Annotated in this window: 44 protein-coding genes (1 of these 44 cut by a window edge); 20 read left to right on the plus strand and 24 right to left on the minus strand. The window is 70.3% G+C overall.

All coding sequences use genetic code 11. The features are described from left to right. Together L632_RS0101670 and L632_RS0101675 are read right to left on the minus strand one after the other, a co-directional pair. Window positions 1-1,178, minus strand: partial view of an NAD-dependent succinate-semialdehyde dehydrogenase gene (locus L632_RS0101670; protein ID WP_028713384.1) — the 5' portion only. It extends 295 nt beyond the left edge of the window; only the first 1,178 of its 1,473 coding nucleotides appear in the window; the start codon lies at window positions 1,176-1,178; its stop codon lies beyond the left edge, outside the window. 279 nt (window positions 1,179-1,457) lie between these two features. Continuing rightward, entirely contained in the window at window positions 1,458-2,441 is a 984-nt protein-coding gene (locus tag L632_RS0101675) for a P1 family peptidase (RefSeq protein WP_028713385.1), read from the minus strand. Between the two features lie 139 nt (window positions 2,442-2,580). On the opposite strand from L632_RS0101675, the gene msrA reads away from it, so the two are divergent. Both msrA and L632_RS0101685 read left to right on the plus strand, forming a co-directional pair. Next, a complete protein-coding gene (msrA, locus tag L632_RS21865) occupies window positions 2,581-3,165 on the plus strand; it encodes a peptide-methionine (S)-S-oxide reductase MsrA (protein WP_084637843.1) in 585 nt (194 codons plus the stop codon). Next, window positions 3,166-4,035 (plus strand): 50S ribosomal protein L11 methyltransferase, encoded by an 870-nt coding sequence (locus L632_RS0101685; protein WP_028713386.1) that lies wholly within the window; start codon window positions 3,166-3,168, stop codon window positions 4,033-4,035. A 130-nt stretch (window positions 4,036-4,165) separates the two neighbouring features. Here the strand turns inward: L632_RS0101685 and L632_RS0101690 are convergent, their stop codons facing one another. Together L632_RS0101690 and L632_RS0101695 are read right to left on the minus strand one after the other, a co-directional pair. After that, the gene (locus L632_RS0101690; RefSeq protein ID WP_028713387.1) at window positions 4,166-4,360 is read right to left on the minus strand and encodes a DUF1127 domain-containing protein; all 195 of its coding nucleotides are present in this window, start codon (window positions 4,358-4,360) and stop codon (window positions 4,166-4,168) included. A gap of 238 nt (window positions 4,361-4,598) precedes the next feature. Beyond that, window positions 4,599-5,318, minus strand: coding sequence for a 16S rRNA (uracil(1498)-N(3))-methyltransferase (locus tag L632_RS0101695; RefSeq protein WP_028716233.1), 720 nt, complete (start codon window positions 5,316-5,318; stop codon window positions 4,599-4,601). Window positions 5,319-5,334: 16 nt separating this feature from the next. Here L632_RS0101695 and ubiA point away from each other — a divergent pair, with 16 nt between their 5' ends. From ubiA to L632_RS0101710, 3 genes are all read left to right on the plus strand, one after another. After that, window positions 5,335-6,306: a 4-hydroxybenzoate octaprenyltransferase gene (gene ubiA / locus L632_RS0101700; protein WP_028716234.1), complete on the plus strand. Its 972-nt coding sequence runs from the start codon at window positions 5,335-5,337 to the stop codon at window positions 6,304-6,306. 62 nt (window positions 6,307-6,368) lie between these two features. Beyond that, entirely contained in the window at window positions 6,369-8,651 is a 2,283-nt protein-coding gene (locus tag L632_RS21870) for an OmpA family protein (RefSeq protein ID WP_232215701.1), read from the plus strand. A gap of 28 nt (window positions 8,652-8,679) precedes the next feature. After that, the gene (locus L632_RS0101710; RefSeq protein ID WP_028713391.1) at window positions 8,680-9,012 is read left to right on the plus strand and encodes a hypothetical protein; all 333 of its coding nucleotides are present in this window, start codon (window positions 8,680-8,682) and stop codon (window positions 9,010-9,012) included. Window positions 9,013-9,170: 158 nt separating this feature from the next. Here the strand turns inward: L632_RS0101710 and L632_RS0101715 are convergent, their stop codons facing one another. From L632_RS0101715 to L632_RS0101730, 4 genes are all read right to left on the minus strand, one after another. After that, window positions 9,171-10,355 (minus strand): amino acid aminotransferase, encoded by a 1,185-nt coding sequence (locus tag L632_RS0101715; RefSeq protein WP_028713392.1) that lies wholly within the window; start codon window positions 10,353-10,355, stop codon window positions 9,171-9,173. Then, window positions 10,355-11,215, minus strand: a complete 861-nt coding sequence (gene sseA / locus L632_RS0101720; protein WP_028716235.1) for a 3-mercaptopyruvate sulfurtransferase — start codon at window positions 11,213-11,215, stop codon at window positions 10,355-10,357. Before sseA ends, L632_RS0101715 begins: the two co-directional genes overlap by 1 nt. Before the next feature lie 65 nt (window positions 11,216-11,280). Then, window positions 11,281-11,751, minus strand: coding sequence for an SsrA-binding protein SmpB (gene smpB / locus L632_RS0101725; protein WP_028713394.1), 471 nt, complete (start codon window positions 11,749-11,751; stop codon window positions 11,281-11,283). A 47-nt stretch (window positions 11,752-11,798) separates the two neighbouring features. Beyond that, window positions 11,799-12,269 (minus strand): low molecular weight protein-tyrosine-phosphatase, encoded by a 471-nt coding sequence (locus L632_RS0101730; protein ID WP_028716236.1) that lies wholly within the window; start codon window positions 12,267-12,269, stop codon window positions 11,799-11,801. Window positions 12,270-12,357: 88 nt separating this feature from the next. Here L632_RS0101730 and L632_RS0101735 point away from each other — a divergent pair, with 88 nt between their 5' ends. Beyond that, complete coding sequence (locus L632_RS0101735) at window positions 12,358-14,019, plus strand: thiamine pyrophosphate-binding protein (RefSeq protein WP_028716237.1); 1,662 nt, start codon at window positions 12,358-12,360, stop codon at window positions 14,017-14,019. Window positions 14,020-14,174: 155 nt separating this feature from the next. Here the strand turns inward: L632_RS0101735 and L632_RS0101740 are convergent, their stop codons facing one another. The 6 genes from L632_RS0101740 to L632_RS0101765 all read right to left on the minus strand — a co-directional run bounded on the left by L632_RS0101740 (window position 14,175) and on the right by L632_RS0101765 (window position 21,306). Next, window positions 14,175-15,599: an inorganic phosphate transporter gene (locus L632_RS0101740; protein ID WP_028713397.1), complete on the minus strand. Its 1,425-nt coding sequence runs from the start codon at window positions 15,597-15,599 to the stop codon at window positions 14,175-14,177. Beyond that, window positions 15,596-16,066: an NUDIX hydrolase gene (locus tag L632_RS0101745; protein WP_028713398.1), complete on the minus strand. Its 471-nt coding sequence runs from the start codon at window positions 16,064-16,066 to the stop codon at window positions 15,596-15,598. The genes L632_RS0101740 and L632_RS0101745 overlap by 4 nt, the downstream gene beginning before the upstream one ends. Beyond that, a complete protein-coding gene (gene arfB / locus L632_RS0101750; protein WP_028713399.1) occupies window positions 16,063-16,494 on the minus strand; it encodes an alternative ribosome rescue aminoacyl-tRNA hydrolase ArfB in 432 nt (143 codons plus the stop codon). Before arfB ends, L632_RS0101745 begins: the two co-directional genes overlap by 4 nt. A 66-nt stretch (window positions 16,495-16,560) precedes the next feature. After that, window positions 16,561-18,612: a penicillin-binding protein 1C gene (gene pbpC, locus L632_RS0101755; RefSeq protein WP_028713400.1), complete on the minus strand. Its 2,052-nt coding sequence runs from the start codon at window positions 18,610-18,612 to the stop codon at window positions 16,561-16,563. Between the two features lie 138 nt (window positions 18,613-18,750). Beyond that, entirely contained in the window at window positions 18,751-19,929 is a 1,179-nt protein-coding gene (locus L632_RS0101760; protein ID WP_028716238.1) for a YcjF family protein, read from the minus strand. Between the two features lie 9 nt (window positions 19,930-19,938). Continuing rightward, the gene (locus L632_RS0101765) at window positions 19,939-21,306 is read right to left on the minus strand and encodes a YcjX family protein (RefSeq protein WP_028716239.1); all 1,368 of its coding nucleotides are present in this window, start codon (window positions 21,304-21,306) and stop codon (window positions 19,939-19,941) included. Window positions 21,307-21,403: 97 nt separating this feature from the next. On the opposite strand from L632_RS0101765, the gene hrpB reads away from it, so the two are divergent. After that, window positions 21,404-23,812 (plus strand): ATP-dependent helicase HrpB, encoded by a 2,409-nt coding sequence (gene hrpB / locus L632_RS0101770; RefSeq protein WP_028713403.1) that lies wholly within the window; start codon window positions 21,404-21,406, stop codon window positions 23,810-23,812. Window positions 23,813-23,852: 40 nt separating this feature from the next. On the opposite strand, the gene L632_RS0101775 is transcribed toward hrpB, so the two are convergent. The 8 genes from L632_RS0101775 to L632_RS0101810 all read right to left on the minus strand — a co-directional run bounded on the left by L632_RS0101775 (window position 23,853) and on the right by L632_RS0101810 (window position 31,826). Next, window positions 23,853-24,401 (minus strand): HdeD family acid-resistance protein, encoded by a 549-nt coding sequence (locus tag L632_RS0101775; protein WP_028713404.1) that lies wholly within the window; start codon window positions 24,399-24,401, stop codon window positions 23,853-23,855. A gap of 151 nt (window positions 24,402-24,552) precedes the next feature. Continuing rightward, entirely contained in the window at window positions 24,553-25,446 is an 894-nt protein-coding gene (gene fmt / locus L632_RS0101780; RefSeq protein ID WP_028716240.1) for a methionyl-tRNA formyltransferase, read from the minus strand. A gap of 24 nt (window positions 25,447-25,470) precedes the next feature. Beyond that, entirely contained in the window at window positions 25,471-26,349 is an 879-nt protein-coding gene (locus L632_RS0101785) for a dienelactone hydrolase family protein (protein WP_028713406.1), read from the minus strand. Then, window positions 26,334-27,971: an alpha/beta-hydrolase family protein gene (locus L632_RS0101790; RefSeq protein WP_028713407.1), complete on the minus strand. Its 1,638-nt coding sequence runs from the start codon at window positions 27,969-27,971 to the stop codon at window positions 26,334-26,336. The genes L632_RS0101785 and L632_RS0101790 overlap by 16 nt, the downstream gene beginning before the upstream one ends. 321 nt (window positions 27,972-28,292) lie before the next feature. Further along, window positions 28,293-28,529 carry an Lrp/AsnC ligand binding domain-containing protein gene (locus tag L632_RS0101795; RefSeq protein WP_028713408.1) on the minus strand — a complete coding sequence of 79 codons (237 nt, stop codon included), beginning with the start codon at window positions 28,527-28,529 and terminating at the stop codon, window positions 28,293-28,295. A gap of 31 nt (window positions 28,530-28,560) precedes the next feature. Then, the gene (locus L632_RS0101800; protein WP_028713409.1) at window positions 28,561-29,937 is read right to left on the minus strand and encodes an MATE family efflux transporter; all 1,377 of its coding nucleotides are present in this window, start codon (window positions 29,935-29,937) and stop codon (window positions 28,561-28,563) included. 57 nt (window positions 29,938-29,994) lie between these two features. Continuing rightward, on the minus strand, window positions 29,995-30,645 hold the full coding sequence (locus L632_RS0101805; protein ID WP_028713410.1) for a murein L,D-transpeptidase family protein: 651 nt from the start codon (window positions 30,643-30,645) through the stop codon (window positions 29,995-29,997). Continuing rightward, complete coding sequence (locus tag L632_RS0101810) at window positions 30,642-31,826, minus strand: MalY/PatB family protein (protein WP_028716241.1); 1,185 nt, start codon at window positions 31,824-31,826, stop codon at window positions 30,642-30,644. The genes L632_RS0101805 and L632_RS0101810 overlap by 4 nt, the downstream gene beginning before the upstream one ends. A gap of 77 nt (window positions 31,827-31,903) precedes the next feature. Here L632_RS0101810 and def point away from each other — a divergent pair, with 77 nt between their 5' ends. From def to L632_RS0101830, 4 genes are all read left to right on the plus strand, one after another. Then, window positions 31,904-32,425, plus strand: coding sequence for a peptide deformylase (gene def, locus L632_RS0101815; protein WP_028713412.1), 522 nt, complete (start codon window positions 31,904-31,906; stop codon window positions 32,423-32,425). Beyond that, complete coding sequence (locus tag L632_RS0101820) at window positions 32,418-32,975, plus strand: peptide deformylase (protein WP_028713413.1); 558 nt, start codon at window positions 32,418-32,420, stop codon at window positions 32,973-32,975. The genes def and L632_RS0101820 overlap by 8 nt, the downstream gene beginning before the upstream one ends. A 54-nt stretch (window positions 32,976-33,029) precedes the next feature. Beyond that, a complete protein-coding gene (locus tag L632_RS0101825; RefSeq protein WP_028713414.1) occupies window positions 33,030-33,227 on the plus strand; it encodes a hypothetical protein in 198 nt (65 codons plus the stop codon). A gap of 194 nt (window positions 33,228-33,421) precedes the next feature. Next, a complete protein-coding gene (locus L632_RS0101830; RefSeq protein WP_028716242.1) occupies window positions 33,422-34,525 on the plus strand; it encodes a pyridoxal phosphate-dependent aminotransferase in 1,104 nt (367 codons plus the stop codon). Window positions 34,526-34,574: 49 nt separating this feature from the next. Here the strand turns inward: L632_RS0101830 and L632_RS0101835 are convergent, their stop codons facing one another. Next, window positions 34,575-35,057, minus strand: a complete 483-nt coding sequence (locus tag L632_RS0101835; RefSeq protein WP_028713416.1) for an Lrp/AsnC family transcriptional regulator — start codon at window positions 35,055-35,057, stop codon at window positions 34,575-34,577. Window positions 35,058-35,178: 121 nt separating this feature from the next. Between L632_RS0101835 and L632_RS0101840 the strand changes: the two genes are divergently transcribed. The 7 genes from L632_RS0101840 (at window position 35,179) to ggt (ending at window position 43,777) form a co-directional block, all read left to right on the plus strand. Further along, on the plus strand, window positions 35,179-35,523 hold the full coding sequence (locus L632_RS0101840; protein ID WP_028713417.1) for a DUF2849 domain-containing protein: 345 nt from the start codon (window positions 35,179-35,181) through the stop codon (window positions 35,521-35,523). After that, the gene (locus L632_RS0101845) at window positions 35,516-37,171 is read left to right on the plus strand and encodes a nitrite/sulfite reductase (RefSeq protein ID WP_028716243.1); all 1,656 of its coding nucleotides are present in this window, start codon (window positions 35,516-35,518) and stop codon (window positions 37,169-37,171) included. The genes L632_RS0101840 and L632_RS0101845 overlap by 8 nt, the downstream gene beginning before the upstream one ends. Continuing rightward, the gene (locus tag L632_RS0101850) at window positions 37,164-37,895 is read left to right on the plus strand and encodes a phosphoadenylyl-sulfate reductase (protein WP_028713419.1); all 732 of its coding nucleotides are present in this window, start codon (window positions 37,164-37,166) and stop codon (window positions 37,893-37,895) included. Before L632_RS0101845 ends, L632_RS0101850 begins: the two co-directional genes overlap by 8 nt. Further along, entirely contained in the window at window positions 37,892-38,263 is a 372-nt protein-coding gene (locus L632_RS0101855; protein WP_028713420.1) for a DUF934 domain-containing protein, read from the plus strand. Before L632_RS0101850 ends, L632_RS0101855 begins: the two co-directional genes overlap by 4 nt. A gap of 53 nt (window positions 38,264-38,316) precedes the next feature. Beyond that, window positions 38,317-39,153, plus strand: a complete 837-nt coding sequence (locus tag L632_RS0101860; protein ID WP_036696987.1) for a ferredoxin--NADP reductase — start codon at window positions 38,317-38,319, stop codon at window positions 39,151-39,153. A gap of 124 nt (window positions 39,154-39,277) precedes the next feature. Then, window positions 39,278-41,833: a type I DNA topoisomerase gene (gene topA, locus L632_RS0101865; protein WP_028716244.1), complete on the plus strand. Its 2,556-nt coding sequence runs from the start codon at window positions 39,278-39,280 to the stop codon at window positions 41,831-41,833. Window positions 41,834-42,052: 219 nt separating this feature from the next. Next, entirely contained in the window at window positions 42,053-43,777 is a 1,725-nt protein-coding gene (gene ggt, locus L632_RS0101870) for a gamma-glutamyltransferase (RefSeq protein WP_156933615.1), read from the plus strand. Here ggt and L632_RS0101875 read toward each other — a convergent pair. After that, a complete protein-coding gene (locus L632_RS0101875; protein ID WP_028713424.1) occupies window positions 43,771-44,118 on the minus strand; it encodes a DUF488 domain-containing protein in 348 nt (115 codons plus the stop codon). The genes ggt and L632_RS0101875 overlap by 7 nt on opposite strands. Before the next feature lie 109 nt (window positions 44,119-44,227). Here L632_RS0101875 and L632_RS0101880 point away from each other — a divergent pair, with 109 nt between their 5' ends. Further along, entirely contained in the window at window positions 44,228-44,956 is a 729-nt protein-coding gene (locus L632_RS0101880) for a CoA transferase subunit A (RefSeq protein WP_028713425.1), read from the plus strand. Then, window positions 44,956-45,600 (plus strand): 3-oxoacid CoA-transferase subunit B, encoded by a 645-nt coding sequence (locus L632_RS0101885; protein ID WP_028716246.1) that lies wholly within the window; start codon window positions 44,956-44,958, stop codon window positions 45,598-45,600. The genes L632_RS0101880 and L632_RS0101885 overlap by 1 nt, the downstream gene beginning before the upstream one ends. The last annotated feature ends 84 nt before the right edge of the window (window positions 45,601-45,684 follow it).

Consider the following 45,684-nt stretch of genomic DNA (forward strand, 5'->3'; position numbering starts at 1 on the left):
TCGGTCGCCACCTTCATCCTGTCGGTGATGCCGGTCACGACCGTCGGGTCGAAGAACAGCCCGTCGCGCGGCTTTCCGCCGGTGACGACGGTGGCGCCGCCCTCCACCGCGTCCTGGATATGTTCCTGGACCTTTTCGACCGCGTCCCGGTTGATCAGCGGGCCGGTGGTCACGCCCTCCTCCAGCCCGTCGCCGACGCGCAGCTTGTCCACCGCCGCCGCCAGCCGCCTGGCGAATTCGTCATAGACCCCGGCCTGCACATAGATGCGGTTGGCGCAGACGCAGGTCTGGCCGTTGTTGCGGAATTTCGAGGCCATGGCGCCCTCGACCGCCGCGTCCAGATCGGCATCGTCGAAGACGATGAAGGGCGCATTGCCACCCAGCTCCATCGAGCATTTCAGCACCTGATCGGCGGCCTGGCGCAGCAGGATGCGGCCGACCTCGGTCGAGCCGGTGAAGGTCAGCTTGCGGATCAGCGGGTTCTCGCAGAACTCCTTGCCGATATCCGAGGATCGCGACGAGGTCACGATGCTGAACAGCCCCTTGGGCACGCCCGCGCGTTCGGCCAGCACCGCCAGCGCCAGGGCCGAAAGCGGCGTCTCGGCGGCGGGGCGGCCGACGAAGCCGCAGCCGGCGGCGATGGCCGGGCCGCATTTGCGGGTGATCATCGCGTTCGGGAAGTTCCAGGGCGTGATCGAGCCGACCACGCCGATCGGCTGGCGGATCACCGTCAGGCGCTTGTCGGGCTGGTGGCCGGGAATGGTCTCGCCATAGATGCGCTTGGCCTCCTCGCCGAACCATTCGATGAAGCTGGCGCCATAGGCGATTTCGCCCTTAGCCTCGGGCAGGGGCTTGCCCTGTTCGGCAGTCAGGATGCGGCCCAGGTCGTCCTGGTTCTCCATCATCAGGTCGAACCATTTGCGCATGATCTGGGCGCGCTCCTTGGCGGTGCGGGCGGCCCAGCCCTTCATCGCCTCGGCCGCGGCCGAGATGGCGCGGGCGACCTCGGCGCGGGACAGGTCGGCGACCTCGGCGATCACGTCGCCGCGGGCCGGGTTCACCACCGGGAAGGTCTTGCCGTCGTCGGCGTCCACCCATTCGCCGGCGACATAGGCGCGGGTCTCCAGCAGCGAGGGGTCTTTCAGCAGCATCTTCAGGTCGGTCGCGGGCTTGTTCATGGCGGGGCTCCTTCCAATCTGGTCGCCTTGCAGGCTTGCGCTTTTGCCGGGGCAACGCAAGCCGCAGCTTCCGCGTCCCGCGGCTCGAGGAATTGTGATGAACCTGATGGGGTTTTCCGGCGTTGCACCCTCATCGTCAGGTTTTCCCTCTTGGCGTGTGTGACTGGGGACGGCGCTTCTCTCTCGCGCCGTCCCTTTTTCTTTCTTGTCCAAATATCCCGGGGGAGCGGCTCGCCCGCCCCGTCCAGGGGCGGACGAGCCGCGGGGGCAGAGCCCCCTTTATCCTCGGCTCCAGCAGGGCTGCAGATCGCCCGGGCGCGGCCGGGCCGCATGGATGCCGCGCGCGATGGCGCGGGCCAGCGTGCAGGCGGCGGCATGGCCCAGCCGGAAGGGCGTCAGCGCCGGATCGGGCAGGGGCTTGGCGCCGGTCGAGACGGCAAAGACCAGATCGCCGTCGAAAGGCGTATGGCTGGGCACGATGGCGCGGGCCATGCCGTCCTGCGCCGCGGTGGCCAGCCGCGTCAGCCCGGCCTTGTCCAGCGCCGCGTCGGTGGCGATGATGGCGATGGTCGTCGCCTCGCCCAGCCGTTTCGTGGGGTCTGGCTCATGCGTGGCGGGGTAGGGGCCGGACAGGCCGAGCCCGCCGAATTCCGCGCCGAGCTCCCAGGGCGCGGCCCAGAACTGCCGGGATGCGCCCGCCGTCACCGATCCCAGCGCGTTCACCACCACCAGCGCGCCCAGGGTGATGCCGTCCTCCAGCACCGCCGAGGCCGAGCCGAGCCCGCCCTTCCAGCGATGCGTCATCGCCCCGGTGCCGCCGCCCTCGCTGCCAAGCGCGAAATCGACCCCGGCCGCCTCCAGCGCCTTACGCCCAAGTGCGGGATAGGGGTTCGTGGGCCAATCCTTGTCGCCGCCGTTCAGCAAGTCGAAGACGATGGCGCCGGGCACGATGGGCACGCGCACCGGGCCCACCTGAAAGCCCCTGCCCATGGCGCGCAACCCCTCCGAGACGCCGTCGCAGGCGGCAAGCCCGAAGGCCGAGCCGCCCGACAGCACCAGCGCATCGACCCCGCCGACCAGCTTGTCGGGGGCCAGAAGCTCGGTCTCGCGCGTGCCGGGGGCGCCGCCCATGACATTGATGCCGCAGGCGAAGGCCGCCTCGCCCAGCAGCACCGTGCTGCCCGAGCGCAGCCTGTCGTCGCGGGCATTGCCGACCCGCAGGCCGGAAACATCGGTGATCAGGTTTCGCGGTCCGGGACGCATCGGGGCCTCATGCAAGCGGGATCGGCCCGCAGTCTGCACGACGCCCCCCGCCGCCCGCAACCCGCGGCCGCATTCCGGCGTTGCAGGACGGCGACGCCGCGCCTACCTAAGGCGGCAGGACATGCGAAAGGACGCAACCATGAATGCCCCCATTCACAGGATCTTCGGCCGCCCGCTGGATGCCGAAATACCGAAAGGCTACGATCAGGCGATCTTCGGCATGGGCTGTTACTGGGGCGTCGAGCGGCTGTTCTGGCAGCAGGAGGGCGTCTGGCTGACCGAGGTCGGCTTTGCCGGCGGCACCGCCGAAAATCCCAGCTACAAGCAGGTCTGCGCCGGCGGCACCGGCCATGCCGAGGTGGTGCGCGTGGTCTATGACAGCTCGCGCGTCAGCTATGAGCGGCTGTTGCAGATCTTCTGGGAAAACCACGACCCGACCCAGGGCAACCGCCAGGGCAATGACGTGGGTTCGCAATACCGCTCGCTCATCATGGTGTTCAACGACAGCCAGAAGGCGGCGGCGGAACTCAGCAAGGCCGATTACGGCAACCGGCTGGCGGTGCAGGGCTATCCCGACATCACCACGCAGATCATTCCCGCCGGGCCCTTCTGGCGGGCCGAGGACGATCACCAGCAATATCTCGACCGTTATCCCGATGGCTATTGCGGCTTGCGCGGCACGGGTGTCAAAGCCCCCCTGACCGATACAGCCGAGGGATATTGAATGCCGACCTGGACCGCGCTGACCCACACCATCGGCCGCGAGGCGGCCGAGGCGCTTGCCGAGGCGGGCGAGGAGCTGACCCCCGAACCCGTAGGCACCGGCGTTTTCGAGATCGAGGACGGCTCGAACCGCTGGGAGGTGGGACTTTACTTCACCGAGGCCCCCGACGAGGTGGGACTGGCGCTGCTGGCCGCGGCCTGGGACGCCGAGCCCTTCGCGGTCTCGGAACTGCCCGAGGTGGATTGGGTGGCCCATGTCCGGCGCGAGCTTTCGCCGGTCGAGGCCGGACGCTTCTTCGTCCATGGCGGCCATGACGCCGACAAGGTGCCCGAGGGCGCCGAGGCGCTGCTGATCGAGGCGGCCATGGCCTTCGGCACCGGCCATCACGCCACGACCAAGGGCTGCCTGCTGGCGCTGGACCGGATGATCGCCGAGGGCGTCGAGCCGCAGCGCATCGTCGATATCGGCTGCGGCACCGCGGTGCTGGCCATGGCGGCGGCGCGGTCCTTCCCGGTGATCGTGCTGGCCGGCGACATCGACCCGCAGGCGGTGGACGTGGCACGCGCCAATGTCATCGCCAACGGGCTGGACGGCCGTGTCGAATGCGTCGAGGCGGTGGGATTCGACCATCCGCTGATCGAGAGCGCGGCGCCCTTCGACCTGGTCTTCGCCAATATCCTGAAGCAGCCGCTGATCGACCTGGTGCCGGACATGGCGCGCCATGTCGCGCCGGGGGGCAGGGCGATCCTGTCGGGCATCCTCGCCACCCAGGCGGACGAGGTCATCGCGGCCTATGCCGCGGGCGGGTTGGCGCTGGAGCGGCGCGACGACTTCGGCGAATGGTCCACCCTGGTCGTCAGGCGCGGCTGATCGGGGCAAGCGCCCCGCAGAAAATACTGAAGGCGGCCTTGCGGGCCGCCTGGTCGTCTTGCCCCTCCGGGCCGGGAAAAGGTCTGCCCCGGGGTTTCCGCGCAGCCGTTTTCGCGTCTTCAACCGCTGCTTAGCGGGCGCGCGCAATCCGTTCGATATCGCCGCGGCACAGACCGATATCGTCCAGCTCGCGATCCGAAAGACGGCTCAGCGCGTTTTTCGTGATGCGCGCATCGTTCCAGGCCGACAGGGCCGCCCAGAATTTCGAGCCAATACCGAGAGAGCCCGCCCCGCCATGGATGCGGTTCGTGTCAATCGCCGACATAGTTTTCACCTTGAGATCATTGCCCGCTCATCGGGCGCTTCGTTGATGCATCAGCATATAGGCCGGGCAATTTGCGAAAACCACGGACAAAGCGGCATCTCTGCCATGCAGCGCGTGCATAAGGCGCCGGAATACTTAACTTTTTGCGGCAAGACCTCCTAACCGACGCTGCGGCGCAATATTCTCCTGCCGCGAGGTGGTTTGTTGCGGAAAGATTGCGCGATTCAGCCCGGTTCGCTCAACGCCAGTCACCCAGCGCCGCCTGCCACAGCGCCAGTGATGCCACGGCAGCCGTGTCGGCGCGCAGGATTCGCGGCCCAAGCGCGATGCGCGTGACGCAATCCATGGCCGAAAGCCGCTTGCGTTCCGATTCGGACCAGCCGCCCTCGGGGCCGATCAGAATCGCCCAGGGACCGCGCGGCAGGGCGGACAGCACCTGCGCCGGTCCCGCCAGCGCCTCGTCGGCCCAGAGGATGCGCCGCCCGGCGTCCCAGCCGTCCAGCAGCCGCGACAGCGGCACCAGTTCGCCGACCTCGGGGACGAAGGTGCCGCCGCATTGCTCGGTGGCCTCGACGGCATGGGCCTGCAGGCGGTCCTGGCGGATGCGCTCGGAATTGGTGTGGTCGGTCTGCACCGGCAGGATGCGGGCGGCGCCCATCTCGGCCGCCTTTTCCACGATGAAATCGGTGCGCGCCTTCTTGATCGGGGCAAAGACCAGCCACAGGTCGGGCGGGTCCAGCTGAGGCGCGGTCCGGCGCAGCGCCTCCAGCGCGCCGGCCCGCTTGGCGATGCGCCCGATCCGCGCCAGCCATTCGCCGTCCCGCCCGTTGAAGACCAGGATCTCGTCCCCCGGGGCCTGCCGCATGACCGAGGACAGGTAATGCGCCTGGTCGGGATTCAGCTCGATGCCTTGTCCCTCGGCCAGCGGGTGATCTATGAACAGTCTGATTTTCGCCATGATGGGGCGCAGCCTAATGCAGACCGACCGTCAGACGCCAGAGGGGCCGACGCCAGAGGACCACAGCACCGTTGCCGACGCGCCGCCCGACAACTGGGTGGACCGCTACGCGCCGCCCGGCTGGAGGCCGTGGCTGCGCCTGTCCCGCGCCGACCGGCCGATCGGCACCTGGCTTCTGCTGCTGCCCTGCTGGTGGGGCATCGGGCTGGCGATGATCGCCGACCGGCCGGAATGGCGCGACCTGTGGATCGCGGTGGCCTGCGGCGTGGGCGCGGTGCTGATGCGCGGCGCCGGCTGCACCTGGAACGACATCACCGACCGCGACATCGACGACAAGGTGGCGCGCACCCGCTCGCGTCCCATCCCCTCGGGGCAGGTGACGGTCCGGGGCGCGATGGTCTGGCTGGTGGCGCAGTCGCTGGCCGGCTTCGCCATCCTGCTGACGCTGGGGGGCGCGGCCATCGCGCTGGGCGTGGCCTCGCTGGCGCTGGTCGCGATCTATCCCTTCGCCAAGCGGTTCACCTGGTGGCCGCAGGTCTTTCTGGGCCTGGCCTTCAACTGGGGCGCGCTGCTGGCCTGGGCGGCGCATACCGGCAACCTGGCCCCGGCGCCGGTGCTGGCTTACCTGTCAGGCATCGCCTGGACGATCTTCTACGACACCATCTATGCCCATCAGGATGCCGAAGACGACGCGCTGATCGGCGTCAAGTCTACCGCGCGGCTGTTCGGCCGCGACACGCCGCGCTGGCTGGCGGACTTCGGCACCGGCTCGGTGCTGCTGCTGGGGCTGGCGGTGATGGCCGCGGCGCCCGAGGGGCTGGGCCTGACGCTTGGCCTGCTGGGCGTCGTCGGGTTTGCCGCGCATCTGGCCTGGCAGCTGTGGCGCTTCGACATGACGGACAGCGCCGGCTGCCTGCGGCTGTTTCGCAGCAACCGCGATGCCGGGCTGGTGGTTGCGCTGTTTCTTGCCTTGGCCGGCCTGTTCTGATTGCGGAAATCCGGCGCAGGCATTACATGCGGCGGGTCGGAAACAGCCCGAAGGTCCCCCTGATGGCCAATCCCCAGCGAACCGCAAGGCGCACCGCGCGCCGGGGTTCCCTTGTCGCAGCCAGCCTGATCGCCCTTGTCGCGGCCGGCGGCCTGTCCTTTCTGGGCGCCCGCGCGGCCGCCGATTTCATCGAGACCAGCACGGCCCAGGACCTGCGCGCGGCGCTGGCCGATTACGACTGGCTGCAGGTCAGGACCGACGGGCTGCAGGTCCAGCTTGAGGGGATCGCGCCCGACGAGGTGCAGCGGTTCCGCGCCCGCGCCCGGGCCGCGACGGTGGTCGATGCGGGGCGGGTGGTCGACAAGATGCAGGTCGCGGCCAGCGCCGAGCGCGCCACCCCCGCCTTCGAGATCGAGCTTCTGCGCAATGACGAGGGCATTTCCATCATCGGCCTGGTGCCCGCCGGTCTGGACCGCCCGTCGCTGGTCGAGCGGCTGAAGCGCCAGACCGGCGCGGCCGAGGTCTCGGACCTGATGGAGAGCGCCGACTACCCTGTCCCCGAGGGCTGGGAGGACGCCTTTGCCTTCGGCCTCAAGGCCGCGCAGCTGGCCAAACGGGCCAAGGTCTCGATCGCGGCGGGCGAGGTCTCGATCCGTGCCCTCACCGACAGCCCGCGCGAAAAGCGCGAGCTCGAGGCGGCGCTGAACCGCGCCAAGCCCGCGGCGGTGACGCTCGTGGCCGATGTCACCGCGCCGCGCCCGCTGATCGCGCCCTTCACCCTGCGCTTCGTCAAGGATGCGACCGGCACCCGCTTCGATGCCTGCGCCGCCGATACCGAAACTGCGCGCGACCGCATCCTGGAGGCGGGGCGCGAGGCCGGCGTGCCGGGCGAGCCGCAATGCACGCTGGGCCTTGGCGCGCCCTCGCCGCGTTGGGCCGATGCCGCCGTGCCCGCGATCCGCGCCATCGAGGCGCTGGGGGCCGGTTCGGTCACGCTTTCGGACACCGACGTGGCGCTGTTCGCCCCCGCCGAGGTCGAGGCCGCGCGCTTCGACGAGGCGGTCGGCCGCCTGGAGGCGGCGCTGCCCCCGGCCTTCACGCTGAGCGCCCGGCACGAAAAGCCCGGCGAGGCCGAGGCGGGGCCGGCCGAGTTCTCGGCCGTGGTCGATCCGGGCGGCGTCAGCCTGCGCGGCCGCATCACCGACGAGCGCATGCGCGACGCGGTGGAAAGCCTGGCCCGGGCGCGGTTCGGGCAGGTCGACAGCGCCCTGCGGACCGACGCCTCGGTGCCCGAGGGTTGGACCCTGCGCGCCATCGCCGCGCTTGAGGCGCTGGACGGGCTGGAGCGCGGCAATGCCACGGTGAGCCGCGATCTGGTGCGGATCAGCGGCGTTTCGGGCAACCAGACCGCCTCGGACGGGGTGGCGGCGCGGCTGGCGCAGCGGCTGGGGGCCGGCGCGCGCTACGAGCTGGCGATCCGCTATGACCGGCGCATGGACCCGCTTCTGGGCCTGCCTTCGGGCGTCGAATGCGTGGACCGGCTGAACGCCGCGATGCAGGAATCCGAGATCGGCTTCGAGCCGAACAAGTCGGTCATCGCCGGCGATCCCGGCCCGACCCTGGCGCGGCTGGCCGAGACCATGCAGCCTTGCGCGGAATTCCGCATCGAGATCGGCGGCCATACCGATTCGCAGGGCTCGGAGGCGTTCAACGCCGAACTGTCACGCTCGCGCGCGCAGGCGGTGCTGGCGGCGATGACCGAGGCGGGTATCGACACGGCCAACCTGACCGCCAAGGGCTATGGCGAAAGCCAGCCCATTGCCGAGAACGACACCGAGGCCGGGCGCGAGGCCAACCGGCGCATCGAATTCACCCTGCTGGCCGACGATCCGGTGGTGACCGAGGCGCCCGAACCGGCCGCGCTGGTCAAGGGGGTGACCGACAGCCCCGAGGCGGTGGCGGCCCGGGCCGCGGCTGCCGCGCGCCATGCCGCGACCGCCGCCATCGGTCCGGCGCTTGGCGTGCCGACCGATCCCGAGGCGGCGCTGTTCGCCGCGACCGAACCGGTGCGGCTGCTGCTGTCGGGCGTCGATCCCGCGCGCGTCGCCAGCCGGCCGGCGCAAGAGGCCGCGCTGCCGGAACTGCCGGCGCTGCGGGCCGCCACCCTGCCGGCCGCCGGCCTGCTGCCGCCGCCCGGCGAGGCGGTCGAGCCCATCGAGGCCGCCACCCGCCCGGCGCTGGAGGCGCTGCAGGGCGCCGCGGTCGAGGCCGCGACCATGCCGGCGCGCGATGCGCTGCATGTCAACCGCCCGCTGCCGCGCCCGGAAGCGCCTTCCGAGCCCTGATCCGCAACCTCTTGCCCGAAGCCTCTGCATGAACCGCACCGAATTCATCCTCGCCACCGCGATCATCCTGTTCGCCGCCTTCATGCTGGGCTGGTTCGCAAGCTGGCTGATCCACCGCCTGTCCCGCGTCACCCGCGCCGAGATGGGTGAGCTGGAGAACATGGCCCAGCAGCTGCACGAGGCCGAGGAGGCGCGCGACCGCGCCGTGGACGAGCTGGAAACGCGCGAGGCCGATCTGGTCGCCCGGCTCTCGACTGCCGAGGCGGAGCTGCGGGCGGCGCAGGGGCAGCTGCGCGAAAGCCTGACCGAGATCGAGGAATTGCGGGACTATATCGACCGCAAGCTGGGCCGGAAGGGCTGAGCGGCCGCCCGGCGGCACCGCCGGACCGGGGCTTTGCCCCGGACCCCAGGGTATTTGGAAAACAGAGAAAGCCGGGGCTTTCGGCGCGGGGCCGGACATGGCGAACCGCCGGGCGGGCCGGCGGTCGCGGGTTCAGCGGGTCGGTGCCGGCGAGGGGGTCAGACCCCGGCCTCGATGATGGCGCGGGCCAGGATCGGAATGGTGTCCTGGTTGAGCCCGGCGATGTTGATGCGCGAATCGCCCACCATGTAGATGCCGAATTCCTCCTTGATGCGCTTGACCTGCTCGGGCGTGGCGCCGAGGCGCGAGAACATGCCGCGATGCCGGGCCACGAAACTAAAACGGTCGGAGCCGGAAAGGTCGCGCAGCTCGCCCGCCAGCTGCTCGCGCAGCTTGAGCATGCCGCCGCGCACCGCCTCCAGCTCGGCCATCCAGTCGGCGCGGAGCTCCGGCGTGTTGAGCACGGTCGAGACGATCTTGGCGCCGTGGAAGGGCGGGAAGGAATAGGTCTGCCGGTTCAGGAAGGCCATGGCGCCTTGGGCCAGGTCGCGGGTCGCCGCATCGGCGCAAAGCGCCAAGAGGCAGCCGGTGCGTTCGCGGTAGATGCCGAAGTTCTTGGAGCAGGAGGCGGCGATCAGCACCTCGGGGATGCGCGAGGCGATCAGCCGGGTGCCGGCCGCGTCCTCTTCCAGCCCGTCGCCGAAGCCCTGATAGGCCAGGTCGATCAGCGGCAGCGCGCCGGTCCTTTCCAGGATCCCGGCGACCTCGGCCCATTGCTCCAGCGTCAGGTTGGCGCCGGTCGGGTTGTGGCAGCAGCCGTGCAGCAGCACCACATCGCCTTTTTTCGCCGCCGAGATGTCGGCCTTCATGCCCTCGAAATCGACGCCGCGGGACTCGGCGTCGAAATAGCGGTAGGTCTGCACCGGCAGGCCCATGAAATTCATGATCGAGACATGGTTGGGCCAGGTCGGGTCGGAGACGAAGACCCGCAGGTCGGGATTCCCCATGCGCGCGAGTTCCAGCGCCTGCCGGATGGCGCCGGTGCCGCCGACCGTGGCCAGCGCCGCCGTGGTCTCGGGCTTGTGGAGGTCGCCGAGGATCAGCTCGGCCATGGCCTTCTGGAAATCGGGCTCGCCCGACAGGCCGGCATAGGTCTTGGTGGTCTCGGTCTCCAGCATCCGCTGTTCGGCGGCGCGGACGGCGCGCATGATCGGGGTATGGCCGCTGGCATCCTTGTAGACCCCGACGCCCAGGTCGATCTTGCCCTGGCGGGGATCGGCCTTGAATTCGCCCATCAGGGCCAGGATCTTGTCGGGGGCCTGCGGTTTCAGATTGCCCAGCATCACGCGTCTCCGGTTGCGATTTTAAGGTCGGGGAAGCTGCCCCATTCGGCCCAGCTTCCGTCATAAAGCGAATGGTCCCGGTGCCCGATGCGTTCGAGCGCCAGGAACAGCGAGGCCGCCGTCACCCCCGAGCCGCAGGTGGTGATGACGGGTTTCGACAGGTCCACCCCGGCGGCCTCGAACTCGGCGCGCAGCGCGTCGGGCGCCTTCAGCGTCCCGTCCGGGTTGTAGAGCTTGCCGAAGGGCAGGCTTTTCGAGCCGGGGATATGGCCCGAGCGCAGGCCGGGGCGCGGCTCGGGCGCCTCGCCGCGGAAGCGTTCGGGCGAGCGGGCATCGACGATCTCGTGATCGCCCAGCTTGCTGGCGGCGGCGACCTGGGTCACGTCGCGCACCAGCGCCGCCTGGCGCTGCACGGTGATGTGACGGTCGCGCAGGATCGGCGGCATGTCCTCGGTCTCGCGGCCCTCGGCCAGCCATTTGCCGAAACCGCCGTCCAGCACCGCCACGTCCTGCTTGCCCATCAGCCGGAAGGTCCACCAGACCCGCGCCGCCGGGCGCACCGGCGAATTGTCGTAGATCACGACCTGGTGGCCGTCGCCGATGCCCATGGCGCGCATGCGGCTGATGAACATCTCGGGCTGCGGCGCCATGTGCGGCAGCTCGCTGCGCTTGTCGGCGATCTCGTCGATGTCGAAAAAGCGGGCGCCGGGGATATGCGCGGCCATGTATTCCGCCCGGGCGTCGCGGCCCGGTTCCAGGAACCAGCTGGCGTCGATGATGCGCAGGTCGGGATCGTTCAGATGGGCCGCAAGCCAGCCGGTCGAGACCAGCACTTTCGGATCGTCGGAATCGGTGGACATCGGCCTTCCCCCCGCGCGCGCAGAAACGACACCGATGTAACCGCAGCCGCGCGGGGCGGCAAGGCTTAACCCTGCTTCAGCAAACGCTGTTTCTGCCGGTTCCAGTCGCGCTTGGCGGCGGTTTCGCGCTTGTCGGCGACCTTCTTGCCCTTGGCGACGCCGATCTTCAGCTTCACCATGCCGCGGTCGTTGAAATACATCACCAGCGGCACCAGCGTCATGCCCTCGCGCCCGACCGCCTGCCAGAGGCGGGCCAGTTCCTTGCGCGAGACCAGCAGCTTGCGGCGGCGCCGTTCCTCATGCCCGAAGACGCCGGCCTGCTTGTAGGCGGCGATATAGGAATTGATCAGCCACAGCTCGCCATCCTCGACCGAGGCATAGCTTTCGGCGATGTTCGACTGGCCGGTGCGCAGGCTTTTCACCTCGGAGCCGGTCAGCACGATGCCGACCTCGAGATCGCTTTCGATGAAGTAGTCGAAGCGCGCCCGGCGGTTCTCGGCGATGATCTTGTAGTTCGGGTCGGATTTCGTGGCCATGATCGGGCAGAGATAGGGCCGGGCGCCGCGCCTGTAAAGCCCGGGCCTCAATCCGGCCCGAGGAGCAGCTCCAGCAGCGCCTGCGTCCCGGCGGTCACGTCGCGCCAGGTGGCTTCGAAACCCGCCGCCTCGCCGAAATAGGGGTCGGCGACCGATTGCCCCGCGCGGCCCGGCACATGGTCCAGCAGCAGCGACAGCCGCGCCCGCCCGTCCGGCGGCGCGATGCGGCGCAGGTCCGCGAGGTTCTGCCGGTCCATGGCGACGATATGGTCGAAGCGGCGGAAATCCTCGGCCGCGACCTGCCGGGCGCGCAGGGCCGAGATGTCGATGCCGGCCCGCGCCGCCACCGCCTGCGCACGGCGGTCCGGGGCATGGCCCAGATGCCAGTCGCCGGTCCCGGCCGAATCGATCAGCAGCCCCGCGCCCGCACGCTTGGCGGCGGCGCGCAATGCGGCCTCGGCCAGCGGCGAGCGGCAGATATTGCCCAGGCAGACGAAAAGGACCGATGGCGGCGGCATGTTCGACCTCGATTGACCGGCGCCATCTTGCCAGTTCCGCGCAAGCTGGCCCAGACTGCCCGGAAGGAAAAGCAGGGAGGCGGCGGCAATGCGGCATGGCGGGCAGATTCTGGTCGATGCGCTGAAGGCGAACGGGGTCGGGCGGGTGTTCTCGATCCCCGGCGAAAGCTTTCTGGCGGTGCTGGACGGGCTTTACGCCTCGGGCATCCAGAATGTCGTCTGCCGGCACGACGGCGGCGCCGCAATGATGGCCGAGGCGCAGGGCAAGCTGACCGGGCGGCCGGGCGTGGGTTTCGTCACCCGCGGCCCGGGCGCGACCAATGCCAGTGCCGGGGTGCATGTGGCGCGGCAGGATTCGACGCCGATGATCCTGTTCGTCGGCCAGATCGCCCGCGCCGACCGCGACCGCGAGGCGTTTCAGGAGGTCGATTACCGCGCCATGTTCGGCCCCTTGGCGAAATGGGTGGCCGAGATCGACCAGACCGAGCGCATCCCGGAATATGTCTCGCGCGCCTTCCACCTTGCCATGTCGGGCCGGCCCGGTCCCGTGGTGCTGGCGCTGCCCGAGGACATGCTTTCCGCCCGGGCCGAGGTGCCGGACCCGGCCCCTGCCGTGCCGCCGCTTTCCGCCGTCGCCGGCGAATCCGTCGCCGTCATCGCGCAGGCGCTGGCCGGGGCCGAGCGGCCGCTGGTGGTGCCGGGCGGCACGCTGTGGTCGCAGGCCGCCGCCGACGACCTGGTGCGCTTCGCCGAAGGCTGGGGCCTGCCGGTCGCGGTGCCCTTCCGCCGCCAGGGGCATATGGACAATGCGCATCCGAACTATGTCGGCGACCTGAGCGTCGGCATGAGCCCGGCGCTGGGGCAGGCGCTGTCGCAGGCGGATTGCCTGCTGTCGCTGGGCTCGCGGCTGGGCGACACGCTGACCCGCGGCTATGAGCTGATGGACCCGGTGCGCCCGCATGCGCGGGTGATCCATGTCCATCCCTCGCCGGACGAGCTGGGGCATCTCTGGCGGCCCGATCCGGGGCTGGTGGCCGATCCGCGTGCGGTGGTGGCGGCGCTGGCGGCGCTGCCCGCACCACGGCGCTGGGACGATTGGACCGCCGGGCTGCGCGCGGGTTACGAGGCCTGGCAGCAGCCCCGGCCCACCCCCGGCGCGGTGCGGATGGAGGCAGTGATGCGCTGGCTGTCCGACCATCTGCCGCCCGACGCGATCATCGCCAACGGCGCCGGGAACTATGCGGCCTTCATCCATCGCTATTACCGCTTCCGCCGCTGGGGCACGCAGCTGGCGCCGACCTCCGGCTCGATGGGCTACGGTCTGCCCGCCGCCATCGCCGCCAAGCTGCAGCACCCCGATCGCATCGTGGTCTGCATGGCCGGGGATGGCTGCCTGCAGATGACGGTGAACGAGCTTTCCACCGCCGCCCAGCATGGCGCGGCCGTCATCGTCATCGTGGCGAATAACGGCCATTACGGCACGATCCGCATGCATCAGGAACGCAGCTATCCCGGCCGCGTCTCGGGCACGGCGCTGGCCAATCCCGATTTCGCGGCGCTGGCCCGCGCCTATGGCGGTCACGGCGAGCGGGTCGAGCGGCAGGAGGATTTCGCCGATGCCTTCGCCCGCGCGCAGGCCGCCGGAACGCTGGCGGTGCTGGAGCTGATGCTCGACCCCGAGGCGCTGAGCGCCGGCGCCACGCTCTCCGAGACCCGCGCGGCGGGCGAAGCGGCGCTGCGCCGGGCCTGACGGGGGAAGCGGGCGGCAAGGCCGGCCGGGGGCCGAGGGTCGGCGGGCAGGTCGCGGCCCGGATCGGCTGCGCGCAGGCGGGGCTGGTCCTTCGGGGCGCCTCTCGGCCCGGACGATGCTCGGGGGAACGGCGCTTGCCTCGGGAAAGGGCGGCCCTAGAACCCGCCGATCCAGACCAGCGCGGCGGCCAGCGTCGCGGCCACCGGCACCGTGATCAGCCAGGCCCCGAGGATCATCCGCATGTAGGAGCGGCGCACCAGATGCCGCCGCCGGCGTTCCTCGGCCGGCAGGGGGGCGTGGCCGGCCGCCAGTCGCCGGTCGCGCCATTCGCGATAGAAGCCGATCCCGAAGACGCCGCCCACCGCGACATGGGTGGTCGAGACCGGCAGGCCGAGCAGCGAGGCCCCCAGCACCGTCGCCGCCGTCGCCAGCGACACGCAAAGCGCGCGCGAGGCGTTCAGCCGGGTGATGCGGCTGCCGACCATATGCACCAGCCGCCGCCCGAACAGCAGCACCCCCAGCGCGATGCCAAGCCCGCCCAGCAGCAGCACCAGCCGCCCGCGCAAGGCGTTGTCCCCGCCCGCCGACATGCTGTCGAGGATGATGGTGAGCGGCGCCGCCACGTTCGAGGTGTCGTTCGCGCCATGGGCAAAGCCCATCACCAGCGCCGCGGCGACCAGCGGCACCGCCAGAAGCTGCTTCATCGCCAGCCGTCCGCCGCCCCCGCCCCGCGACAGCCGGTCGATGCGCCGCCGCGTATAGACCCAGCCCAGCGTGCCGCAGGCCAGCACCAGCACCGCGTTCGCCGCCAGCCCCGAACCCTGCCAGGCCAGCTCGACCACGCCTGCCAGCATGGCCGAGGCCAGCCCGACGATCACCGGCATCCAGATGCGGGCGGCGGCGACGCGGTCCCCGCGGTCCAGGACCAGGCCGCGCAGAAGCGCCATCAGCCCCGCCGCCGCCAGGCCCGAGACCAGCGGCGACACGATCCAGCCGAAGGCGATCATCGCCATGGCCGGCCAGTTCACCGCCCCCAGGCCAAAGCTCGCCATGCCCGCCCCGGCGATGGCGCCGACCACGGAATGGGTGGTGCTGACCGGCGCGCCGAGCCAGGTGGCCAGGCTGATCCAGCTGCCCGCCGCCAGCAGCGCCGCCAGCATCATCCGCGCCGTCGCCTCGCCCGCGCCCAGCGTGCTGCCGACCAGACCCTCGGTCAGGGTGGCGGTGACGGCGCTGCCGGCGATGACCGCGCCCAGCACCTCCATCGCCGCGACCGAGAGCAGGCCGGCGGTCATGCCGATGGCGCCCGCCCCCACCGCCGGCCCCAGCGCGTTCGCCACGTCGTTGCCGCCGATCGACAGCGCCAGATAGGCGGCGACGGCCATGCCGGCCGCCAGGATGCCGATCGCCGGCTGGCCGGCGAAGAAGCCGGTGCCGACATAGCTGGCGGCGGCGATGAAGATCAGCGCCAGCCCCAGCCGCAGCAGGGGCCGCGCCGAATGCAGCACCGCCCGCTCGGTATTGGTGACGCGGCTCAGGTCCTTGTCGAGCGTGCGGTATTCGCGGGGTTCGCGCCTCATTCCGGGGGGGACCGGCGCTTGGCCGCGGGCAGGCCGCGCAGCAACTGCTTCAGCCCGGTCTCGGCCACCATGCGGGCGGCATCCTCGGGCGTGAACCAGCGGCGCTTGCGCTCATGCGCCTCGGGGAAATCCCGTTCCAGCCCGTCGACGTAAAGCGGAAAGACCCGCACCTCGACCGGGATGGCGAAGCCGCGATCCTGATCCTTGTCATAGTGATAGCGGCCGATCTCGGCCTCGCCGACGCGGCCGCGGACGCCGGCTTCCTCCCATGCCTCCTGCCGGGCGGCATCGGCCAGGCTGCGGCCGGGCATGGGCCAGCCCTTGGGCACGATCCAGCGCCCGGTGCCGCGGCTGGTCACCAGCAGCACGTCGCCGGTCGTCTCGTTCAGGCACAGCGCCGCGACCTGCATGTCGGGCGGGCGCCGGCCGATCAGCCGCGCCAGCCTTTCGCGGAACTCGACGATCATGCCGGATCCTCCGCGTCGCGGATGCGGCCCCGCGCCGCCTTGACCTCGCCGCGCTGGGTCTTGGCGGCCAGCCGGCGGCGCTGGCTGCCCAGCGTCGGACGGGTCGGGATGCGCTTGCGCGGCGCGACCAGCGCCTGGCGGATCAGCTCGGCCAGCCGCTCGCGCGCCAGCTCGCGGTTGCGGGCCTGGCTGCGGGTTTCCTCGGCCCGGATCAGCACCGCGCCGTCCTGGGTCCAGCGCCGCCCGGCCAGCCGCTTCAGCCGCGCCTTGACCGGCGGGGCCAGGTGCGGCGAACGCTCGGCCTCGAAGCGCAGCTCCACGGCGGTCTCGACCTTGTTCACGTTCTGCCCGCCCGGCCCCTGCGAGCGGGTGAACTGTTCGGACAGCTCCCATTCCTGGATGGTGATCTGGTCGTTGATGCGCAGCATGATGCGAATATGTCGCAAATCCCGGTTAAGAAAAGGTCAAGCGAATCACGAAACGCGCAAATTGCGTCAGTGAAGCCGTATTGCCGCAGTCGCCGAGGCGCCATCCGCATCCACCACCGTCAATTCGGCAAAGCCCGGGCCGGGATGGGGCAGGCTGGCCATGGGTTGCGGCTGGGCGATGGCGGCGGGCGCGCCGTTCAGAAGGAAGGTCCAGGGCCCGCGCCCGCCCCGCGCCTTGGCGGTCAGCGGCCCCTGCGCCTCGATCTCGGCCCCGTCCGGCGGATAGGTCAGGCGCAGCGCATCGGGGCTGGCGGGGCGGGCCGCCATGGCGCTGGCCGCGCCCGGCGGGGCAAAGCGGCGCAGGGGCAGGGGCAGGGCGCTGTTCGGCAGGGTCAGCGTCTGCGGCGGAGGCGGCGGCAGCGCCACCGCGGGCAGGGCATCGAACAGGTCGAACAGCACCGGCGCCGCCAGCTCGCCGCCGAAGGCGCCGGGCACCGGCGTGCCGTCGGGCCGCCCCAGCCAGACCGCGCCGACCCGCGCCCCGTCGAATCCCACCGCCAGCGCGTCGCGATGCCCGTAGGAGGTGCCGGTCTTATAGGCCATCGGCCGCAACCGCGCGCCATGCGGGGCGGGGTTCTGGCTCAGGATATGGCCGACCTGCCAGGCCGCGACCGGGCCGAACATCGGTGCGGCCCGCTCTTCGCCCCCGCCCGGCAGGGCCGAAAGCGTGACGGCCCGCCCGCCCCGGGCCAGTGCCGCATAGCCCTCGGCCAGCCCCTCCAGCGTGACGCCGGCGCCGCCCAGCACGATGGCCAGCCCCGGCACCTCGCCCGGCAGGCGCAGCTCGACCCCGCCCCGGCGCAGCGCCTGCGCGATGCGGTTCGGCCCCACCGCCTCGGCCAGCTTCACCACCGGAATGTTCAGCGACCAGATCAGCGCGTTCCTCAGGCTGACGGTGCCGCGGAAATGATGGTCGAAATTCTGCGGCTGCCAGCGGCCGAAGGCGGTGGGCCGGTCCTCGACCAGCGTCTCGGGATGCGCCAGCCCGTCGTCGAAGGCGAGGCCATAGACGAAGGGCTTCAGCGTCGAGCCCGGAGAGCGCCAGGCCCGCGCCATGTCCACGAAACCGGCCGAGGCGCCATCCGTCCAGTCCGCCGCGCCGACCTCGGCCAGGATCTCGCCCGTCCGGTGATCGGCCAGCACCACGGCCGCCGAGAGCCGCCGCCCGGCGCTGCGCACGGCGCGCGAGGCCAGCTCCTCGGCCCGGCGCTGCAGGCGCGCGTCGATGGTGGTCTCGATCCGCGCCGCGCCGGGGTTTTCCCGCACCAGCCGCGCCGCCAGCAGCGGCGCCAGCGCCGGAAAGGCGCGGCGCATCCGCGGCACCGGCTCCTCCATCGCCGCCCGCGCGTCGGCATCGGAGATCAGCCCGGCCCGCGCCGCCCGCCCCAGAACCCGGTCCCGCGCCGCCTTGGCGGCCAGCGGGAAACGGTCCGGTCGCCGGGTCTCGGGCGATTGCGGCAGCGCCACCAGCAGCGCCGCCTGGGCGGGGGAGAGCCGCCGCGGCTCCTTGCCGAACCATTGCAGGCTGGCGGCGCGGACCCCTTCGACATTGGCGCCATAGGGGGCAAGGCGCAGGTAAAGCTCCAGGATCCCGCGTTTCTCCAACCGACGCTCCAGCGCCAGCGCCAGCCGCATCTGCCGCGCCTTGCCGGCCCATTGCCCGGTCGGCCCCTCCTCGATCAGCCGCGCCACCTGCATGGTCAGGGTCGAGCCGCCCGAGACCACCCGCCCATGCCGCGCCGCCTGCCAGCCGGCGCGCAAGAGCGCCCGCGCATCGATCCCGGCATGGCGGCGGAACCGCCGATCCTCCCAGATCATCAGCATGTCGAGAAACAGCGGATCGACCGGCCCCGCAGCCAGCCGCCAGCGCCCGTCCGCGACCTGGAACGCCCGCAGCAGCGTGCCGTCCCGCGCCGCGACCTCGACCCCGACCGGCACCTCCAGCCGGGGCAGAGCGGTGGCATCGACCCAGGCGTCGAAGCGATCCCGCGCCCCGGCCCCGATGCCCAGGACCAGGACGGCAGCCATCAGCGACAGGGCGAAGCGGCGCGATCTCATGCCCCATCAATACGCCAGACGCGGCCGGGAAAGAACTCGCCTTCTTCGCTCCCCAAATGCTCATGCGACCGTGCCGCTGCCCGGATGTCGCCGCCTTTCACCGTTTCCCAAATACTCACGCGGCGGCGCAACCCGCGGCTACTTCGCCTCCTCCTCGCCGAAGAGCCCCTTCAGGCCCCGCGCGATCAGGTTGCCGACCCGGGGCCGGGGCTGGTGCAGGAAGGGCAGCGGCCGGCAGACCTCCATCGCCGCGATGCCGACGCGGGCGGTCAGGGCGCCGTTCACCACCCCCTCGCCGAAGCGTTTCGAGACCTTGGCGAGCAGGCCGCCGCCGGCCACGGTATGGATCAGGTCGTCGCCGGCGGCGACGGCGCCGGTGGCGATCAGATGCGTCATCACCGTCCGCGCCAGCCGCCAGCCGCCGACGGCGCCGGCGCGGCCGCCATAGATCTCGGCCATGCGGCGGATCATGCGCAGGTTCGCCGCCAGCGCCGCGATCACGTCGGCCAGCGCCAGCGGGATCAGCGCGGTGGCGGCAGCGACGGTGCGGGCGGCGGCCTCGATCTCGCGCCGGGCCTCAAGGTCCAGGGCGGCCAGCAACTCGGTTTCGGCCAGCGCGATCAGCGTCTCGGCATCATAGGCGTCGGGCTTGCGCTCGCGCAGCCGGGTCAGGCCCCATTCCAGCTCCGGCCGGCCGCGATACAGGCTCTCCATCCGCGCCACCACATGCTGCGCGGCCTTCAGGTCACCCGAGGCCAGCGCCGCCCCGGCCTCGCGGTTGATGCCATCGATGGCGGCAAAGCGCGACCAGGCGCGGTATTCGCGAAACGCCATCCCCAGCGCCGCGAGGCAGAACAGCACCATCAGCGCGATGCCGATCCAGCCCAGCAGCGGATAGCTGTTCAGCAGGCCGGTCAGGTAGCGCAGCGCCGCCACGGACAGCAGAAAGGTGAACAGCGCCACCCCGGTATTGATGAAGAAGCGCGTCAGCCGCGACGGCCCGCGCCCGACCAGCCGGGCGACAAGCTGCATGGTGCGCTGCTGCGGCAAGGGCGGGGCCAGCCCGTCGTCGATCATCGGCGCATCGGCGGGCGAGGGCGCGGGTTCGCCCTCGCGCCACTCGGCCCGCGGCGCCTTGCGGTCGCGCTGGTCGGGGCGGGTCGGAGCCACGGCCAGGGGACCGGGCCGCTCCGGTCCGGCACCAGGACTCGGGGCGGCGCCCGGCGCCTGCGCGGGGCTGGCGGCCGCGGCCTGTTCGCCCTGCGCCTCGCCCATCTCCTTCAGCACCGGCCCGCGCCGTTTCGGAGGTTCAGCCATGGCGCTCTCCTATAGCCTGTCGCCGATCAGGAACTCGGCCGCGCGGTCCAGCCGGATATGCGGCGGCCCGTCGCCCGGCCGCAGCGTGCCGGGGGCCGGGGCGAAATCCATGATCGCGTAATCGCCCTCCAGCCAGCGCGTCGCGCCCTGGCTTGCCGGCACCAAGAGCTCGGCCGGATTGGCGGGCAACTCACCCGGATAGAAGGCCGCCTGCCGCCCGTCCATCAGCGTGCCGCGCACCGCGGGCAGCTCCTCGCCTGCCTCTCGGATCATCTCCTCGGTGGTGGTGCGCAGCGAGGCGATGGACATGGCCTCGGTCCGCGCGCCCGAGAAATCGGCGCGGTCGCGGGCCTCGCGCAGCATGGCGGCGGTGATCGCGGTCAGGCGCGGGTGCTGGATGTGGTGCAGGTGATCGGCCTTGGTCGCGGCGAACAGGATCCGCCCCACCCGGCGCGAGCCCAGCAGCTGCGCCAGCCAGCCGGCGCGGCCGGGGCGGAAGGCGGTCAGGATGTCGGCCATGGCGCGGCGCATGTCCTCGACCGCCTGCGGCCCGGCATGGATGGCGCCCAGCACGTCCATCAGCACCACCTGCCGGTCGATGCGGGCGAAATGGTCGCGGAAGAACGGCTTCACCACCCGCGCCTTGTAGGCTCCGAAACGGCGCGCGAACTCACGACCCAGGGGCGTCGCCCGCATCTCGTGCGGCAGCGGCGTGAAGGTCAGCGCCGGCGAGCCGTCCAGCTCTCCCGGCATCAGGAAACGGCCGGGCGTGCAGTCCGACCAGCCCGCCTCGCGCGCCAGGTGCAGGTGCCTCGTATAGGACGCGGCCAGCGCCTGCGCCGCCGTCTCGTCAAAGCGGGCCGGGTCGGTGGCGGCCAGCGCGGCGCGGAAATCCTCGGCCCCCGGACGGCCGGCCGTGCGGTCCAGTACCTCCTGCGACCATTGGTCGAAATCCTTCTCCATCAGCCGCAGGTCCAAGAGCCACTCGCCCGGATAGTCCACGATGTCCAGATGCAGCACCTGCTGGCCGCGCCAGCCGGCGATCAGCCCGCGCGGCTGGATGCGCAGCGACAGGCGCAGCTGGCTGACATGGCGGGTGCCCTCGGGCCAATGCGGGTCGGGGCCGGTCATCGCCGCCAGATGCCGCTCGTAATCGAAGCGCGGCACGGTGTCGTCGGGCTGCGGCTGCAACCACGCCGCCTTCAGCGAACCGTCGGCCGCGGCCCGCAGCGCCGCCATGCGCCCGCGATCCAGCAGATTCGCCACCAGCGAGGTGATGAACACGGTCTTGCCGGCCCGCGACAGCCCCGTCACCCCCAGCCGGATCACCGGGTCCGAGATGCCCAGGCCCTGCATCAGATCGTCGGCGATACCCATTCCGTCCCTCGCTTTGGCCGGGTCAAGATAGGCAGGCCGGCGGCGGATGTGTAGGGGCACCTCTTTTCGCCCCGACGGCGCTTTGCCATAAGGCGGCATGGATCTGCCCATCGACGCCGTATTGCCCGACCTGACCGCCGCGCTGGCCGCGCATGGCCGCGCCGTGCTGATGGCGCCGCCGGGGGCGGGCAAGACCACCCGCGTGCCCTTGGCGCTGCTGCCCGCCATCCCCGGCCGTATCGTCATGCTGGAGCCGCGCCGCCTCGCCGCCCGCGCCGCGGCCGAGCGCATGGCCGAGACGCTGGGCGAGCCGCTGGGCCGCACCGTCGGCTATCGCATCCGCGGCGAGGCGGTGCCGGGCGCCCGCATCGAGGTGGTGACCGAGGGTATCCTGACCCGGATGATCCAGTCCGACCCCGAGCTTTCCGGCGTCGGCTGCGTGATCTTCGACGAATTCCACGAGCGCAGCCTGAACGCCGACCTTGGCCTGGCCCTGACATGGGAGGCGCGGCAGGCGCTGCGGCCCGACCTGGCGCTGCTGGTGATGTCGGCGACGCTGGATGCCGAGCCGGTCGCGGCGCTGATGGAGGGCGCGCCGGTCATCCGCTCGGAAGGCCGCGCCTTCCCGGTCGAGACGCGCTGGCTGGACCGCCCCTTGCCTGCGGGCGCCCGGCTGGTGCCCGAGGCGGCGCGGCTGATTGCCCAGGCCGAGGCGGCGACGCGCGACACCGGCGGCACCATCCTGGCCTTCCTGCCGGGCGAGGGCGAGATCCGCCGCGTCCAGGCCATGCTGGACGTCGCTGCCGAGGTGCTGCCGCTTTATGGCGCCATGGATTTCAAGGCGCAGCGCGCCGCCCTGCAACCCCCGGGCGGGCGGCGGCGGATCGTGCTGGCGACCGCGATCGCGGAAACCTCGCTGACCATTCCCGACGTGAAGGTGGTGGTGGATGCCGGCCGGGCGCGGCGGGCGCGCTTCGATCCCGGCTCGGGCATGTCGCGGCTGGTGACCGAGCGCGTCAGCCGCGCCGAGGCCGAGCAGCGCCGGGGCCGAGCCGGCCGCGTCGCGCCGGGCATCTGCTATCGCATGTGGGCGCGGGCCGAAGAAGGCGCGCTGCCCGCCTTCGCCCCGCCCGAGATCGCCGTGGCCGACCTGGCCGGGCTGGCGCTGGAGCTGGCGATCTGGGGTTCGGACGGGCGCGACCTCGCCTTCCTGACCCCGCCGCCCGAAGCGGCGCTTTCCGAGGCGCGGGCGCTTCTGCGCGACCTCGGCGCGCTGGATGGCGGCAACCGCATCACCCCGCACGGCCGGCGTCTGGCGCCGCTGCCGCTGCATCCGCGGCTGGCGCATATGCTGGTCACGGCCGGGCGCGAGGCCTCCGACCTTGCCGCGCTGATGGCTGAGCGCGACCCGCTGACCGGCGCCCCCGCCGACCTGACCCTGCGGCTGGCGGCGATCCGCGACCTGCGCGCCTATCAGGACCGCCACCCCTGGCCGGTCAATCCCGGCACGCTGCACCGCATCCGCGACGAGGCGAAGCGCCTGCGCCGCATGGCGGGCGAGGGCGCGGGCCTCTCGCCCGGCGCCATGGCGGCGCTGGCCTATCCCGACCGCATCGGGCTGCGCCGCAAGGGCGGGCAGCCGCGTTATGTGCTGTCGGGCGGCAAGGGCGCGATCCTGCCCGAGGGCGACGCGCTGACCGCCGAGCGGCTGATCGTGGCCACCGACCTCGATGGCGATACGCGCGAGGCCCGCATCCGCATGGCGGTGGCGGTGCGTGAGGACGAGATCCGCGCCCTGTTCCCCGACCGCATCGAGACCGCCGAGCTGGTGGAATGGTCCCGCCGCGACAACCGCGTCATCGCGCGGCGGCAGGAACGCCTTGGCGCGCTGGCGCTTGCCGACCGGGCGCTGGACGATCCCGACCTGCAGGCGCTGGCCCGCGCCGCCTTCGAGGGGCTGCGGGCCAACGGGCTGACCTGGAGCCCCGGCGCCGCGCGGCTGCGGGCGCGGATCGCGCTGATCCCGGAACTCGGCCCGGTCGATGACGACAGCCTGCTGGCCGATCCCGACTGGCTGCTGCCCTGGCTGGGCAAGGCCCGGACTCTGGCCGACCTGCGCGGGCTGGACCTGGCCGAGGCGCTGAAGGCGCGCATCGGCTGGGACGGCCAGCGCCGGCTGGACCAGGCGGCGCCGGCGCATTTCGTCACGCCGCTGGGCCGCAGGGTGCCCATCGACTACGACCACGAGACACCCTCGGTCGAGCTGAAGCTGCAGGAACTGTTCGGCCTGTCGCGCCATCCGGTGGTCGGCAACCGGCCCCTGCGCATCACCCTGCTGTCGCCCGGCGGCAAGCCCGTCGCTGTGACCACAGACCTGCCCGGCTTCTGGGCCGGGGGCTACGGCGATGTCAGGAAGGACATGCGCGGCCGCTATCCGCGCCATCCCTGGCCGGAAAACCCGGCTGAGGCCGACCCGACCACCCGCGCCAAGCCGCGCGGCACCTGACCATTTCACCGTTTCCCAAATACTCCGGCAACCGCGCAACCTAGGCCGTCCGCAACCCCCTCAACCGGAAGGCCAGCACGATCATCGCCACGCCGATCAGCAGCGCGAAGAGGCCGATCAGCCAGGCGATGCCCAAGAGCCCTGCGGCCGGCACCAGCGCCATCAGCACGCCCCAGACGACCAGCAGCAAGCCGCTGAGCCCCAGCGCCCATTCGCCCTCGATCTCGTCCCGCAGCCGGATGGCGGCGATGATGCGGAAGACGCCGGCGACCACGCCCCAGGCGGCCATCCAGAGGATGAAGGCCAGCGCCGTCGCCTCGGGCCAGAACAGCGCCATCAGGCCGATGAGGATCGACAGGACGCCGTCCAGCGCCCAGGCCCACCAGCGGTCATCCGCTGCCTTGCGCCGGAAGGCCGTGACGATCGCCATCACCCCGTCGAAGATCGCATAGGCGCCAAAGACCAGCAGCAGTGCATAGACGGTCAGCCCCGGCCAGATCAGCGCCATCAGGCCGAACAGGATCGCCGCGATGCCGCGCAGCAGCGGCACCCACCAGTGAGCGGCCATCACCCGGATCAGGTTTTCCATGATAGTCGTCCCCCTTTTCAGGCCCTTTCGGGATCGCCGGATCGAAAAGCCTCGCACCCGGCCTGACAGGGAAAGGTTAACATGGGGTTGCGCGGAACGGCCCGCGCGGGGCTCAACAACCGAAAGTTGTGGCGGATTTGCTACAATGCCGTCAGTCCAGCCGCTCGGGCAGGCTCATGCCGCGCAGGATCTCGGCCGCCGGCATCGGGCGCTTGCCCTCGCGCTGCGCCTCCAGCACCTCGATGGCGCCCTCGCCGCAGGCGATGGTGAAGCCCGACAGCACCCGGCCCGGCGCGCCAGAACCGGCGGCAAGGCGCGAACGCAGCAGTTTCACCCGCTCGCCCCCGATCAGGCACCAGGCGCCGGGAAAGGGCGAGAGGCCGCGGATCTGCCGGTCCACCTGCGCCGCCGGCCGGGTCCAGTCGATCCGCGCCTCGGCCTTGTCGATCTTTTGCGCATAGGTCACGCCTTCGGCCGGCTGCGGCCGGGCGGGCAGGGGCAGGCGGTGCAGCGTCTCGACGATCAGCGCGGCGCCCATCTCGGCCAGCCGGTCGTGCAGGTCGGCGGTGGTGTCTTCGGGGCCGATGGCCGTGCGCGCCTCGGCCAGCACCGGGCCGGTATCCAGCCCCGCCTCCATCTGCATGATGGCGACGCCGGTTTCCGCGTCGCCGGCCATGATCGCCCGATGGATCGGCGCCGCCCCCCGCCAGCGCGGCAGAAGCGAGGCGTGGATGTTCAGGCAGCCCAGCCGCGGCGCCTCCAGCACCGGCGGCGGCAGGATCAGCCCGTAGGCCACCACCACCGCCACATCGGCGGCGAGCGCGGCGAAATCCGCCTGGTCCTGCGGCGCTTTCAGCCGCTCGGGCGTGCGGACCGGCAGGCCCAGTTCCTCGGCGGCGCGATGCACGGGCGAGGGGCGGGGCTTCTGCCCGCGCCCCGCCGCGCGGGGCGGCTGGGAATAGACCGCGACGACCTGGTGCCGCGCGGCGATGGCCCGCAGCGCCGGGACCGAGAAATCGGGTGTGCCCATGAAGACGACGCGCATCTCTGCCCTCCTTGTGTCGGGACCTCATATCCCGGGCGCCGGCGCGGCAAAACCCTGCATGAAGGCGCGGATGTCGCGGGTGGCGCGCGCCCGCGCCCGCGCGTCGAATTCCAGCGGCGAGAGCGACGAGCGTTCGCGCTGGTCGAAGCCGTGATTGATGCCGGGATAGGTGATGACGGCCAGATGCGCGCCCCGGGCGACCAGATCCTTGCCCATCCTCTGGCAATCGGCGGAATCGATGATCGAATCCAGCTCGGCCAGCAGCATCAGCCCCCGCACATGGCCGGGCCAGGGCCCCTTTGCGGCGCCGTTCAAGAGGCCGCAATAGGGGTAAAGCAGCACCACCGGGCCAAGCTGCGCGGCCAGGCTGTCGCGCGGGATGGGCCATGCGGTCAGGCCGGGCGGCGGCTCGTCCTCGCCGAGTGCGCGCAGCAGTTCCATCGCCGTCCAACCGCCATGCGAGGCGCCGAGCAGCGCCACGTCCGAGGCGTCGATGTCCGGCATCCGCCCCAGCGCCGCCAGCGCCACGGCCAGGTCTCCGGCGCGTTCGGCCCCCGGCAGCACCTGCCCGGCGCAGAGCGCGCGCCAGGCCTGCGCCTTGTCCAGCAGCCGCGGCGCATGGCTGTCGAGGATCAGCGCCGCCCGGCCCATGGCCACGAATTGCCGCGCCCAATAATCCATGTTGTCATGCACCCCGTCGCAGCCCGACAGCAGCACCGCGGCGGGGTGCGGGCCGGGACCCTCGGGCCGCAGGATGCGCCAATGCGGCTCAAGCCGGGCCAGCCGCTCGTCCGGGGTCTCGGTCGCGGGCTGCCAGCCGGCATAGTTGCGCGCCGTGTTCAGCCCCAGCGCCAGCGCCACCAGCCCCAGCATCGCCAGCGCGAGGATCAGCCGTTTGCGCATCCGAGCCTTCCGTCCCGGCCGCAGATCGCTTTGAGCCTTTCGGTATCGGCTGCCGTCCAGCCCTCGGGCGCGGTGACGGCGATCCAGCCGTCGATATAGTCGCGGGCGTGATAGGTATGGCCGAAGCCCGGCGGCGCCGAGGTCGAAACCAGCATGTCCACCGCCAGCTGCAGCTGCGTCACCACCGGGGTGAAGCGCAGCCGGGGCGAGATATCGGGCGCCGGCGCCTCGCGCATCCATTCCGGCGCCCGCCACAGCGAGGCCGGATCGTAGAACACGATCGGATCGCTGGCATATTGCAGGAACAGGATGCGCAGCCGCCCCCAGGGCCGGCCCGAACGGTCGGGCGGCGCGTATTGGCTGGCATAGCGGATCACCTCGCCCTCATCCAGTTCGGGCAGGACGAAGCGGCTGCCGGGCTGGCGCGCGCCGTTGGCCTGCCGCCACAGCGTCGAGGGGAAGGGCGGCCCGACCCAGAAGGCGCCGGCGACCGGCTCGTTCATCATCTGGAACGGGTTGAAGGCATACATGGACGACCAGGCGCCCAGCGATATGCCGTGCAGATACAGGCGCGGCCGGCGGTCCGCCGGCAGGTGGCGCCAATGTTCATAGACCGCGCGCATCAATGCCGTGGTCTGGTCGAGCCCGGCCTCGGTCTCGAAGATCAGGGCCAGCGGGCTTTGCAGATAGGAATATTGCACCGCCACCGTCGCCACGTCGCCGCCATGCATGTATTCCAGCGCGTCATAGCTGGCCGGATCCATCCAGCCGGTGCCCGTGGGGCTGGCCAGAACCAGCACCTTGCGGTCGAAGGCGCCCACGCGCAGCATCTCGTCCAGCGCCGCCTTGGCGCGCACCTCCGGGTCCTTGTCCTGCGCCAGGCCGACATAGATGCGCAGCGGCTCTTTCGCCGGCCGGCCGGTGAAGCCCGAGATGGCGCGGGCGCGCGGCCCGCCCAGCACGAAGTCGCGCCCCGGCTTGCCCATCAGCTCCCAGTCGATGCCGGAGGCGACCGAGCCGGCCTGCCACGGCTCGGCGGGCGGAGGGACATTCGGGTCGGTCAGGTGCTGGGCCGCGGCATAGGAACTGTCGGCGATGCGCATCGCCCCGTTCACCACCCCGTCGCGGGTCAGCGTCACCACGATCAGCGCCGCCAGCAGCAGGCCCAGCACATTGGCGCTGCGCACCGGGATATAGCGCGCCAGACGCAGCCGCAGCAGGTCGAACAGCGCCTGGATCGCCTTGCCGATCACGAACAGCGCCAGGAACACCGCCAAGGCCAGGGCCAGCATCTTGGCGGTGTTGTTCACCTCCAGGTCCGGCATGCCCATGCGGGCGCGGATGCTGTTCTGCCATTCCCCCGACAGGATCACCCCGCGGCCCAGCAGCACCAGCACCGGCACGGCCAGCACCGCATGGGCGATGCGCGCCGGCCGGCCCTTCAGCACCGGCAGCTCCAGCGCCCGCCACAGCGCCAGCAGGAACTGGGTCATCACATAGCCCGCCGCCATCGAGACCCCGGCCAGCACGCCCTGCATCAGCCAGTCCCGCGGGATCAGCGAGGGCGTGAGCGAGGCGGCAAAGAACAGCAGGCCGGCAAGAAGGGGCAGCACGGAAAACATCACTGGCCTGACCGTCTCTCGGGCTTGGCCCGCCGGGGGCGGCGGGCGGGTTTCGGGAACGGGACTTCGGGCGCGGGACGCGGGGATTTCGCGAAGGCGCCGTGCCGCCGCCCGTTCGGGCCGAGGTTAAGCGGCTGCCGCGGCAAAGAAAAGGCCGCGCAGCAGCCCGTCGCAGCGTCATCGGCGCGAACCCGGTGCCGGCCCGCCAGCGGCGGCCTGCGGCGGCGGGCGGGCGGGAGCGGCATTGCCCGCCCGTTCGGCGGATGCCCGGACCACGCGCGGGGGGCAGGCTTTCCGGGCCGCGGGCCCGGTGGGGCCGGGCTAGAACGCCTTGAAAGTGATCGTGGTCAGCGTCCGCACGATATGCGGGATGTCGAACAGCTTTTCGGACAGGTAATGCCCGACATCCTGATCCTCGGGGACGTAGATCTTGGCCAGCAGGTCGTAATCGCCCGAGGTCGAGTAAAGCTCGCTGACGATCTCGCGGTCGTAGATCGCATCGGCGACCTCATAGGTCTTGCCGGGCGAGCAGCGGAACTGGACGAAAACCGGGCGCATGGCGAACCTCTCGATCTCTGGCGCGGCCAGACTAGACCGGGCGCGCGGCGCGGGTCCAGTCCCCGCGCGCCAGCCCGCGCCAGAAGCGGCGCATCAGCAGCACGGCGGCAAAGGTCAGCCCGGCGACCAGGCCCAGCCACAGGCCGGCCGGGCCGATGCCGGCCACGAAGGCCAGCCCGTAGGCCACCGGGATGCCGATCAGCCAATAGCTGATGGCCGCGATCACCATGGGCACGCGCGTGTCCTGCACCCCGCGCAGCAGCCCGAGCCCGATCACCTGCATCGCATCCATCAGCTGGAACAGCCCGGCATAGAACAGCAGCCCGGCGGCCAGTTCGATGATCGCCGGGGTCTCGGGATGGGCCTCGTCCAGATAGAGCCCGACCAGCTGGCGCGGGAACAGCTCGAAGGCCGCCATGGCCAGCAGCGCGATCACCACCGAGACCGCCGTCACCGTCACGCCCGCGTCGCGCATCCAGAGGGCGTCGCCCCGGCCCTTGGCCTGGCCGACCCGCACCGTGGCGGCGTTCGACATGCCCAGATGCAGCATGAAGGTCAGCGAGGCCAGCTGCAGGGCGATGCCATGCGCGGCAAGCTCGCGGGTGCCGATCCAGCCCATCATCACGTTCGAGCCGACGAACAGCCCGCCTTCGGCCACCATGGTCAGGCCGATGGGCAGGCCCAGCAGGAACACGGCCCGGATCGCGGCCCGGTCCGGGCGCCAGAACCGCTGGAAGAGGTGATACTTGCGCGCCACGGGCAGCCAGGCCGCATAGGCGGCGATCGCCAGCAGCCCGGCATATTGCACGGCCACGGCGGCGATGGCCGCGCCGCGCACCCCCAGCTCCGGCGCGCCCAGATTGCCGAAGATCAGCACCCAGTTCAGCACGATCACCAGCGGCAGCCCGGCCAGCGTGATCCACAGCACCACCTGCGTGCGCTCCATCGCCGCGAGATAGCTGTTCAGCGTCAGCTGGCACAGCACCGCGATCAGCCCGACGCCCTCGATGCGCAGATAGTCCTGGGCCAGCAGGGCCACCTCGGGCGCCTGGCCGACGGCCAGCAGGATCGGTTCGGAATACCACATCGCCGGCAGCACCAACACGCCGTAGAGGATCGACAGCCACAGCGCCATGCGCGCCGCGCGGCGCACCTCGACCTCGTCCTTGCGCGCGATGGCGGCGGCGATCACCCCCATGACGCCGATGCCGAAACCCATGCCGAGGAAGAACAGGATGTTGAAGAAGGACACGGCGATGACCAGCGCCGCCAGTTCCGTCACCCCATACCAGCCCATCATCACCGTATCGGCGACATGGATGGCCATGCGGGCCAGATGGCTGCCGACGAGCGGCAGTCCAAGCGCGAGGGTCGCGCCGAGATGGGGGGCGTAGCGGCTGAACGTCATGCGCCCTGCCTTATCCTTGGGCAGGGCCTGCGGCAAGCCGTCACGCCGGGGCAGGTTTCAGGGCCGGATCTCGACCTCGGTGCCGATGCGGGCATGGGCGAAGATTTCCTCGATCTCGGCATTGTCGACGGCGATGCAGCCGGCGGTCCAGTCGCCCTTGACGCGAAAGCCGTCGGGGATCTGATTCGGCTGGCCGTGGATCATGATGTCGCCGCCCGGGCTGACGCCCAGCCGGCGCGCAGCCTCGCGGTGGCGGGCCTGCGGATAGTCGATGCCCAGCGACAGGTGATAGGCGCTTTGCCGGTTCAGCCGGTCGATGCGGAAGATGCCCTCGGGCGTGCGGCCGTCGCCCTCGCGGCTCTTGTCACCCTCGGGCGCGAAACCCAGGGCGATGCGGAAGGTCCGGGGCGGGCCGCTTTCCTGCCAGACGGTCATGCGCCGGGCGGATTTCTCGACCAGGATGCGCCGGACGGGCGAGGCGATGGGTGCCTCCGGCATTGTCGGCGGGCGCTGGAAGACCGGCGGCAGGGTGATGCGCGGCAGCCGGAACTCGGGCAGGCGCAGATCGGGCAAGCCCGGCCAGTGCCAGCCCGCCGCCGGCGGCTGGGGCTGGGGCTGCGGCGCGGGCTGCGGCGCCCAGATCAGCCACAGCCCCCAGAGCACCGCCGCCAGGCACAGCGCCGAGAAGATGCCGCCCAGCCGCTTCATTGCAGGTCGCGGAACGCCTCTTGCAGCCGCGCCACGGCCTCGGCCACCCGGGCGCGCGGGGTGGCGAGGTTGAAGCGCAGGAAGTCCTCGCCCCCGGTGCCGAAACTGCCGCCGTGGTTCGCGGCGATGCGGGCGCCCTGCTCGACGCGGCGGGTGAACTCGGCGCGTTCCATGCCGGTGTCCGAGAAATCGACCCAGGCGAGATAGGTTGCCTGCAAGGGCATCGAGCGCAGGCCGGGAATCGCGTTCACCCCGTCGTCGAACAGCCGCCGGTTGCCGTCCAGATAGCCGGTCAGCGCATCGACCCAGGCCGCGCCCTCGGGCGAATAGGCGGCGGCGACCATGCCCGGCCCGAACAGCCCGGGCGAGATGCCCAGGGCCATCAGCCGGGTTTGCAGGCGCTTGCGCAGCCTCTCGTCGGCCACGATCAGGTTGCCGATATGGGCGCCGGCGATGTTGAAGGTCTTGGTGGCGGCGGTCAGCGTCACCAGCCGCGGCGCGGCCTCGGGCGCGACGGTGGCCAGCACCGAATGGCGCGGGCCGCCGGGCAGGACCAGGTCGTGGTGGATCTCGTCCGAGACCAGGATCAGGTCATGGGCGGCGCAGAAATCGGCGACCTGACGCAATTCCTCGGCGCTCCAGACCCTGCCGCCGGGATTGTGGGGCGAGCACAGGATCAGCATCCGCTCGCGCCCGGTCAGCAGCTTCTGCCAGCCCTCCCAGTCCATGCGATACTGCCCGTCATGCATGGCCAGCGGGAACTCGGCCACCTCGCGGCCTGACGCGCGGATCACCCGGGCGAAGGCGTGATAGACCGGGGTCATGATGATCACCCGGTCGCCCGGCCGGGTGAAGGCATCGACGCAGACCGCCGTGCCGTTGACCAGCCCGTGCGCCGAGAGGATCCATTCCGGCTGCACTTGCCAGCCGTGGCGCGTCTCCATCCACCAGCGGATCGCCTCGACATAGGCCGGGTTGGCGCCGGGATAGCCATAGACGCCATGCGCCGCCATCGCCTCGACCGCGCGCTGCACCGAGGCCGGCGGGCGGAAATCCATGTCTGCGACCCACATCGCGATCCCGTCCTGGGGCGAGACGCCGTAGATCGCCTGCATGTCGTCCCATTTGGAACAGGCGGTGCCGGTGCGGTCGATGATTTCGTCGAAATCGGGCTGGGCCATGGTTTCCCCTCGTTTTCCGTCGCCGTGCAGCATAGCGGCTTGTTGCGCAAGGCCAAGGCTTGCCCTAGATCACGGTCATGACCTTGCGCAGCATCATCCTCCACCCCGATCCGCGGCTGAAGAAGCCCTGCGAGCCCGTGGCCCGCATCACCCCCGAGATCGAGACCCTGGCCGCCGACATGCTGGCCACCATGTATGACGCGCCGGGCGTGGGCCTGGCCGCGCCGCAGGTCGGCGTGCTGTCGCGGCTTTATGTCATGGATTGCGAAAAGGACCCCGAGGCGCCGCGCAACCCCGTCGTCATGGTCAACCCCGAAGTGACCTGGACGTCCGAGGCGCTGAACACCTATGAGGAGGGCTGCCTGTCGATCCCCGACCAATATGCCGACGTGACCCGCCCGGCCCAGGTCCGGGTGCGCTGGCTCGGCCTCGACGGCAAGACGCATGAGCGCGAGTTCGAGGGGCTCTGGGCCACCTGCGCCCAGCACGAGATCGACCATCTCGACGGCAAGCTGTTCATCGACTACCTGAGCCCGATCAAGCGCCAGATGATCACCCGCAAGATGGTCAAGCTGAAGCGCGAGCGGAACCGTGCCTGAGCCCCTGTCGGGCCAGGACGCCGCGCAGGCGTCCGGGGGGCCCGACCCCGCCGCGCTGGCCGCCCGCGGGCGCATCCGCCCGATCCTGCTTCATCCCGACCCGGCGCTGCGCCGCCTCTGCGATCCGGTCGGCCGGCTCGGCTGGGACCAGGTCTCGCAACTGGCCGCCGACCTGCTGGCGACCATGTACGACGCCGGCGGCCGCGGCCTCGCCGCGCCGCAGATCGGCGAAGGCTGGCGCATCTTCGTCATGGATCACGGCTGGAAGGAGGGCGCGCCCTTGCCCCGCGTGGTCATGGACCCCGAGATCGCCCCGCTGGGCGGCGAGGTCGCGACCATGGAGGAAGCCTGCCTCTCGATCCCCGGCCGGCCGATGGCGGTGACGCGGCCGGTCACGATCTCGATGCGTTGCTTCGACATGAGCGGGGCGCTGCAATTGCTGACCCTGAACGGCATCGAGGCCCGCATCGCCCAGCACGAGGCCGACCATCTCGACGGCCGGCTGATCCTCGACGCGCTGGACGGCGGGGAAGAGTTCGCCGCGCGTTAAGCCGGCCTTAGCCATTTCGCGCTAGACCGGGGGCGAAATCGCCGGAGTCGCCGCTTGTCCCTGCTGCCCGAAATCCTCTGCTTTCTCCTCGGCCTGTGGCTCGGCCGGCGGTCGAGGCGCGCCCATGGACGGCGGCGCGAACAGCCCCGCGACGAATGGCTGGCCTATGGCCAGGGCACCGGCATCCATGTCCGGCGCGATTCGCGGCGGGCGGACAGCCCGGGGCGGATCTACCTGCACTCGCCTCCTTGACCCGGCAGACCGCATCTCTGCCGGGCTGCCGGTTCCCGGGCCGCCTGCCGATTGCGCAGGACGATGCCGAGGCCGTAGGCGGGGCCGATCGGGCTTTGCCGGCGGCCGGATGCGGCGAGGCGCTGCGTCGGGCGTCCGGGCCATCGGGACGCGCGCCCTTGCGCGCCGCGCGGGATTGCGGTTTCTGTGGCGGCATGACCCGGTTCCGCTTTGCCCCCATCGCCGCCGCGTTGCCCGCGACGGTCCCCTTCACCGGCCCCGAGACGCTGGAGCGCCGCCGCGGCGCGCCGTTCCGCGCCCGGCTGGGCGCCAATGAGAACGGCTTCGGCCCCTCGCCCAAGGCGGTCGAGGCCATGGCCCGGGCATCGGCCGAGATCTGGAAATACGGCGACCCGGACAGCCACGACCTGCGCCATGCGCTGGCGGCGCGGCACGGGGCGGCACCCGAAAACGTCATGGTGGGAGAGGGGATCGACGGGCTTCTTGGCCTGCTGGTGCGGCTGATGCTGGCGCCGGGCGAGGTGGTGGTGACCTCGGACGGGGCCTATCCGACCTTCAACTACCATGTCGCGGGCTTCGGCGGCCGGCTGGTGAAGGTGCCCTATCGCAAGGATGCCGAGGACCCCGAGGCGCTGGCCGCCGCCGCGCATCGCCATGGCGCCCGGCTGGTCTATCTTGCGAATCCCGACAATCCCATGGGCAGCTGGCATCCCGGTTCCCGGATCGAGGCCATGCTGGACGAACTGCCCGCAACCGGCCTGCTGGTGCTGGACGAGGCCTATGCCGAATTCGCCCCGGCGGAGGCGATCCCGCGCATCGATCCCGAGGACGCGCGGGTGATCCGCTTCCGCACCTTCTCCAAGGCCTATGCCATGGCGGGCGCCCGGGTGGGCTATGCCATCGGCCCGGCCGAGCTGATCGCCGGCTTCGACCGCATCCGCAACCATTTCGGCATGAACCGCACGGCGCAGATCGGCGCGCTGGCGGCGCTGGAGGATGCGGACTGGCTGGCGCATGTCCGCGCCGAGGTTGCCGCCGCCCGCGACCGCATCGCTGCCATCGCGCAATCGAACGGGCTGACCGCCCTGCCTTCGGCGACGAATTTCGTCGCCCTCGACACGCATCGCGACGGTGCCTTCGCCCGCGCCCTGCTTGAGGCGCTGGCCGGGCAGGGCGTCTTCGTGCGCATGCCGGGCGTCGCGCCGCTGGACCGCTGCATCCGCGTCTCCTGCGCGCCCGAACCGGAACTTGCCGTCCTGGCCGAGGCGCTGCCCCGCGCACTCAAGGCGCTGGCCTGACCGCTTCTTCGTTGTCCAAACACCCATGCGGCCGCGCCGCGGGCGCAGGTCAGTCCAAGGGCAGCGCCGTGGTCGCCTTCAGCTCCTCCATCGACAGAAGCGCGGTGACGTTGTGGATCCGCACCTCCGAGATCAGCGCCTGATAGAAGCGGTCATAGGCCCGCGCGTTGCGCACCCGCACCTTCAGGATATAGTCGATGTCGCCGGCCAGTCGGTGCGCCTCGATCACCTCGGGCCGGGCGCGCACGGCGGCCAGGAAGCGCCGCGCCCAGTCCGGGTCGTGCTCGCTGGTGCGGATCAGCACGAAGAAGCAGGCGTCCAGTCCCAGGGAATCGGGGTCCAGCAAGGCCACCTGGCCGCGGATCACCCCCGCCTCGCGCAGCTTGCGAATCCGGTTCCAGACCGGGGTCTTCGAGGCGCCGACTCGGGCCGCGATGTCGTCCAGCGACAGCGTCGCGTCCTCTTGCAGCAGGGACAGGATTTTGCGGTCCGTGTCGTCCAGCCGGATGGGTGTTTGTCTGTCGTCGCTCATCGTGAAACCTGATCCTTCCTGCCGGGCGGACATGCGAAGATGTTTCTTATTTTCCCGCCCCACTCGTCAATATGGGGGATTTTTTTCTATATATACGCCAGAGAAAACGAAAGGCACAGCCATGTCCAAAGGCTTCACCCCATCCCCCGCGACCCCCGCCGTCATCACCGCGAATGACCTGCGCATGGGCCATTGCGTGTGGATGCGTGACGGCGGCTGGACGGCCGACCCGCGCGAGGCCGAGCTTTTCGAGGACGAGGCCATCGCCGAGCTGGCGCTGCTCGAAGCCGTCGGCCAGTCGGACGTCGTCGTCGGCCCCTATCTGGCCGAGGCCCGCCGCGGTCCCGACGGCCGCCCCGAGCCCACGCATTTCCGCGAGGCGTTCCGCCGCCGCGGGCCCTCCAACTACTTCCATGGCAAGCAAGCCGAATTCGCCCAGTCCGAACTCGAGGCCAGCAATGTTTGACGCGCGTCCCCAGCATAACGAATATCTCCGCCACCGCGCCCAGCAGTTCCGCCAGCAGGTCGAGCGCCGGCTGAACGGCAGCCTGACCGAGGACGAGTTCCGGCCGCTGCGGCTGATGAACGGCGTCTATCTGCAGCTGCACGCCTACATGCTGCGCGTGGCGATCCCCTACGGCACCATCAGCCCCGACCAGATGCGCACCTTGGCGCTGCTGGCCGAGAAATGGGACAAGGGCTACGGTCACTGGACGACGCGGCAGAACATCCAGTTCAACTGGCCGAAGCTGGTCGATATCCCGGACATGCTGGACGCGCTGGCCGATGCCGGGCTGCACGCCATCCAGACCTCGGGCAACACGATCCGCAACGTGACCACCGATGCCTTTGCCGGCGCCGCCGCCGACGAGGTGACGGACCCGCGCCCCTATGCCGAGCTGCTGCGGCAATGGTCCACCGACCATGCCGAGTTCCAGTTCCTGCCGCGCAAGTTCAAGATCGCCGTCTCGGGCGGCAAGAAGGACCGCGCCGTGATCGCCGCGCATGACATCGGGCTGCGGCTGGTCAGGAACGACAAGGGCGAGCTGGGCTATCAGGTCTGGATCGGCGGCGGCTTGGGCCGCACGCCGCTGCTGGGCCAGGTGGTGCGCGAATACCTGCCCGAGGCCGACCTGCTGCCCTATGTCGAGGCGATCATCGCCGCCTACAACCTTTCGGGCCGCCGCGACAACAAGTACAAGGCCCGCATCAAGATCACCGTGGCCGAGCGCGGCCTCGAGGTGATGCGCGAGGAGATCGAGGCCGAGTTCCAGCGCCGCCGCGAGACTTTCACCGGCGCCGACCAGGACCTGCTGGCCGCGCTGAAGAACCTTTATGCTCCGCCGGCCTTCCGCAACGAGCCCGAGGGCGATTACGAAGAGCGCCGCGCCGCGAATGCCGCCTTCCGCAGCTGGACCGACACCAACCTCTCGGCCCACAAGACGCCCGGCTATGCCAGCGTCACCGTGACCTTCAAGGCGCCGGGCCAGACGCCGGGCGATGCCTCGGCCGAGCAGATGCGCCTGCTGGCCGATCTGGCCGAACGCTACGGCCATCACGACCTGCGCATCAGCCACGAGCAGAACGTGGTGCTGCCGCATGTCCACAAGTCCGACCTGTTCGCGCTTTACCAGGAGCTGAAGGCGGCGGGGCTGGCGACGGCCAATGCCGGGCTGATCAGCGACATCGTCGCCTGCCCCGGCATGGATTACTGCACCCTGGCCACCGCCCGCTCGATCCCGATCGCGCAGGACATCGCGGCGCATTTCCGCGCCCGCGGCCTGGAGGAGGAGATCGGCAAGTTCAACATCCGCATCTCGGGCTGCATCAACGCCTGCGGCCATCACCATCTGGGCCATATCGGCATCCTCGGCCTCGACCGCGCCGGGGTCGAGAACTACCAGATCACGCTGGGCGGCGACGGCTACGACATCCCGGCCATCGGCCAGCGCGCCGGCGCCGGCTTCCCGGCCGAAGAGGTGGTGCCGGCCATCGACCGCGTCATCAACGCCTATCTGGAGCTGCGCGCCATGCCCGAGGAGCGTTTCATCGACACCTATCGCCGTGTGGGGGTGGCTCCGTTCAAGGCGGCGCTGTATCCGGCCGATGCTTGATCAGACGCTGGATGCCCGCGCGGCGCGGCTGAACGACCGCTATCGCCATCACGCCGCGACCGAGGTGCTGCGGCGTGCCCTGCGCGACCCCGACCTGGGCTCGACCACGCTGGTCTCGAGTTTCGGGGCGGAATCGGTGGTGCTGTTGCACATGGTCTCGGTGGTGGCCCCGGGGACGCCGGTGCTGTTCATCGACACGATGATGCTGTTCCAGGAGACGCTGGATTACCAGGTCGAGGTCACGCAGAAGCTGGGGCTGACCGACGTGCGGGTGATCCGCGCCAGCGAACGCGAGGTGGCGCTGAACGACCCGGACGGCACGCTGCACCAGTTCAACACCGACGCCTGCTGCGATTTCCGCAAGACCATTCCCCTGGAGCGCGAGCTGTCGAAATTCGACGCCTGGATCACCGGCCGCAAGCGGTTCCAGGGCGGCGAGCGCCAGCAGCTGGAATTCTTCGAATCCGAGCCGCCCTCGCGCTTGCGCATCAACCCGCTGGCGCATTGGCGTCCGCAGGACGTTCAGGACTACATGGCCGAGAACAACCTGCCGCGTCACCCCCTGGTCGCCAAGGGCTATGCCTCGATCGGCTGCGCGCCCTGCACCTCGCCGATCAAGCCGGGCGAGGACCCGCGCGCCGGCCGCTGGCGTGGCAGCAACAAGACCGAATGCGGCATCCATTTCATCGGCGGCAAGATGGTCCGCACGGGAGCGAATGCATGAGCGATTTCTTTCTGGTCCGCGATGACGGCTTTCACCCCCATGACGGGGCCGAGCCGGTGGTGCTGGCCCCGGATACCGATCCGGCGGCGCTGGACGGCTATCTGGAGCAGCCGCTGATCGCCATCGACTTTCCGGCCATGACCGACGGTCGCGGCTTTACCCTGGCCCGCCTGCTGCGCGAAAAGGGCTATCGGGGGCGGCTGCGCGCCGTGGGCGGGCTGATCTCGGACCAATATGCCATGGCCCGCCGCGTCGGCTTCGACGAGGTGCAGATCCCCGCCGCGCTGGCCGCGCGCCAGCCGCAGGAGCAATGGCTCTATCGCGCCGACTGGCAGGACTGGGACCATCGGTCGCGTCTGGCCGGCTGACACCCGGGGTTTCGCCCCGCCTTCCCATGCATTAGATAAACCGGGACCCCGAAATGACACTGGATCTCTCCGTGGACCTCGCCGCCAAACCCGCCAAGACCCTGCCCGACGCGCAGACCGTGACCTCGGTCCGGCACTGGAACGACCGGCTGTTCTCGTTCCGGGTGACGCGCCCGGCCAGCCTGCGGTTCCGTTCGGGCGAGTTCGTGATGATCGGCCTGCCCGGCGACAACGGCAAGCCGATCCTGCGCGCCTATTCCATCGCCTCGCCGGCCTGGGACGACGAGCTGGAATTCTATTCGATCAAGGTGCCGGACGGGCCTCTGACCTCGAAGCTGCAGAACATCCGGCCGGGCGACGAGATCATCCTGCGCCCGAAGCCGGTGGGCACGCTGGTGCTGGACGCGCTTCTGCCCGGCAAGCGGCTGTGGTTCCTGGCCACCGGCACCGGCATCGCGCCCTTCGCCAGCCTGATGCGCGAGCCCGAGAGCTATGAGCGTTTCGAGCAGGTCATCATGATGCATACCTGCCGCACCGCCGACGAGCTGGCCTATGGCCGCGAACTGGTCGAGAACCTGCGCCACGACCCGCTGCTGGGCGAGCTTTATGGCGAGGAATTCGCCAGCCGGCTGCTTTATTACCCGACCACGACGCGCGAGGAATCGCCCTTCATGGGCCGGATCACCGACAACCTGACCTCGGGCAAGGTGTTCCGGGATCTGGGCCTGCCGCCCATGGATGCGGCAAATGACCGCGCCATGATCTGCGGCAGCCTGGCCTTCAACACCGATGTGAAGGCGGTGCTGGAAGGCTTCGGCCTGCGCGAGGGTGCCAACAGCGATCCCAAGGAATTCGTGGTCGAAAAGGCCTTTGTCGGCGACGGGATCTGAGCCGCTGCCGGGGGCTTTGCGCCCCCGGACCCCCGCAGGATATTTGGACAAGAAAGAAGCCCGGCGTTGACAGTCCGCCGGGCTGTGCCCATGTTCCGGCGCCGAATCATGCGAAGGAATTTTCATGCCCGTCGTCGTCGTTGAATCCCCGGCCAAGGCCAAAACGATCAACAAGTACCTGGGCGACGACTATACGGTTCTGGCCTCGTTCGGGCATGTGCGGGACCTGCCGCCCAAGGATGGCAGCGTCGATCCCGAGGCGGATTTCGCCATGAAATGGGAAGTCGCCTCGGAATCCAGGAAGCATGTCAAGGCGATCAAGGATGCGCTGGCCGCGGATCCGAAGCTGATCCTGGCCACCGACCCCGACCGCGAGGGCGAGGCGATCTCGTGGCACCTGCTGGAGACGCTGGCGCCGGCGCTGAAGAAGGGTGCCGAAGTCAGCCGCGTCACCTTCAACGCCATCACAAAGAATGCCGTGACCGAGGCGATGGCCAGGCCCCGCCAGATCGACCAGCCGCTGGTCGATGCCTATCTGGCGCGCCGGGCGCTGGATTATCTGGTCGGCTTCAACCTGTCGCCGGTCCTGTGGCGCAAGCTGCCCGGCGCCAAGTCGGCGGGCCGGGTGCAGTCGGTCGCCCTGCGCATCATCGTCGACCGCGAAATGGAGATCGAGGCCTTCAAGGCCCGCGAATACTGGTCGGTCCATGCCCGGCTGGCGACGCCGCGCGGCGACGAATACGACGCGACCATGACCGTGTTCGGCGGCAAGAAGCTGGAACGCTTCGACATCGCCACCGAGGAGCAGGCGAAGCTGGCGGTGGCCGCGATCACCTCGCGCGACCTGAGCGTCGCCAGCGTCGCCGCCAAGCCCGCCAGCCGCAATCCCTGGCCGCCCTTCATGACCTCGACCCTGCAGCAGGAGGCCAGCCGCAAGCTGGGCCTTGGCGCGCGGGCCTGCATGTCGGCGGCGCAGCGGCTCTACGAGGCGGGCTACATCACCTATATGCGGACCGACGGCATCGACATGGCCCCCGAGGCGGTGATGGCCGCCCGCGACGCGATCAAGGCGCGGTTCGGGGCGGAATACCTCCCCAAGGCGCCGCGCATGTACAAGAACAAGGCGAAGAACGCGCAGGAAGCGCATGAATGCATCCGGCCGACCGACATGATGCTGTCGCCGGACCGGCTGCGGGTCGCCGACAAGGACCAGAAGGCGCTTTACGACCTGATCTGGAAGCGGACCCTGGCCAGCCAGATGGAATCGGCCCGGATGGAGCGCACCACGGTCGAGCTTGCCTCGGCCGACGGCCAGGTGGGCCTGCGCGCCAACGGCCAGGTGATGCTGTTCGACGGCTTCCTGCGGGTCTATGATCAGGGCCGCGACGACGAGGAGGACGAGGACGGCCGCCGCCTGCCGCTGATCCACGAGGGCGAGGCGGCCGAGAAGCGCGGGGTCACCCCCGAGCAGCATTTCACCCAGCCGCCGCCGCGCTATACCGAGGCGACGCTGGTCAAGCGCATGGAAGAGTTGGGGATCGGCCGGCCCTCGACCTATGCCTCGATCATCGGCACGATCCAGGACCGCGACTATGTCCGCAAGGAGCAGAACCGCCTGATCCCCGAGGACAAGGGCAGGCTGGTCACCATCTTCCTGCAGAAATACTTCCCGCGCTATGTCAGCTACGATTTCACCGCCAATCTGGAGGGGGAGCTCGACGACATCTCCTCGGGCGAGCGTGCCTATCGCGAGGTGTTGCGCCGTTTCTGGCGGGATTTCACCGCCGCGCTGGAGGGCACCAGCGAGCTGCGCATCACCGAGGTGCTCGAAGCGATCGACGACGCGCTGGCACCGCATCTCTATCCGCCGCGCGCCGATGGCGGCGATCCGCGCGAATGCCCGCTCTGCCACAAGGGCCGGCTGCATCTGAAGACGGCGCGCTCGGGCGGGGCCTTCATCGGCTGCTCGAACTACCCCGATTGCCGCTTCACCCGGCCGATTTCCTCGCCCGATGCCGAGGTGGTGGGCGACACCGTGCTGGGCGTGGACAAGGGCGACCAGATCAGCCTGAAGAACGGCCGCTTCGGGCCTTATGTCCAGCGCGGCGAGGCGACGGCCGAACAGCCGAAGCCACCGCGCGCCTCGATCCCCAAGGGCTGGGATCTGGCCTCGGTCGACCTGGAGCGGGCGCTGGCCCTGCTGGCCCTGCCGCGCGAGATCGGCCCGCATCCCGAGGACGGCGTTCCGGTCGAGGCCGGCATCGGCCGCTACGGCCCCTATGTGAAGCATGGCGCGAAATACGCCAACCTGCCGGAGGTCGACGAGGTCTTCACCATCGGCATGAATCGCGCCGTCGAGGTGCTGGCCCAGAAGGTCACCCGCGGCAGGGCGGCCGCCGCCGCGCCGCTGGCGGAACTGGGCGAGCATCCCGAGGGCGGGCCGGTGCAGGTGATGAGCGGACGCTATGGGCCTTACGTCAAATGGGGCAAGGTCAATGCGACGCTGCCCCGCGACCTGGAGCCCGGCGCGGTCACGCTGGAGCGGGCCCTGGAACTGATCGCCGAGAAGGCCGCGAAATCGGGCAAGAAGCCGGCAAAGAAGGCTGCCGCCAAGAAGCCGGCCGAAAAAAAGACCGCCGCAAGGAAGCCTGCGGCTGCCAAGGCGAAGAAGGCCGGGTAAGCGCCCGCTTCGCCTCGGACTCTGAGTATTTGAAAAACGGTGAAACATGCGGTTGCGCTGGAAATCGGATGCTGCACGGCGCTTCACCGTTTCACAAATACTCATGACGCGGCCTGGACGCGGGCGCATCGCCGCAGTTTTGGCTTTTTGATCCGAGCCGTTCTGCTGCTAGGCTCGACCCGCAAGGGTTGAGCGGAGGGCGCCGTGAAGGATCGAATCATGAGGATGGGCCGCGTGCCGGCCGTCGTGCTGGCCGGCTGCATCGCATTGCCGGCGGCGGCGCAGGAGGCCGCGATTTTCGACGTGATGGACCGGATCCATCCGGTCTGGGCGGAAAGCGGCATGGTCTCGGCGCAGGAGCGGCTGGCCGCCGAGATCGGCCGCGACATCATGGCCCAGGGCGGCAACGCGGTCGATGCGGGCGTGGCGGTGGCCTTTGCTCTGGCCGTCACCCTGCCGCGCGCCGGCAATATCGGCGGCGGCGGCTTCATGCTGGTGCATGAGGCCGAGACCGGCCAGACCCATGCCATCGACTATCGCGAGATAGCCCCGCAGGGCGCCTCGCGCGACATGTTCCTGGACGCGGCGGGCGAGGCGGACAGCGAGAAGTCGCTTTACAGCGGCGCCGCCTCGGGCGTGCCGGGGACGGTGGCGGGAATGAAGCTGGCGCTGGACAAATATGGCAGCATGGACTGGGCCGAAGTGATCGCCCCGGCGATCCGGCTGGCCGAGGAGGGGATCACCGTCACCCCGGAGCTGGCCGACAGCATCGAGGCCGAGCGCGAGCATCTGGAGAAATTCCCGTCGAGCGCGAAGATCTTCTTCAAGGAGGGTGGGGCGGCCTATCGGCCCGGCGACCGGCTGGTGCAGGCCGATCTGGCGGCGACGCTGAAGAAGATCGCCGCCGAGGGGCCGGACGGATTCTACAAGGGCGAAGTGGCCGAGGCCGTCGCCAAGGCGGTGCAGGACGCCGGCGGGCTGATCACCGTCGAGGACATGGCCGCCTACAAGCCCGTGGAACGCGAGCCGGTGCGCGGCACCTATCGCGGCCATGAGGTGGTCTCGATGCCGCCGCCCTCGTCCGGCGGGGTGCATCTGATCCAGATCCTGAACGCGCTGGAGGGCTATCCGATCGGCGCCCTGGGGCAGAACTCGGGCGAGACGATCCACCTGATGGCCGAGGCGATGAAGCTGGCCTATGCCGACCGCTCGGAATACCTGGGCGATCCGGATTTCGTCGATGTGCCGGTCGCGGCGCTGACCAGCAAGGATTACGCGGTCGAGATGCGCCGCAAGATCAGCGCCGATTTCGCCACGCCCTCGGTGATGATCAAGCCGGCGGATCTGGCGCCTTACGAATCCGACCAGACCACGCATTTCTCGGTCGTGGACAAGGAGGGCAACGCGGTCTCGAACACTTATACCATCAATCTGAACTACGGCTCGGGCCTGGTGGCCGAGGGTACGGGCGTGCTGATGAACAACGAGATGGACGATTTCTCGGCCAAGCCCGGGGTGCCCAATGCCTTCGGCCTGGTCGGGGGCGATGCCAATGCGGTCGAGCCGGGCAAGCGGCCGCTCTCCTCGATGACGCCGACCATGGTGCTCAAGGACGGCAAGGTCTGGCTGGTCACCGGCTCGCCCGGCGGGGCGCGGATCATCACCACGGTGCTGCAGGTGGTGATGAACATGATCGACCACGGCATGAACGTGGCCGAGGCCTCGACCGCGCCGCGCGTCCATCACCAATGGCTGCCCGACGAGCTGCGCGTGGAGGAGGGCATCAGCCTCGACACCATCCGCATCCTGCAGGCCAAGGGCCATACGGTTGCGGTCAAGGAGGCGATGGGCTCGACCCAGTCGATCATGCGCGACCCCGGGACGGGGACGCTGTACGGCGCTTCGGACCCGCGCCGGCCGGATGCGGCGACGCTGGGCTACTGAGCAAGGTAGTCGCGCAGCGCGACGGCATTGTTGTGCTGCGTGTCGCGGGCGCCGTAGAGCAGCGTCACCGGGCCCTTGCGGATCAGCGCCCGCAGCTCGCGCAAGGGGGCGGGATTGGCGTCCAGCTCGGCGCCGTAGCGGCGCCGGAATTCGGGCCATTTCTCGGGGTCGTGGTTGAACCAGTGCCGCAACGCGTCCGAGGGCGCGATCTCTTTCAGCCAGAGATCCGCGCCCAGCTTCTCGCGGCTGATGCCGCGCGGCCAGATGCGGTCCACCAGAACCTTGCAGCCTTCTTTCGGCCCGGGCGGGTCATAGGCGCGTCGGATGGAAATCTCGGTCATGGCAACCTCTTTCGCAAGGCAATTCCCGGGCCGGCCTCGGGGTTCCCGGCACGTTGACTCGGTTTTCGAAACTGGCGAAAACGAGGCCGGTGGACATGGGAGGTGGTGGATGAACAAGATCTATCCCAGCGCGGATTTGGCGCTTGGGGGTTTGCTTCGTGACGGGATGGTGATTGCGGCGGGGGGCTTCGGGCTTTGCGGCATCCCGGAGCTTTTGATCGAGGCGATCCTGCGCGCCGGGACCAGGGAGCTGACCATCGCCTCCAACAATTGCGGCGTGGACGGGTTCGGGCTGGGCAAGCTCTTGGACTCGCGGCAGATCCGCAAGATGATCTCCTCCTATGTCGGCGAGAATGCCGAGTTCATGCGCCAGTATCTCTCGGGCGAGCTGGAGCTGGAGTTCAACCCGCAGGGCACGCTGGCCGAGCGCATGCGGGCGGGCGGCGCCGGCATCCCGGGCTTTTATACGAAAACCGGCGTCGGCACGGTGATCGCCGAGGGCAAGGAGCATCACGATTTCGACGGCGAGACCTATATCCTGGAACGCGGCATCGTCGCCGACCTGGCCATCGTCAAGGGCTGGAAGGCGGACGAGTCGGGCAACGTGGTGTTCCGCAAGACCGCGCGCAACTTCAACGTGCCGGCGGCGAAATGCGGCCGCATCTGCGTCTGCGAGGTCGAGGAGATCGTGCCGACGGGCAGCCTCGATCCCGACGCCATCCACCTGCCGGGGATCTATGTCCATCGGCTGATCCAGGGCCAGCACGAGAAGCGCATCGAGCAGCGCACGACACGTTCGCGCGTCTCCGACACGACCGGCAAGAAGGAGACCGTCTGATGGCCGCCGAAATCAAGGGCTGGGACCGCAACCGGATGGCGGCGCGGGCCGCGCAGGAACTGCAGGACGGCTGGTATGTGAACCTCGGGATCGGCATCCCGACGCTGGTGGCGAACTACATCCCCGAGGGGGTGCATGTGACGCTGCAATCGGAAAACGGCATGCTGGGCATCGGGCCGTTTCCTTACGAGGGCGAGGAGGACCCGGACCTGATCAATGCCGGCAAGCAGACGGTGACCGAGCTGCCGCAGACCGCCTATTTCGACAGCGCCGAGAGCTTCGCGATGATCCGCGGCGGCAAGATCGCCATGGCGATCCTGGGGGCGATGGAGGTGGCCGAGAACGGCGACCTGGCGAACTGGATGATCCCCGGCAAGCTGGTCAAGGGCATGGGCGGGGCGATGGACCTGGTGGCGGGCGTGGGCCGGGTGGTGGTGGTGATGGACCACACCAACAAGGCGGGCGAGTCGAAGGTGCTGAAATCCTGCACCCTGCCCTTGACGGGCCAGGGCGTGGTGAACCGGATCATCACCAATCTGGGGGTGCTGGACGTGGTTCCGGGCGGGCTGAAGATCGTCGAGCTGGCCGATGGCGTCAGCGAGGACGCGCTGCGCGCCGCGACCGAGGCGGCGATCGTCGGGTGAGCTGACAGGGGGAGGGGGCTTCCGCCCCCTCTTGCGGCTGAAGCCGCAATTCACCCCCGAGGATATTTGGACAAGAAAGAAGGA

The organism is Paracoccus sp. J39 (assembly GCF_000518925.1).
Classification (GTDB): Bacteria; Pseudomonadota; Alphaproteobacteria; order Rhodobacterales; family Rhodobacteraceae; genus Paracoccus.

Bases quoted from the DNA above. Each gene is read 5' to 3' on its own strand.
- L632_RS0101675 (WP_028713385.1), bottom strand. From the start codon at position 2,441: ATGCGTCCCGGACCGCGAAACCTGATCACCGATGTTTCCGGCCTGCGG.
- msrA (WP_084637843.1), top strand. From the start codon at position 2,581: ATGAATGCCCCCATTCACAGGATCTTCGGCCGCCCGCTGGATGCCGAA.
- L632_RS0101685 (WP_028713386.1), top strand. From the start codon at position 3,166: ATGCCGACCTGGACCGCGCTGACCCACACCATCGGCCGCGAGGCGGCC.
- L632_RS0101690 (WP_028713387.1), bottom strand. From the start codon at position 4,360: ATGTCGGCGATTGACACGAACCGCATCCATGGCGGGGCGGGCTCTCTC.
- L632_RS0101695 (WP_028716233.1), bottom strand. From the start codon at position 5,318: ATGGCGAAAATCAGACTGTTCATAGATCACCCGCTGGCCGAGGGACAA.
- ubiA (WP_028716234.1), top strand. From the start codon at position 5,335: ATGCAGACCGACCGTCAGACGCCAGAGGGGCCGACGCCAGAGGACCAC.
- L632_RS21870 (WP_232215701.1), top strand. From the start codon at position 6,369: ATGGCCAATCCCCAGCGAACCGCAAGGCGCACCGCGCGCCGGGGTTCC.
- L632_RS0101710 (WP_028713391.1), top strand. From the start codon at position 8,680: ATGAACCGCACCGAATTCATCCTCGCCACCGCGATCATCCTGTTCGCC.
- L632_RS0101715 (WP_028713392.1), bottom strand. From the start codon at position 10,355: ATGCTGGGCAATCTGAAACCGCAGGCCCCCGACAAGATCCTGGCCCTG.
- sseA (WP_028716235.1), bottom strand. From the start codon at position 11,215: ATGTCCACCGATTCCGACGATCCGAAAGTGCTGGTCTCGACCGGCTGG.
- smpB (WP_028713394.1), bottom strand. From the start codon at position 11,751: ATGGCCACGAAATCCGACCCGAACTACAAGATCATCGCCGAGAACCGC.
- L632_RS0101730 (WP_028716236.1), bottom strand. From the start codon at position 12,269: ATGCCGCCGCCATCGGTCCTTTTCGTCTGCCTGGGCAATATCTGCCGC.
- L632_RS0101735 (WP_028716237.1), top strand. From the start codon at position 12,358: ATGCGGCATGGCGGGCAGATTCTGGTCGATGCGCTGAAGGCGAACGGG.
- L632_RS0101740 (WP_028713397.1), bottom strand. From the start codon at position 15,599: ATGAGGCGCGAACCCCGCGAATACCGCACGCTCGACAAGGACCTGAGC.
- L632_RS0101745 (WP_028713398.1), bottom strand. From the start codon at position 16,066: ATGATCGTCGAGTTCCGCGAAAGGCTGGCGCGGCTGATCGGCCGGCGC.
- arfB (WP_028713399.1), bottom strand. From the start codon at position 16,494: ATGCTGCGCATCAACGACCAGATCACCATCCAGGAATGGGAGCTGTCC.
- pbpC (WP_028713400.1), bottom strand. From the start codon at position 18,612: ATGAGATCGCGCCGCTTCGCCCTGTCGCTGATGGCTGCCGTCCTGGTC.
- L632_RS0101760 (WP_028716238.1), bottom strand. From the start codon at position 19,929: ATGGCTGAACCTCCGAAACGGCGCGGGCCGGTGCTGAAGGAGATGGGC.
- L632_RS0101765 (WP_028716239.1), bottom strand. From the start codon at position 21,306: ATGGGTATCGCCGACGATCTGATGCAGGGCCTGGGCATCTCGGACCCG.
- hrpB (WP_028713403.1), top strand. From the start codon at position 21,404: ATGGATCTGCCCATCGACGCCGTATTGCCCGACCTGACCGCCGCGCTG.
- L632_RS0101775 (WP_028713404.1), bottom strand. From the start codon at position 24,401: ATGGAAAACCTGATCCGGGTGATGGCCGCTCACTGGTGGGTGCCGCTG.
- fmt (WP_028716240.1), bottom strand. From the start codon at position 25,446: ATGCGCGTCGTCTTCATGGGCACACCCGATTTCTCGGTCCCGGCGCTG.
- L632_RS0101785 (WP_028713406.1), bottom strand. From the start codon at position 26,349: ATGCGCAAACGGCTGATCCTCGCGCTGGCGATGCTGGGGCTGGTGGCG.
- L632_RS0101790 (WP_028713407.1), bottom strand. From the start codon at position 27,971: ATGTTTTCCGTGCTGCCCCTTCTTGCCGGCCTGCTGTTCTTTGCCGCC.
- L632_RS0101795 (WP_028713408.1), bottom strand. From the start codon at position 28,529: ATGCGCCCGGTTTTCGTCCAGTTCCGCTGCTCGCCCGGCAAGACCTAT.
- L632_RS0101800 (WP_028713409.1), bottom strand. From the start codon at position 29,937: ATGACGTTCAGCCGCTACGCCCCCCATCTCGGCGCGACCCTCGCGCTT.
- L632_RS0101805 (WP_028713410.1), bottom strand. From the start codon at position 30,645: ATGAAGCGGCTGGGCGGCATCTTCTCGGCGCTGTGCCTGGCGGCGGTG.
- L632_RS0101810 (WP_028716241.1), bottom strand. From the start codon at position 31,826: ATGGCCCAGCCCGATTTCGACGAAATCATCGACCGCACCGGCACCGCC.
- def (WP_028713412.1), top strand. From the start codon at position 31,904: ATGACCTTGCGCAGCATCATCCTCCACCCCGATCCGCGGCTGAAGAAG.
- L632_RS0101830 (WP_028716242.1), top strand. From the start codon at position 33,422: ATGACCCGGTTCCGCTTTGCCCCCATCGCCGCCGCGTTGCCCGCGACG.
- L632_RS0101835 (WP_028713416.1), bottom strand. From the start codon at position 35,057: ATGAGCGACGACAGACAAACACCCATCCGGCTGGACGACACGGACCGC.
- L632_RS0101840 (WP_028713417.1), top strand. From the start codon at position 35,179: ATGTCCAAAGGCTTCACCCCATCCCCCGCGACCCCCGCCGTCATCACC.
- L632_RS0101845 (WP_028716243.1), top strand. From the start codon at position 35,516: ATGTTTGACGCGCGTCCCCAGCATAACGAATATCTCCGCCACCGCGCC.
- L632_RS0101850 (WP_028713419.1), top strand. From the start codon at position 37,164: ATGCTTGATCAGACGCTGGATGCCCGCGCGGCGCGGCTGAACGACCGC.
- L632_RS0101855 (WP_028713420.1), top strand. From the start codon at position 37,892: ATGAGCGATTTCTTTCTGGTCCGCGATGACGGCTTTCACCCCCATGAC.
- L632_RS0101860 (WP_036696987.1), top strand. From the start codon at position 38,317: ATGACACTGGATCTCTCCGTGGACCTCGCCGCCAAACCCGCCAAGACC.
- topA (WP_028716244.1), top strand. From the start codon at position 39,278: ATGCCCGTCGTCGTCGTTGAATCCCCGGCCAAGGCCAAAACGATCAAC.
- ggt (WP_156933615.1), top strand. From the start codon at position 42,053: ATGAGGATGGGCCGCGTGCCGGCCGTCGTGCTGGCCGGCTGCATCGCA.
- L632_RS0101875 (WP_028713424.1), bottom strand. From the start codon at position 44,118: ATGACCGAGATTTCCATCCGACGCGCCTATGACCCGCCCGGGCCGAAA.
- L632_RS0101880 (WP_028713425.1), top strand. From the start codon at position 44,228: ATGAACAAGATCTATCCCAGCGCGGATTTGGCGCTTGGGGGTTTGCTT.
- L632_RS0101885 (WP_028716246.1), top strand. From the start codon at position 44,956: ATGGCCGCCGAAATCAAGGGCTGGGACCGCAACCGGATGGCGGCGCGG.